This is a genomic window from Clostridium sp. Marseille-P3244 (assembly GCF_900120155.1).
In the GTDB taxonomy this organism is placed as follows: domain Bacteria; phylum Bacillota; class Clostridia; order Lachnospirales; family Lachnospiraceae; genus Mediterraneibacter.
Map to the genome: position 1 here is coordinate 1,755,702 of NZ_LT635549.1, position 57,671 is coordinate 1,813,372.

Sequence of the window (57,671 nt, forward strand, 5' to 3'; positions counted from 1 at the left end):
GCGTTCAATATTAAGGGATGTATAAGAAATTAATAAGATGACAAAGGAGGAAATACTCTTGTTAGAAATTAAAACCAACGAATCGGAAGCGGCTGCAAGAATTATTGTTGTCGGAGTTGGCGGAGGCGGAAATAACGCAGTGAACCGCATGATCGACGAACAGATCGCAGGCGTGGAATTTATCGCAGTAAATACAGACAAGCAGGCGCTGCAGCTCTGCAAGGCGCCTACATTGATGCAGATTGGCGAGAAGCTTACAAAAGGGCTTGGCGCGGGAGCGCAGCCGGAAGTAGGAGAGAAGGCTGCAGAGGAAAGCTCAGAAGAGATATCAGCTGCGCTTAAAGGTGCGGACATGGTGTTCGTGACCTGCGGCATGGGCGGCGGTACAGGTACAGGAGCAGCTCCGGTGATCGCGCGGATCGCGAAAGAGCAGGGCGCTCTTACAGTCGGTGTTGTGACAAAGCCTTTCCGTTTCGAGTCAAAGACCAGGATGCAGAATGCGCTTACCGGAATTGATAAATTAAAAGAGAATGTTGACACGATCATTGTCATCCCCAATGATAAGCTGCTGGAAGTAGTGGACAGGCGTACCACGATGCCGGAAGCTCTCAAAAAGGCGGATGAAGTGCTTCAGCAGGGTATCCAGGGCATTACCGATCTGATCAATGTTCCATCTCTGATCAACCTTGATTTTGCGGATATCCAGACCGTTATGAAGGACAAGGGTATCGCGCATATCGGTATCGGTTCCGGACGTGGAGACGACAAAGCTCTTGAGGCAGTTAAGGAAGCAGTTGCAAGTCCTCTTCTGGAGACAACGATCCAGGGAGCGTCCAATGTCATTGTCAATGTATCCGGCGATATTACCCTTATGGACGCGTCAGATGCGGCCGACTATGTACAGGAACTGGCCGGAGAAGGCGCAAGCATCATCTTCGGTGCGATGTACGATGATTCCAGGTCTGATGAGTGTACCATCACTGTCATTGCGACAGGCTTACATAATGTGGGCGGAAGCGCGTCCAAGTTAAAGGCAAGACTGGAAGGTCAGCAGAAGATCGGCTCCATTCTTCCCTCAGGAGATTCTCCGGTGAGAAGCCGCTTGGACAGCGAGAATAAGAGCGGGTCAAGAACACAGGGGGGCACAATGCCCACACTGCAGCCAAGGACACCGTCCAGCAATGTAAAAGAACAGTCCATTAAGATACCAGATTTCTTCAAAAAATAATTAATTGAATATTCTGAAAATGATGCAAAAAGGGGACAGGCACTTTTTAAAAAGTGCCTGTCCCCTTTTTGCGGAGATGTCGAAATATATTTCTTTTTATCTGTCATAATCTGACAAATTTCATTCAAAGCCAGGCTATATAATAAAATCCGGATCGTTACCGGAGGGAAGGTGGAGCATGTACTATGAATTGTACATAGATATATTTTTTCTTGAGAATTTTATGATGGACAGTCTGCTCCTGCTGGCCATTAACCGCATACTGAAGTGTGGCCGTTCCTGCGGACGGCTTTTTCTTTCCGGAGCATTGGGAAGTCTGCTTACATGTCTTGTGATTGTATTACCTGTTCCAGGATTTATGAAACTGATCTTGTTTCATTTTGTGGTGAACAGTGTCATGCTGATCGCGGGACTTGGGCCCGCCTCTATAGCGCAGTTTGTAAAGGCCTTTCTTATATTGTATGGGGGAGCGGTCTTCCTGGGAGGGATCATGCAGTTCTTCCGTCCCTGCATGCGATGGGCCAGCCTGTTTTACGGGGTGGCAGTTCTGGGCTATTTCCTGCTACTGAAATTATGGAAAATAATTACATATATATGCAGACAACAGCAGAATATCCTGACGGTGACTTTGTATACAAGAAATGGGAAAAAAACAGCGAACGCACTGTGGGATACAGGAAATGAGCTTCGAGATTTTGTTACCGGAGATCCTGTGAACATACTGGATCCTGGATTTCTGGCAGAGATAACGTCTGCCCCGGAAAAAGAAAAGGGATTCCATATGATACCTTACCGTTATATTGGGGGAAATCGTATTATGAAAGTTTTCCGGATCGATAAAATGTGCATTCATTTCAAAGAGGACTGTTGGGTAGAAAATCCACTGTTTGGAATTGGAGAGGAGTCCCTGTCCGGGGAAAAATCTTACGATATCATTCTAAATCCAGGAGTACTCTCCCAGTAGAAGGGTATTTTATAAAAATGTCTGTGAAACGAAAAAATTGAGGAGGAAATAAAATGATCGTGAAAGTAGCTGTTCCGCAGCAGTTCAGACTGCGGGTTATACCAGACATCAAAAGTCTTTTGTTTGGAAGCGGAAAGGAGATCCATTACATAGGGGGAAGTGAGATCCTGCCGCCTCCGTTGGAGGGAGCCTGTGAGAGTGAGATGATCCGGCGGCTTGGAACAGAATATGATGAGGAGGCGAAAAAGACTCTTATCGAACATAATCTTCGGCTGGTCGTATATATCGCGAAAAAATTCGATAACACGGGCGTCGGCGTGGAGGACCTGATTTCCATCGGGACCATTGGCCTTATCAAGGCAATCAACACCTTTAATCCGACAAAAAAAATCAAGCTGGCCACTTATGCGTCCCGTTGTATTGAAAATGAGATCCTTATGTATCTGCGAAGGAACAGTAAAACAAAGATGGAAGTATCCATCGATGAACCGCTGAATGTAGACTGGGATGGGAATGAGCTTCTGCTGTCGGATATTCTGGGTACAGAGGAAGATACAATCTATCGAGATCTGGAAAATGAAGCAGAACGAAAACTTCTCATCCGGGCATTGAATAAACTAAGCAGCCGGGAAAAAATGATCGTCCGGATGCGTTTTGGACTGGACAATCCGGAAGGTCAGGAAAAAACGCAGAAAGAAGTGGCGGATATTCTGGGGATTTCACAGTCATATATATCCAGATTGGAGAAAAAGATCATGCAGAGACTGAAAAGAGAAATGGTCCGTTACGAGTGAAAATCTGAGGTTGTTGACGGGAGGATGTGTCCGCCGGGGGAAGGAAGAGGATATCCATCTCGGGCACGCTCTCGCTCGGGGCTGCAACGCAGCGGCACATAAGGGGCGCAAAGGACGCGCCCCAAATGCCGGCGTTGCCGCACGGCCCTCGACGGACACCTCTTCCTTCTCCGGCTCCGTATCTTCTCCCCTCAACAATCTCGCGATTTAGAACTGATTGTGAAAACAGAACGTTATCGACTATATACTCTATTTTCAAAAAGGCAGAAGACATATGCCGGACGGAGTAAACAACATCCTGCCATTTACTCCACCATAATAACTCCTGGGATCGTTTATATCTCTCCAGTTCCCCTTCTCGCCTACTTTCAAATCGTGAGATTGACGGAGGATGAATCATGACGCCAGAGGGGATGGATAAAGTGCAGAGAAGGAAAAAGACTGCGATCGGAAGAACCTTTCTGCGGCGGCAGATGAGTGGACCGGCGACTTTGGAGGAATCCGCAGGAAAAACTTAAGGGACTAAGCTGCACCGTCAGGCAGGCCGATGGGATTGTGTGAACGAAGTGAGTTGCCCATCGGCCTGTCTTGCTTTTAGGTGGAGCTTAAGTCCCTTTATGTTTTCCCGGATTACGGAACGGAGGCGGGGACACCCATTCTGTTGCCGCAGAATACGGTTTCCCGATACCGGCACTTTTAGAAGACAAACTGGACCAGCAGCATATAGCATATGGTCCCTCCTGCGATAGACAGAAGCATCTGTCTTTTCCAGAGATGAAGGACCACAACCAGAAGGATGGAGATCAGTTCCGGGATTCCGTGACTTCCGCTGAAGATGCTGACACTCTTCAGACAGTAGATGATCAGCAGCCCGAATACGGCTGGGGGCAGTACTTTACCCAGATACCGGACATATTTGGGGACGGGTTTTCCTTCCGGAAATACGAGAAACGGAAGGAATCTTGTCAGTATTGTGGCCAGAACAACCATGCCTACGGTTATGATCTGCTGTATCAGCGTCATGAATGTTCACCGCCTTCCCCGGAAATTTTCTTTATGTTATCTGTGTTTTTTGTTTCAAGGGGTCTGCGGATTATAGTCAGCACCCCGAGGATAGCCAGCATTGACGGGATAATGAAGTTATCTGCTCCGAACGCAACGAGACAGATGACAGAAAGTCCAAGACCCAGAAGTGAACTGGTATGGTCTTTTTCTTTCAGCCACTGTTCCATAAAAATAACCACAAACATGGCAGTCATGACAAAATCAAGACCTTCGGTATCAAAATGAATCAAAGAGCCGAAGATACCGCCCAGTGTAGATCCGGAAAACCAGTAGAAATGATTTAACAGTGTGACAAAGAACATGAACCATCCCCGGTCTACCCCAGGTGGTATGGAAGCGGTATAGTTAATGGAAAAGCTTTCATCGCACATGCCAAAGATGAGATAAAAAGACCTCCATCCATATCCCCGGTATTTTTCCAGCATGGAAATGCCGTAGAACAGATGCCGGGCGTTGATCATCAGTGCCATGGTAAAAGCCTGCAGAGGGCTGAAGGCGCCCAGCAGCATGTTTACCGTCACGAATTCTACACTTCCCGCGAAGATAGTCAGGCTCATGAGCATAGGATACAGAAAGGAAAATCCGGACACATTCATATAGATGCCATAGGTCAGCCCCAGAAACCAGAAACCGGCAAAAATGGGAATAGTATGAGGAAAGGCAGCCCGAAAGGCACGCAGGATACTGCTTTGGTTTTGTGGATTTTTCAACTGTTCCTTTGTCATGGTAAGATCATCCTTTTCTGTCATAGCATACCTGACTATCATATCATTTTCTAAATTAAAATTCAATGATTCCCGTTTCTGCGCTTCCACTTGTATTCCCTGTCTGATTTGTAGTAAGCTTAGAAAGGCAGAGAGCTGAAAAGTTTGCTGTTTTGATGCCGGAAAGCAATATGATAAGAAGAAATATGGCAGGCAAAGATCTTTCGGATCCGCGGCCAGAATCAAAGGACAAGGGGGAAAGTATCTTGATCAGGATATTAGTTGTGGAGGATGAGAAGCCGATCTCCAATCTGATACGCATCAGCCTGGAAAAGGCAGGGTATCTGTGTACCTGTGCATTTGACGGAGAGGACGCGGTGGAGTATCTGGAATCCGGCGGATATGATCTGGTACTTCTTGATATTATGCTGCCAAAGATCAATGGATTTGAGCTGATGGAGTATATACGCCCCATGGAGATACCGGTCATCTTTATTACCGCAAGGAATGCGGTCTCTGACCGTGTAAAGGGTCTCCGGGCAGGGGCGGAAGATTATATCGTAAAACCTTTTGAGATTCCGGAGTTAATGGCCCGGATCGATGTGGTGCTGCGCCGGTACAGGAAGAATGACCGCATTTTCTGTGTGGGTGGGCTTACGATCGACACGTATTCCATGCAGGTATGGCGGGGAGACACAGAAATCAGACTGACAAAGAAGGAGTACGATCTGTTGCTGCTGTTTGTGCAGAATCCCGGACGGGCTCTGTATCGGGATACGATCTATGACCATGTGTGGGGAGGAGAGTACCGGTTTGGAAGCAAAACCGTAGATCTCCATGTTCAGAGGCTGCGCCGGAAAGTCGGATGGGAGGATTGTCTTATAGCTGTCAACAAAGTGGGGTACCGGCTGGAGGTGTAGCAGGATGAAGTTTCGTACAAAGATCGCGCTCTGCATGATCGCAATCCTGTCTGTACTGTTCGGAACAGGAGGAAGTCTTTTATTGTCGGCTTCTTTCGGGCAGTCGCTTGAGCGGGAGCAGGACAGGGCATATGAGGCTTACCAGACTCTGGCGGGAACGCTCCGGATTATCGGGGACATTAACGGGAATCTCATCTATGAAGACATAGCGGATATAGTGACGAAAATAAAGGGGGAAAGTGCTGTTTCCTGGGAGATGCTCCGTTTTCGTACAGAGAATGGAACGATCTATGAATCAGGGAACACGGATATAAAAGCATCTAATGGCACACCGGATGCCGGTGTATGTGAGATACGCTGTGTGTCGGAAGGCGGGAAAAATCTTCTGATCCTGTCTGGAGTCCTTACGACAGAAGAAGACATGGTGAGGATGGATATGGCTCGTGACATTACGGGGATCTTCCGGGAAAGGCAGAGCTGGCAGAATATTTATCAGTGGGTGTTTCTTGTTATGACGGCGGTATGCGCAGTTGTCTCTTACAGCATGGCCGGGATTCTGACCCGCCCTCTGAAGCGTCTCTCCAAGACCGCCCGACAGATATCCGGGGGACAGCTCTCCAGCCGCGCGGACGTATCCGGAAGAGATGAGGTAGGGCTTCTGGCAGAAGACTTTAACAAGATGGCGGACCATCTGGAGAAAACCATCTGTATGCTCAGGGAAGAAAACGAGAGTCAGGAACGGTTTATCGGAAGTTTTTCTCATGAACTTAAGACACCTATGACCTCTATCATCGGATATGCAGATCTGATACGGGGTGGAACACTGGGAGCGGAAGAACAGGCGGAAGCCGCAGACTATATCGTAAATGAGGGGAAACGTCTGGAGAATCTTTCCATGAAGCTCTTGAACATTATGACAGTAAAATATGACAGAAGCGCATTTGTTATGGCATCGCCGGCTGTTATAGTACAGTCTGCGGCAGAACGTATGACACCATTGTACAGGGAGAGGAATATCTCCCTCCAGTACAGGACGGAAGAGGGAGAATGTGTACTAGAACCGGATCTTGTCTGTTCTCTGGTCCTGAACCTGATGGACAATGCCGCAAAGGCGCTTCCGGAAAATGGAGGATGTATCTCTGTTATTCAGGAAATGAGACCAGAGGGCTGTCGTATTTTTGTGAGAGATAATGGACGGGGAATTCCGGAAGAATCCATCAGGCATCTGACGGAGGCTTTTTACCGGGTGGACAGATCCCGTTCCCGCCGGGCAGGCGGCGTTGGACTGGGGCTGGCTCTCTGTCGGGAGATTGCGGATGCTCACGGAGGATACCTTCGGTTTAAAAGCAGGCTGGGGACAGGTACTGTGGTTATGGCTGTTCTGAAAGGAGGACGAAGTGAAGAGGAAAAATAAAGTGTTTCTTGCAGCGGCTGTCCTGCTTTTTGTGGTACTGGGCCTTCTGATGCCCCGGATCGTGTCCGTACTGACCGATATGAGACTGGCGTCGAGAGTTACAAGGATTGAAGAGAAAGAGAGTCCGGACCCAAAAGGAGCGGATTTCTGGGAAATGCTGCAGAACACGGGGAGGATGAAACAGACGGTTGATCTGCGGGATGGAAAGAATCTGAATGGAATAGAAGCAGAACAAAGAGCGGAGCATGTATTTGACAGGCTGACTGCATTTCAGGTGGCAGAGGAAACCATGAAAGTAGAGGACTGGGTTGTGTCACCGGTCCTTGCATCCAGCGTGGATGACCCGGAGGCCACACAGGTCCAGTGGCGCTGCGTGGCTGTCTGGCCGGGCAGAGGACAAGAGGATACTTCTGTGAAAAAAGTAGAAATACTTCTGGATGATGCCAGCGGATATATGATCTCTTTTACGATCATGCCGGCATTTGGCACAGAGACGGGAACTGTATCCACGGAGGAGACAGAAAAAACAGATGAGGGCCTTGTACTCAGAAATGGGCTGGCAGAGTCAGTGCTGGCATTTTTAGATGACTATTATCCGCCAGAAGGAAGGACAGAATTTCGCTGTAAGGGAGATCCAAGCGGGCATCAGTTTACGTTTTTTACGGAGAATACAAAAGGAGATGTTTACGAATATTACTTTTTTATCACAGAGAATGGAGGACAGATTGTTTTTAATATGTAAGGATATTCTGCCCGGGATGGCATTTTGATGCCGGACAGATGCCGGGGAGATGTAAGAGGATTTTATAATGGACCGTGTCGGGAGATCCCCGGCACGGTATTTTATATACCGGAAGAAGATCAATGAATAAGACAGAGATGAGATGTATGGGACAAAAGAGAAAAAAACGGATCCTGTGGATCACAGCGGTTTCTGCGGCTTTTTTGATTGCCGTATATCTGGGAGGAGCAGGATATTTTACAAGGCATTTTTTCCCGGGAACGACTGTGGACGGACAGGATATTTCCATGAAAACAGCAAAGGAGATGGATCAGTATCTCAGAGAGGCTGTACAGAAATACAGGCTTGTCATAATCGATGGGAATAAAAAGAAGAGCGCCATCTATGGGAAAGAGATCGGTCTTCAGACAATGGATGCGGATAACGGGCGAGCTCTTTTAAAAAAACAGAACGCTTTTTTGTGGCCTTTCTACATTCTAAGTGGAAGAGGTCCGGAGATGGAATATCGGGTTTCTTTTGATGAAAAACTGCTGGAAGATAAGATCAGTGCTCTGGAAGTGATGGGAGAGGAAAGAAAGCAGGCGGTATCCGCATACCCGGAATTTGACGGAAATTCTTTTGTCATAAAGCCGGAAAAATACGGTGTGGATCAGGATTTGGCCGATGAAAAGATCCGGATGTATATTAGAGAGCTGAGGCCGGAACTTGATCTGGAGAAGGAGGGCTGTTTAAAGACTCCGGATTATCTGTCTGATTCTCCGGAAGTTACAGCGGCCTGTGATGAGCTGAACCGTTATTGCGGCTCTCAGATTACGTACAGGATGGGCGAGGATGTAGTAGTGGAAAACAACAGGATCGCTTCCTGGCTTACGTGTGACGCATCCATGCAGATCACACTGCGGGAAGATGCCGTGAGGGAATGGGTTCATGAATTTGCGGAACAGTATGACACAGTGGGAAAAGTCCGCGAAATCATATCTCCGGTGGGAAAGACAGCGCAGGTATCAGGAGGGACTTATGGTTGGAAAATTGATGAAGAGGCAGAGACCCAGGCGCTTATGGACAGTATCAGAAAGGGAGAGATCCTGGAAAAAGAGCCGGCTTATATTCAGCAGGCGGCCTCACACTCTTCCCAGGACTGGGGAAATACTTATCTGGAGGTGGATCTTTCCAGCCAGTATATGTGGTATATCGAAGATGGAATGGTAGCTCTTGGATCGGATGTGGTGACCGGGGAGCCGGTTCCGGAAAAAGAGACTCCTTCCGGAGTTTATTCTATTCTGTATACTCAGGAGAACGCGGTCCTGGTGGGAGAACCGGATCCGCTGACCGGCGAACCGATCTACCGGCAAAAAGTTTCTTTCTGGATGCCATTTACAGAGCAGGGGCATGGTTTCCACGATGCCGACTGGCAGTCCGGCTTTGGCGGCTCTGTGTATCAGTTTTCCGGTTCTCACGGATGTGTCAATATGCCGGTGGATAAGGCCGGTGAACTCTACGGGATGCTTGAGGCAGGGACACCGGTGATCCTGCATTACTGATGGACTACATATTATAGTAGCGGGCATAGATTCCGTTTTTCTCAAGCAGTGTCTCATGGGTGCCCCGTTCGGCGATCCCGTCCTCAGTGATAACGATGATTTCATCCGCGTTGCGGATAGTGGAGAGCCGGTGAGCGATGGTGATCGTGGTCCTGTCTCTGGACAGTTCTTCCAGACTCTGCTGGATCCAGCGTTCGCTCTCGTTGTCCAGGGCGCTGGTGGCTTCATCCAGGATCAGGATGGGAGGATTCTTCAGAAAGACTCTTGCAATGGAAATGCGCTGCTTCTGGCCTCCGGAAAGTCTTGCCCCGCGTTCACCCACATAGGTGTCATACCCGTCCGGCAGTTCCTGGATAAAGTCATGGATATTGGCCCGTTTTGCAGCCTGGATGATCTCTTCCATGGAAGCGCCGGGTTTCCCATAGGCGATGTTTTCCCGGATGGTTCCGCAGAACAGGTATACATCCTGCTGGACCATGCCGATCTGGCTGCGGAGGCTTTTTAATGAGAGACTGCGGACATCTTTGCCATCTATGGTAATCCTGCCGCCGGTTACATCATAAAAGCGGGGCAGGAGAGAACAGATTGTTGTTTTGCCGCTGCCGGACGGGCCGACCAGGGCAATGGATTTTCCTGCCGGGATCTCAAAAGATACATGGGAGAGCACCGGAGTGTTATCATCGCTGTAATGAAAAGACACATCTTCATAGCAGACCCGGCCTTTCACATCGGTAAGGGGACGGGCATCCGGCGCGTCCACGATCTCCGGTTCCGTCTCCATCACATCCAGGAAACGGCGGAATCCGGCAAGGCCTTTCTGCATCATCTCGATCAATTCTACAAGGATCTGGATGGGACTGATAAAAATGCTGATGTAAAGCGCGTACATGGCAAGATCTCCCACTTCCATCTGACCTTTCGCGATCAGATACCCTCCGAAGACAAGGGTGACCAGGTACATCATGCCCTGAAAGAACAGATTCCATCCCATAAAACTGCCCATACAGTTGTAGTTATCCCGTTTCGACAGCAGGAACGCATGGTTGCTTTTGCGGAATTTTTCCCGCTCAATATCCTCATTGGCAAAGGACTGTACGACGCGGATACCGGACAGAGTGTCCTGCAGACTGGAGTTTACATCTCCGATCTTCCGGCGGTTCTCCATGAATGTTTCCTGCATTCTCTGGTTCTGCCGGAAAGAGAAGAGGAACATGCAAAGTACCAGGATGACCAGCGGAAGCGCCAGCATCCAGTTGATAACGAACAGAAAGAGAAACGAGCCGATGATTTTCACCAGGGAGATGAAAAGATTTTCCGGACCGTGGTGCGCGAACTCCGCGATGTCGAAGAGATCGGCGACCAGCTTGCTCATCATCTGTCCGGAATTATTTTTGCTGTAGTAGGAGAAGGACAGCTTCTCATAATGATCAAACAGCTGCTGGCGCATGTCCCGCTCCATATTGGCGCCCATCATGTGTCCCTGGAAACTGACATAATATTTGCACAGACTCTGAACCACATACATAAGGAAAAGGGCTGACGCAAGAAGGGGAAGGGCCCGGATGATCACGCCGCTTTCCTCTGTAAACAGTGTGTTTGTGGTGACGCGAAGGATCTGGGGATAGGCGAGATCCACGACGCTGATGAACGCGGCGCAGATCAGATCAATAAAAAAGACCGCTTTGTACGGTGCGTAATATTTAATGAATTTTCGGATCGTATGCATGGTATCACTCCTTGGCACAAGTATCTTTGCATAGCGCATAAAAGCATCTTAGCATAACATTTTCTGCTTGACAAGGAGACAGCACGTGTAATAAGGTAGGGCTCAAAGACAGGAGTGAAATGTATGAGATTGTATCTGGCCCCGCTTGAGGGCATAACAGGGTGGATCTACCGCAGGGCGCTGCATCAGTGCTTTGGCGGTTTCGACAAATATTTTGTGCCATTCATCAGACCCAACCAGAAGGGACATTTCAGCGCAAGAGAAAAGAAAGACATTCTTCCGGAGCACAACGAAGGAATGTACACAGTCCCCCAGATCCTCACCAACAGTGCGGAGGATTTTTTGCGGACAGCAGAAAAGCTGTCCGGTTATGGATATGAGGAGATTAACCTGAATCTCGGATGTCCCTCAAAAACAGTAGCGGCAAAAGGGAGAGGAGCCGGATTTCTCGCGTCCCCGGAAAAGCTGGATGAGTTTCTGGACACAGTTTTTCAGAAATGCAGGATGTCTGTCTCTGTCAAGACAAGGATCGGAGTGGATGACCCGGAAGAATTTGCCGGACTCATGGAGATTTACAACCGTTATCCCATACGGGAGCTGATCATCCATCCCAGGCTTCAGAAGGATTTTTATAAAAATACCCCCAATATGGAGGTGTTCAGCGACGCGATTTCTGTAAGCTCAAATCCCGTATGCTATAACGGAGATATTTTTTCTGCGGAAGATTACCGGAAGTTTACCGAGAAGTTTCCCCGGGTGGACAGGGTTATGACAGGTCGGGGAGTTCTTGCCGATCCGGCTCTGGCCCGTAAGATCCGCGGAGGAGAAGACGCCGGGAAGGAAGAACTGCGGCAGTTTCATGATATTATATATGAAGGGTACTGCCGGGAAATGTCCGGAGACAGGACGATCCTGTATAAAATGAAAGAATTCTGGTCTTATCTGGCTTCGGCCTTTACGAATTATAAGCCATACGCGAAAAAGATCAAAAAGGCGGAAAAATGTAAAACTTATGAGCAGATCGTGGACAGCCTGTTCCAGGCGGAAGAGATCTGCGGAAAAGGGAGGGAGAGAAATGCTTGAGCTTTTGCAGGAGCTGGACGGAAACATCCTGCTGTTTATCCAGGAGCATATCAGGCAGCCCTGGATGGACGGCTTCTGGAAAGCCGTCACCCATCTGGGAGATGCCGGTCTGTTCTGGATTATCCTGGCCGGGATCTTTCTGTTCTTCCGGAAGTCGAGAAAAGCAGGCGTCTCAGCGCTGGCTGCCATGGGCATCGGCGCTCTGATCACGAACGCGGCGCTTAAACTGCTTGTGGCGCGCATTCGCCCATATGACATGATCGGGGAACTGGTCCTGATGATCGAGAGGCAGCCTGATTTTTCTTTCCCGTCCGGACATACATGCGCGTCATTTGCGGCGGCCTGTGCGATCTGCCACAGTATGCCCCGTCGGTGGGGGATCCCCTGTCTGATTCTTGCGTGTCTGATCTCTTTTTCCAGGCTGTATGTGGGGGTCCACTATCCCGGTGATGTCCTGGCAGGGGCGCTGATCGGCGTGTTTGCCGGCTGGGCAGGATGGAAGATCACTGATCGGTTTATTTTCCGTTCTTCTTCCGGAGAGCAGCCTCCACAAACCCCTTGAACAGTGGATGGGGCCGGTTGGGTCTGGACTTGAGTTCCGGATGGGCCTGCGTGGCGATAAACCATGGGTGATCCGGGATCTCGATCATCTCTACGATCCGGCTGTCCGGGGAAAGTCCGCACAGGGACATGCCGTGGCTCTCCAGATCCTCACGGTAATCATTATTCACTTCATATCTGTGGCGGTGCCGCTCAGAGATTTCTCTTGATCCGTAGAGTTTTTCCGCCAGAGAGCCTTCTTTGAGCATGCAGGGATAGGACCCGAGACGCAGGGTCCCTCCGATATCCTCCACGCCGATCTGGTCCGGCATGATATGGATGACAGGGTGGGTGGTATCCGGTTTCAGCTCCATGCTGTGGGCGTCGTTGTAACCCAGCACATTCCGTGCGAACTCCACAATGGCCAGCTGCATGCCGAGACAGAGACCAAGGAAGGGAAGGCCGTGTATGCGGGCGTAGCGTATAGCCTCGATCTTTCCCTCGATCCCCCGGTGCCCGAATCCGCCCGGTACAAGGATGCCGTCCACATCCGCAAAGATTTCATCCGCATTTTCTTCAGTTACAGTTTCTGAATCTACCCACTTGATATTTACAGTTGTATGAGAATAGATGCCTCCGTGCTTTAATGCTTCCACTACACTGATGTACGCGTCGTGGAGCTGGATGTATTTTCCTACAAGGGCTACTGTGACATCCTGCGTGGGATGGCGCAGGTTTTCCACCATCTCTGTCCAGTCCTTGAGATCCGGCCTGGGACAGTCCAGATGAAGACATTCACAGACAACCTGGGCAAGCCGTTCTTTTTCCATGGCGAGAGGTGCCTCATAGAGGTATTCCACATCCAGGTTCTGGAGCACGTGACTGGCCGGAAGATTGCAGAACAAAGAGATCTTGTCTTTCATCTCCGTGCTGAGCGGATATTCGGAACGACAGACTATGATGTCAGGCTGTATGCCCATTCCCTGAAGTTCTTTTACGCTGGCCTGGGTGGGTTTTGTTTTCATTTCCTGTGAGGCACGCAGATAGGGAATGAGAGTTACATGGATGAGGATTACGTTCTCCCGTCCTTTCTCGTGCTGAAACTGGCGGATGGATTCAAGGAAGGGCTGGCTTTCTATGTCACCCACCGTTCCGCCTACTTCTATGATGGCGATCTCCACATTTTCTGCCGCCGGATTGCGGTAAAAACGGCTTTTGATCTCATTGGTGATATGGGGGATCACCTGCACGGTCCCTCCGCCAAAGTCCCCCCGCCGTTCTTTCTGGAGGACTGACCAGTAGATCTTACCTGTGGTGACGTTGGAGTTTTTGGTCAGACTTTCATCGATGAAGCGTTCATAGTGGCCGAGATCCAGATCTGTCTCCGCGCCATCGTCAGTGACAAAGACTTCCCCGTGCTGGACCGGATTCATCGTACCCGGGTCGATATTGATATAAGGATCAAATTTCTGCATGGTGACCGTATACCCTCTGGCCTTCAGAAGACGCCCGAGAGAAGCGGCCGTGATCCCCTTTCCGAGACCCGATACAACACCGCCGGTAACAAATACATATTTTACTGCCATGATCATACCCTCCTGTGTGATTGTAGGATCAGCGCGGAAGACAGCTTCAGGCCGCGCTTACTCCGTTTAAAAAAACCCTGAAAAAAGAGTACAGTCTGACCACAGGGAGAAGACCGCGCCATTGCGGTTGGAACTCCCTCAGATATGATCAGACTGTAATGATACTTTTATTTATAAAATACTTTTATAGTATACACCTGCCGTGCAGAAAAATACAAGGATTTTTTAACTGGACAGCAGAGTATGTTCATAGACAGCTTCACAGGTCAGCTGAACTCCCAGTTTTTTGAAAATTTTAATATCCACGTCAGAAAGCATGACAGAGGTATGGGCCTGGCACCCGCTGAGCCTGGGAAGCTGAGACAGCGCAAGCCGTGCCTGGGGATTGGCTGCCGCGCTGGCAGACAGCGCGATAAGGACTTCATCTGTATGGAGACGGGGATTTTTGCTTTTTAAGTAATCCACTTTTAATTTCTGGATCGGCTCAATGGACTCCGGAGAAATGATATGCAATTCATGGTCAATTCCCGCAAGTACCTTCAGCACATTGAGCAGAAGGGCGGCGGAAGCACCCAGGAGATTGGTGGTCTTTCCGGTCACGATGCGTCCGTCGTCAAGTTCCAGGGCAGCAGCAGGTCCGTTCGTCTGTTTTGCCCGTTCCAGCGCCTTTACTGCCACTTTTCGGTCTGCTACAGTGACCCCGGCCATATTCATGAGAAGTTCGATCTTCTGAGCCTCTTTGTCAGAGGAATCTCCTTTCGCAAGAGCGTTCAGAGCAGCGTAATAGCGGCGGATGATCTCCTGGCGGGAAGCTTCCCTGCATACTTCATCGTCACAGATGCAGTTGCCGGCCATGTTTACTCCCATGTCCGTGGGAGATTTGTACGGGCTTTTCCCGTAGATTTTTTCAAAGATCGTATTCAGGACAGGAAAGATCTCCACGTCCCGGTTGTAGTTGACTGTTGTCTCTCCATACGCCTCCAGGTGGAAAGGATCGATCATATTGACGTCATTTAAATCCGCGGTGGCCGCCTCATAGGCCAGGTTCACAGGATGTTTCAGCGGAAGGTTCCAGATAGGAAAGGTCTCAAATTTGGCATATCCGGCCCGGATCCCGCGCTTGTGTTCATGGTAGAGCTGTGAAAGACAGGTTGCCATCTTTCCGCTGCCCGGTCCCGGAGCTGTCACGATGACAAGCGGACGAGTGGTGCGTATGTAGTCATTTTTCCCATAGCCATCTTCGCTGATGATCAGAGGAATATTGGATGGATAACCGGGGATAAGATAATGAAGATACACCGGAATCTTCATGCTTTCCAGCCTGTTTTTGAACAGAAGGGCGCTTTCCTGCCCGGAAAACTGTGTAATGGTCACACTTCCCACATAAAGACCCTGGTCCCGGTATGTCTGGATCAGCCGGAGCACATCCGAGTCATAGGTGATACCCAAGTCTCCGCGGATCTTGTTTTTTTCGATGTCTCTGGCACTGATGACGATAACGATCTCCGCCTGACTGCTCAATTCTTTTAAAAGGCGCAGCTTGCTGTCCGGAGCAAATCCCGGCAGAACGCGGGAAGCGTGGTAATCGTCAAATAGTTTACCGCCGAATTCCAGATAAAGCTTGTTGTCAAAGTGTCCGATCCGGCTTCGGATATGTTCGGACTGCATTTTCAGATACTTTTCGTTGTCAAAACCGATCTTCATTGTTCATTCCCCGCTTATCTCATTTGTCTTATCAGAACCTGCAGAAGAGAATAATTATAAACCCTGTTGCTGCAGGACACATTTCGTACCCAGTATACTATAAAATCTCATGGTTTTACAATATTTTCATAATGTTTTTATTGATTTATGCAAAACCTCTACTTATAATGTTAATAGTTATTTTTGGGAGGACCAGGATGGACAATCAGAATAAAAATAATAATAAGAACAATCCCAACAACAACCGGCAGGGCTGGGGAATCATCCTCATTACGACCCTGCTGGTCACTTTTATAGTAATGGGCTTGTTTTCTCTTATGAGGGGCTCGGGCCCGGAAGAGATCTCTTATGATAAATTTTTAGACCTTGTCGAGGAAAAGAAGGTACAGAAGGTTACCCTGAACAGCAGCCGGATCTATATCACTTTGACAGATGAGGGGCGTAAGGAAGAGCTGCAGGAAGCCGGAGGAGCCGCCGGCGCCAGCGCTAACACTTTAGGACAGCTTCTGGGCGGAAGTCAGAATGAAGAAAGCTATGACTACTATACGGGATATGTCAACGATGACAGCCTGGCGGAAACCCTGAAAGAAGCAGACGTGGAATTCCAGGGTGAGGTGCCTGATACGACAGGCGCGATGTTCCTTGAGCTGTTTCTCACCGTACTTCTGCCTCTGGGCATTATGGCGTTCCTGATTTTTTATCTGATGCGCCGGATGAGCAAAGGCGGCGGTATGATGGGCATCGGCAAGAGCAACGCGAAGATGTATATGGAGAAAGAAACAGGAGTTACCTTCCAGGATGTAGCCGGGGAAGACGAAGCAAAGGAATCTCTTCAGGAGGTGGTGGATTTTCTTCATAATCCTGGGAAATACAGCGGTATTGGAGCCAAGCTCCCGAAGGGAGCCCTTCTGGTAGGCCCTCCGGGAACCGGTAAAACACTGCTGGCAAAAGCAGTGGCCGGCGAGGCAAAGGTTCCGTTCTTTTCGCTGTCCGGCTCTGCGTTTGTAGAGATGTACGTGGGCGTGGGGGCATCCCGCGTGAGAGATCTCTTCAAACAGGCACAGCAGATGGCTCCGTGTATTGTGTTTATCGATGAGATCGACGCGATCGGAAAGACCCGGGATACAATGATGGGAGGCAATGATGAGCGGGAACAGACCTTAAACCAGCTTCTTGCGGAGATGGACGGATTCGATACGAATAAAGGCCTTCTTATCCTTGCGGCGACCAACCGTCCGGAAATCCTGGATCCTGCGCTTCTTCGCCCGGGACGTTTTGACCGGAGGATCATCGTGGATAAACCGGATCTGAAGGGCCGGATCGATATCCTCAAGGTACATTCCAAGGATGTACGTATGGATGAAAGTGTAGATCTGGAAGCCATCGCGCTGGCCACATCCGGGGCAGTTGGTTCTGACCTGGCGAATATGATCAATGAAGCTGCCATTAACGCTGTCAAGCATGGACGACAGGTGGTGAGTCAGAAGGATCTGTTTGAGGCGGTGGAAGTGGTGCTCGTGGGCAAGGAGAAGAAAGACCGGATCATGAGCAAGGAAGAGAGAAGGATCGTCTCCTATCATGAGGTGGGACATGCTCTTGTTACTGCCCTTCAGAAGAATACGGAGCCGGTCCAGAAGATTACGATCGTTCCCAGGACAATGGGTGCTCTGGGGTATGTGATGCAGACGCCGGAAGAAGAAAAATTCCTGAATACAAAGAAAGAGCTGGAGGCAATGATCGTTGTGGCTCTGGGCGGGCGTGCGGCGGAAGAGATTGTATTTGACACGGTCACTACCGGTGCTGCCAATGATATCGAGCAGGCGACGAAGATCGCAAGGGCCATGATTACTCAATATGGAATGTCCGAACGTTTCGGACTGATGGGACTGGAGTCCATCCAGAACAGGTATCTGGACGGCAGAGCAGTGTTAAACTGTGGTGACACGACAGCAGGTGAGATCGACGAGGAAGTTATGAAGATGCTGAAGTCCGCTTATGAAGAAGCGAAAAGACTTCTGTCGGAAAACCGGGAAGCCCTGGATCAGATCGCCGCGTTCCTGATCGAGAAAGAGACGATTACCGGAAAAGAATTTATGAAGATTTTCCGGGAAGTAAAAGGAATTCCTGAACCTGAAGAACATGAGGAGGAAAAAGCCAAAGAGCGGGAAGGTCGTATCTCAATGAAACCGACCGATCCCGGGGTATCACAATAGACGGATATAACAGTGAAGGGTGTCCCTCTGCTTCGGGGACACCCTTTCTTATGCCCGCAAATACAGAATTGATTTTTGAAATGTGCTTCGGTATAATTATCTCCATGGAAAGCAATAATTTTGACATACAGGAAGAACTGAAAAAACTCCCGTCCCGACCCGGTGTGTACATTATGCATGACGAGAAGGACCACATCATTTATGTGGGTAAGGCGATCAGTCTGAAAAACCGCGTCAGGCAGTATTTTCAGAGCAGCCGGAACAAGGGCGTCAAGATTGAGCAGATGGTGACTCATATCCGGCGGTTTGAGTATATTGTGACAGATTCTGAGTTGGAGGCTCTTGTACTGGAGTGCAATTTGATCAAAGAATACCGTCCGAAATATAATACCATGCTCATGGATGACAAGACATATCCATTTATTAAGGTGACGACCAATGAGGACTATCCCCGTGTAATCCTATCCAGAAAGATGCAGAGGGACAAGGCAAAATATTTCGGCCCGTATACCAGCGCTCAGGCGGTCAGGGACACGATAGACCTGATTCACAAGCTGTATCATGTGAGAAGCTGCAACAGGAGCCTTCCAAGGGACATAGGGAAAGACAGGCCCTGTCTGAACTATCATATCCGGCAGTGTGACGCTCCCTGCCAGGGTTATATCTCCCGGGAAGAGTACGGCCGGGCGATCGGAGAAGTACTCCGTTTTTTAAACGGAAATTATGACAGTATCCTGAAAGAACTGGAAGATAAGATGAACGCGGCATCAGAGGCGCTTGAATTCGAACGGGCCATCGAGTATCGGGAACTGTTGAACAGTGTACAGAAGGTGGCTCAGAAACAGAAGATCACAGACTCCAGCGGGGAGGACCGGGATATCCTCGCGGCCGCGTCCGAAGGGGAGGACGCGGTGGTACAGGTGTTTTTTATCCGGGGAGGACGGCTGATCGGCCGGGATCATTTTTATCTGCGTATCACGAAGAAAGAGACCGGTTCAGAGATACTGGACAGTTTTATCAAGCAGTACTATGCGGGAACTCCTTTTGTGCCGGGTGAACTGATGCTCCAGGAGGAAGTAGAAGACCGGGAACTTCTGGAGACATGGCTGACAACAAAGCGAGGACAGAAAGTTTCCCTGAGGATCCCGAAAAAGGGAACCAAGGAGAAACTGGTGGAACTGGCGGCTGAGAATGCCAGGCTGATACTCAGTAAAGACAAAGAACGACTGAAGAGAGAAGAAGGACGTACCATCGGAGCAGTGAAGGAGATCGCGAAGCTGCTGGGCCTGGATGAGATCGTAAGGATGGAAGCCTTTGACATTTCCAATACCAACGGCTTTGAGTCGGTAGGGTCCATGGTCGTCTATGAGCGGGGCCGGCCAAAGCGCAATGATTACCGTAAATTCCGGATCAAAGGGATTAAAGGCGCGGATGATTATGGGAGCATGCGAGAAGTGCTCACCAGAAGGTTCACCCATGGGCTGAAGGAGCGGGAAGAAAATGCCGAGCTGGGGAAATTTACAGTTTTTCCGGATCTGATCCTCATGGACGGAGGCAAGGGCCAGGTCAACGTGGCACTTCAGGTGCTGGATGAACTTCATCTGAACATACCGGTGTGTGGCATGGTAAAAGATGACCATCACCGCACAAGAGGGCTTTATTATCAGAACGAGGAAATTCCCATTCAAAAGGCTTCGGAGGCATTCCGCCTGATCACAAGGATACAGGACGAAGCCCACAGATTTGCCATAGAGTATCACAGGCAGCTTAGGGGGAAAGGGCAGGTACACTCTATTCTCGATGATATTGACGGGATCGGTCCGGCGCGCAGGAAGGCTCTCATGCAGAATTATCCCAGCCTGGACGCGATCAGGAACGCGTCTTTGGAAGAACTGTCGAAGATTCCTTCGATGAATGAAAAAGCGGCGGAATCAGTATATAAATTTTTCCACTGATGTGGTATGATAATAAAAATGGGGAAGCGCAAAGGAGAAAATCTATGGAACATGGAATCACGCTGAACGAAATCGTTGAGAAGATGGATTTAAAAAATCTTACCCCTGAAGTCGATATGGAAGAAAAAGTCGTCAATGTGCCCGACGTCAATCGTCCGGCACTGCAGCTGGCAGGCTTTTTTGATCATTTCGATTCTACCAGGGTGCAGATCATCGGGAATGTAGAGTACAACTATGTACGGACGCTCACGGACAAACGCAGGGAGGAAATTTATGAGAGACTTCTGGAGCATCCGATCCCGTGCATTATTTTCTGCCGGAATATGGAGCCGGACAGGAAATTCCTGGACAGAGCCATACTTCACCGAATCCCGGTATTTAAAACGACAAAACAGACATCAGATTTCATGGCGGAGATCATACGCTGGATGAATGTAAGGCTGGCCCCCTGCATCTCGATCCATGGTGTACTGGTTGATGTGTACGGCGTCGGTGTGCTGATCATGGGAGAGAGCGGCATCGGGAAAAGCGAGGCGGCTCTTGAGCTGATCAAACGGGGACACCGGCTTGTAACAGATGATGTGGTGGAGATCCGGAAGGTGAGCGATGAGACTTTGGTCGGCTCTGCCCCGGATATAACCAAGCATTTTATTGAGCTTAGAGGCATCGGTATTGTGGATGTGAAATCCATGTTCGGTGTCCAGAGCGTAAGGGAGACGCAGAATATCGATCTGGTGATCACTCTGGAAGACTGGAACAGGGAGAAGGAGTATGACCGGCTGGGTCTGGAAGAAGAGTACACAGAATTCCTTGGAAATAAAGTCGTGTGCCACAGTATTCCGATCCGTCCCGGAAGGAATCTTGCGATCATTGTAGAGTCTGCCGCTGTCAACCACAGACAGAAGCAGATGGGATACAACGCGGCACAGGAGCTTTACAAGAGAGTACAGGAAAATCTGGCAAAGAAAAGAAAATAAGAGGGTAAAGAAACGATAAATAAAGGAGGAGAGACTATGAAATGTTTCGGAGTGGACGTGGGAGGAACTACGGTAAAGATGGGGCTGTTTGAGGAGGACGGGACGATCTTGGACAAGTGGGAGATCGCCACGGATATCTCGGAAGAGGGGAAAGCGATCCTTCCCAATATCGCCGCTTCCCTGGAAAAGAAGATAGAGGAGCACGGACTTCTGAAGGAGGATATCATCGGAGTCGGAGTCGGAGTGCCGGCTCCCGTGACATCAGAGGGGATTGTCAACGGAAGTGCCAACCTTGGCTGGAAATATAAAGAGGTCAAGAGAGAGCTGGAAGAGATGACAGGTCTGAAGGCAGCGATCGGGAATGATGCGAATGTAGCCGCGTTGGGTGAAATGTGGAAAGGCGGCGGCGCAGGAGAGAAAAATATGGTCATGGTAACGCTTGGAACAGGAGTCGGCGGCGGTGTGATCATAGGAGGAAGAGTTCTTGTCGGAGAGCACGGAGGCGGCGGAGAGATCGGACACATTTGTGTGAATTACGAGGAGACAGATCACTGTGGCTGCGGCAACAGGGGCTGCCTTGAGCAGTATGCTTCAGCGACAGGGATCGTGCGTCTGGCAAAGCAGAAACTGGGACAGGAAATGCGGCCGACCATACTGAACAAAGAGGATGTGACGGCAAAAGATGTCTTTGACGCTGTGAAAGCAGGAGATGAAGTGGCAAAAGAGATTGCTGTGGCATTCGGCAGATATCTGGGATATGGACTGGCAAATCTGGCAACAGTAGTTGATCCTGCCGTGTTTGTGATCGGCGGCGGGGTATCAAAGGCAGGAGAAGTACTTATACCCTATATAAGAGAGCCTTATATGGAAAGAGCGTTTTTCGCGAACAGAAATGTAAAATTTGTTCTTGCAGAGCTGGGAAATGACGCAGGGATCTGTGGATCGGCAAAGCTTGTGCTGGATGATTAAGAGGCGTCTGGATTATACAGAGTCACAGTAAGAGGGCCGGATAAGATCAATGAAATAAAGACAGCAGGAGAGGAAAAATCCTTTCCTGCTGTCTTTTATTTCAAGTATGACCGGAAACCGTTTCTGATTTCTATGTTCAGCCGGTCTGTTCCGGGGGAACTGTAGGCTCCGGAGTTGGAGTTGGAGTAGGTGTGATGGGCTCCGGCGTCGGAGTGGGTGTCGGAGTTGTCTCCTCAGGTTCTTCCGGAGTATCAGGATCTTCTGTATTTTCAGGATCCTTTTCCTCTTCCTCCTTTTTGTCCTTTTCGTCTTCTTCTTCCTCATCTTTATGGCCCGGACAGCTTTCTGTGGGGACATTGTCCTTGTCAAAATATTCTGTCAGAGTGGTGCATCCATCCACTGCCAGCTTACCGGTTTCTGTACAGATGGATTTCTGCACAACAGAAGAGGGAACCTCAAAATCTTTATATGGAAGTTCCGCGTGGATCCGGTCCATAATGGCCTTCCATATGGTCATGTGCCATGACTGGCTGATGTTTTCCATGGGTTTATTTTCATCATATCCACCCCATACAGAAGCCGTATAATAAGGTGTATACGCGGAGAGCCACAGGTCGGTGCTGTACTCTGTTGTACCGGTCTTTCCGGCAGCGGCCATATTATTGAGCCTTGCAGAAGTACCGGTTCCTTTATTGATAACATCTTCCATCGCGCTGGTAAGAAGATAGGCGGTAGATTCTTTTATCACTTCGTGGGTGGAAGGCGTGGAATTGTCGATAAGCACATTTCCATCATGATCCAGTATTTGCGTGTAGAGAGTCGGTTCCGTATAAACACCGCCGTTGGCGATCGCTGCATAGGCCGCGGTCATCTCAAGATTATAAACACCACGGGTGATACCTCCGAGAGCGGTAGACTGCGCGATGTCCGACATTCCCGGATAGTTCGGATCATCGTTTACAAGTGTCGTAAAGCCAAAATTCTCAAGATATTCAAATCCCTTTTCCAGACCGACGGTCTCTGTAAGAGTACGGACCGCGCATACATTCATGGAATGTTCGATGGCATAACGGACTCTTGCCTCTCCGATATATTTGCCGTCCCAGTTGTTTACCTGCTGTCCGCTGGCATATTTGTATGGCTCGTCCTTGATGGTAGTGGCCAGTGTCATACCACATTCATTGAGGCCCGGAGCATAGGTCGAAAGCACCTTGAAACAGGAGCCGGGCTGTCTCGGAGTGCTGGTGGCCCGGTTCAGCGAAAGGCTGGTGGTCTTGGTGCCGCGTCCTCCGACAATAGCTTTAACCTGCCCGGTGTACTGATCCATGACAACAACTGATGTCTGAGGCTGAAGAGTGATATTTACGTTTTCATCAATTGTATCGCCCGCTTCGGTGTTTATGCCCAGTGTGCTCTTGTACTCTTCTATGGCAGCGTAGGCTGCGTCCTCAGAGCTGAACACAAGAGGATTGGTATCTCCTGTGGAAGATTCAATATAGTCTCCTAAATTTTCCTTGCTGTAATTTTCCACAGTGCCATCTGCCCGGTGGATGGTAAGGGCGTATTCTACGCCATACTCTACGATAGGATAGTAGGATTCATCAGCTACGACCTCGTCACAGATCTGCTGGATTGAGGAATCCTGTGTGGATTTGATCGTCAGCCCGCCTCTGTACAGAAGATTGTATGCCTGAGTTTCAGAGTAGCCTTTCTCGTCCATGAGATCCTGGATCACATCTTCGATCAGAGCATCAGTGAAGTAGGAATAGGGTGATGTGTCCTCTGTAACAGCTGATGTCTGGAGAATACGGTCGTATACCGGATCCGCCATGGCTTCATCATACTCTGCCTGATCGATATAGCCCTGTTCCAGCATATTGCCAAGGACAATCTCCCTTCTGGAAGCGTTATCCTCAGGATTTGTCACAGGATCATATTTGGTCGGATTCTGGGTAATGGCCGCTATGACAGCACACTCAGAAAGTGTCAGATCCGCCACGTCCTTATTAAAATACCGGATGGAGGCTGTCTGTACACCCGAACAGCCCTGGCCCAGATTGATCGTGTTCATATATGCCTCCAGGATCTGTTCCTTGCTCATCTCCTTTTCAATGGCGACAGCAAGATATTGTTCCTGGAGTTTACGTTCTATCCGGTCCAGAAAAGTTTTTTCATTGACAAAGTTCGGAAAGACGTTGTTCTTGATAAGCTGCTGGGTCAGGGTACTTGCTCCTTCAGAAAAGTCAAAGCCATTGGAAATACCGACAAAAGCGGCTCTTATGATACCCTGGAGATCGACTCCGTTATGCTCATAAAAACGCTCGTCCTCAATGGCGATAAACGCGTGAGGCAGATAGTCCGTGTTGGCAGTGATCTCCTCATATGTCTTGTAGACCCTGTTAGAATCCGAGTCTTTTAGTGTCTCAATAACATTTCCATTGAGATCTGTGATATTGGTAATATATCCTTCGGGAAGAATGTCATCTGCCGATACGGCAGGTGTATTGTCGATGATCTTTTTTGCGAAGATTGCCGCGCCGATGACACAAATGATCCCCAGCAGGAGTATGCAGATGACAATAGCCTTAAAAAAGCGTACTCCTACACGTTTCTGCTTCATTTTTTTCTTTGAAGAGATATTCTTCTTTCGCCTGGAAAGATTATTTTTTCCGTAATTCACGAATAGCATCCTCCTTTTCAACTCTTTTGATTATATCAAATATATACTTTTAAATAAAGGAAAAAATAAAATCTTCATACTTTCTACATAAAATATTAGGAATCGCTGTTTTTCTTGTGGATCCGGCACGGGTCTGTTATAGTAGAGTCAGTCTGAACAAAAATTTTAAGGCTTTATCGGATGCAGGAGGTGGACCAGGATGGAAGCTTATCGAACTGTATATGCGGGCGGAAGCGGAGAGGTTACGGAAAAGAAGTCCCGTTTTATCGCGGATGTATTTCCTGTCCATTCACAGGAAGAGGCGTTCAACTGTCTGGAAGAGACCAGGAAAAAATACTGGGACGCAAAACATCACTGCTGGGCTTATGTAATAGGAAGAAATCCTCCGGAAGAACGTCTCAGTGATGACGGAGAACCGTCGGGTACGGCGGGAAAGCCGATTCTTGAAGTGATCAGGGGAAGAGAGCTTACCGACGTGTTTGTCGTGGTCACCAGATATTTCGGGGGAACACTTTTGGGTACCGGAGGCCTTGTGAGAGCTTATAGCGCCGCCGCCGCGGAGGGACTCTCCCACACAGAGATTATTACCAAAATCCATGGATTTAAACAGAAGATCATTACAGACTATACCGGACTGGGGAAGATTCAGTATCTTCTCGCGCAGAGGAAGCTGCCTGTACTGGATACCGTATATACGGACCGGGTGGAAATCTATACGCTTGTGCCTGACGATGAAGGAGAGCCGCTCAGAAAAGAGCTTATGGAAGGGACAAACGGGCAGGCTTCCACGGAAACGATACAGTCATGCTGGTTTGCGCAGACAGAGGCCGGGCTTAATATTTTTGAATATTGAAGGAAAAATTTTATTTTCAGAATAAAAAGTTCCGGAGCATATATCTCAGAAAAAATTCTGCTTCTGATGATATATGCTCCGGAATATTATTTTATCCGGAACAGATGCCTGCCGGATGAAAAACATTTATGAAAACTCCGGTTCAATCAGACCGAAAGATCCGTCTTTTCTCTTATATACAACATTGACTTCCTCGGTCTCGGCGTTGGAAAATACAAAAAAGCTGTGTCCCAGGAGTTCCATCTGGATGCATGCGTCTTCTGGGTACATAGGCTTGATTCCGAACTTTTTCGTACGGACGATGCGGATCTCGTCAGTTTCCGGAGAAGGCTCGTCTGACTCGATGAACTCTTTTTTGATGCTTCCTGAAGGGGAGGCAGCAGTGGGATGCCCCTGGTTCCTTGCTACCAGCTTGTTTTTATATTTTCGGAGCTGGCGCTCGATGATCTCTTCCACAAGATCAATGGATACATACATGTCATTGCTTGTCTGCTCAGAGCGGATGATGCTGCCCTTAACGGGAATCGTCACTTCGATCTTCTGGCGCTCCTTCTCCACGCTGAGGGTTACGATGATCTCTGTTTCAGGAGTGAAGTACCTTTCAAGTTTTCCTAATTTCTGTTCGATTGTGTCTTTAAGACCCGGCGTTACTTCAATGTTTTTTCCACTGATGATAAAATTCATACGGTTCGACTCCTTTTGTTCATATTTAACATAAACCTGTGAAAAATATATGTTTATATTATGAAAATATTATAACATGGAACAACACGAATGTATAGAATAAATCACTTTAATCCGGAGTTTTTTCTTCCTTTCCGGATTTTTCAGCAGACAAGAACAGGAACTTCTTCGTGGCAAACAGGATCGCGATCGAGATGACGCCCAGAAAGGTGTTCAGCGGGGAAGAGTGATCGATGATGACCTGTCTTGCGATGACAAAGAGCAGCACCTCAAATACGGTGGCCGCCGTGTGGAGACAGAGCATGCGGATCAGCTCCACGCCAATGATCAGATTGAAGCATGCAGAAAGCAGCTCCTTATAGTTGGGATAGGTGCTGGCGTCCGTGAGCTCGCCCAGGGAAAGGCCCAGCTGTATGGTCATAATGATGACTGCGCAGGCCAGCAGTGCCGCGATAATAAATTCCAGTGCTTTGGTCAGATATCTGAGAAAAAGGTGTACGTATTTTTCCATGTGTATTCTCCTCCGGCGTTATTTCATATTGCTTCGTTTACGCAGCCTTGAATCCAGGATCTTCTTCCGGATGCGGAGGCTTTTCGGCGTTACTTCCAGAAGTTCGTCCGTATCAATAAAATCCAGAGCCTGTTCAAGACTGAGGATTTTTGGGGGAGTGAGGCGGAGCGCTTCGTCTGCGCTGGAAGAGCGGGTGTTGGTCAGGTGTTTTGTCTTGCAGACATTCAGTTCGATGTCCTCGGCTTTTCCGTTCTGACCGATCACCATTCCGGCGTATACTTTTTCTCCGGGCCCGATAAACAGAGTTCCGCGTTCCTGGGCGCTGTACAAACCGTAAGTGACGGACTCACCGGCCTCAAAAGCAATGAGGGAGCCCTGTTTGCGGTACTGGATATCTCCCTTGTATGGGGCGTATCCCTCGAAGCTTGTGTTGAGGATGCCGTTGCCTTTTGTATCCGTGAGAAATTCACCGCGGTAGCCGATCAGGCCCCGTGACGGGATGGAGAACTCCAGACGGGTATATCCGCTGTTGGAGGAGCCCATGTTGCGCAGCTCTCCTTTTCGCTGGCCGAGTTTTTCAATAACAACTCCGGTGAACTCATCAGGTACATCGATATAGGCCGTCTCCATCGGCTCCAGTTTTTTCCCATTTTCATCGGTATGGTAGAGAACTTCCGCCTTGCTTACGGCGAATTCATATCCCTCTCTGCGCATATTTTCGATCAAAACGGAGAGATGGAGCTCCCCCCGGCCGGATACTTTGAAGCTGTCCGTGCTTTCCATCTCCTCCACGCGCAGGCTGACGTCCGTGTTCAGCTCCCGGAAAAGGCGGTCTCTTAAATGCCGGGAAGTTACATATTTTCCTTCCTGACCGGCAAAAGGGCTGTCATTGACGATGAACTGCATGGCGATGGTCGGCTCGGAGATCTTCTGGAAGGGGATGGGATCCGGATTTTCGGGAGAACACAGAGTATCTCCTATGGAAATATCTGAGATCCCGGAAATAGCCACAATAGAGCCAATGGTGGCCTCCTTTACCTCCACTTTTTCCAGACCGTCGAATTCGTACAGACGGCTGATCTTTACTTTTTCCTGTTTGTCCGGGTCGTGGTGATTAACCAGAACCATTTCCTGATTGACGGCAATGGTGCCGTTGTCCACTTTGCCGATTCCGATACGGCCCACATATTCATTGTAGTCGATGGTGCTGATGAGTACCTGGGTGGGAGCTTCCGGATCTCCCTCCGGAGCCGGGATATAGTCCAGGATCGTCTCGAAGAGCGGTTTCATGTCTCTCTCTTCGTCAGACAGGTCAAGGACAGCGACGCCCGCTTTTGCGGAAGCATAGACAAAAGGACACTCCAGCTGTTCGTCAGAGGCGCCCAGATCGATAAACAGTTCCAGTACCTCATCGATGACCGCATCAGGCCGGGCTTCAGGCCGGTCGATCTTGTTGATGCAGACAATGACCGGAAGGTCAAGGTCCAGAGCTTTGCGCAGGACGAACTTTGTCTGGGGCATTGCGCCTTCAAAAGCGTCCACTACCAGGATCACACCGTTCACCATCTTAAGGACACGTTCCACTTCCCCTCCGAAATCCGCGTGCCCCGGGGTGTCTATGATATTGATCTTAGTGCCCTTATAGTGGACGGCAGTGTTTTTTGACAGAATGGTGATACCGCGTTCCCGCTCGATGTCATTGGAATCCATGACACGTTCAGCTACCTCCTGATTTTCACGGAATACTCCGCTTTGTTTTAACAGTTCGTCCACCAGGGTGGTCTTGCCGTGGTCTACGTGGGCGATGATCGCGATGTTTCTTATATCTTCACGCTTCGTTTTCATGATCTATGCACTCTTTTCTATAAAAAATATGGATGTTTTTGCTGCAACTTCCTTATTTTATCATAAAATCTGTATTTTACAAGCATATGCGGTTAAAATGACGGAACGGTCCCGGAGGAAAATGTCGAACGATTTCCAGGAAAGGGAGTTCTATTTTTGTGATATGGCTCATACATTTAGTAGTGACTCAAAAATACCAGAAAGAGGAAGGGAGAACTACAGGTCATGTCAGATAAGATTATTGAGAACAATCAGGTAACGGTCATAGGCACAGTGGTAACAGAATTTACATACAGCCACGAAGTGTTTGGAGAAGGATTCTATATGGTGGATATCCTGGTGAAAAGGCTGAGCAGTTCAAATGACAGGATTCCGGTGATGGTGTCCGAGCGCCTGATCGATGTTACACAGGACTATATGGGAAAATGTATTATGGTATCCGGACAGTTCCGCTCATATAACCGTCATGAAGAACAGAAAAACCGTCTGGTCCTCTCGGTGTTTGCCCGGGAGATCGAGTTTATTGAAGAAGAGCCCGACGGCGCCCGGACAAACCATATCCTGCTGGAAGGATATATGTGCAAGCGGCCGGTGTACCGGAAGACTCCGCTGGGCAGAGAGATCGCCGATCTTCTGCTGGCAGTGAACCGTCCTTATGGGAAGTCGGACTATATCCCCTGTATCTGCTGGGGGCGGAACGCCCGGTACGCTTCCGGGTTTGAAGTGGGAGAGCATGTGAGGATATTCGGGAGGATCCAGAGCAGAGATTATGTGAAGAAACTCTCAGAGACAGAGGCGGAAACAAGGACGGCATATGAAGTTTCTGTGAGCAAGCTGGAATGCATAGATGAGTAATTGTTAAAAGGATATCATATGTTGAGATTCGGTCTTCAATATGATATCCTTTTTATGTTACAGGCACTTATTCAGGCGCCGGACAGACTTGGGTCAGGAGGAGAAAAGAACATGATAAAGATTTTGATGCATGGCTGCAACGGGAAAATGGGCAGGATGATCACAGAGATCGTGAAAAGTGACGAAAACGCCGAGATCACGGCGGGGATTGATACATATACAGGAACGGAGAATGAATACCCGGTATTTGAATCTGTTGATCAATGTGATGTGGACGTGGATGTAGTGATTGATTTTTCCAATGCGGCGGCAGTGGACAGCCTGCTGGACTACTGCGTGGAAAAGAAACTTCCGGTGGTTTTGTGTACCACAGGGCTGTCCGGGGACCAGCTGCGGAAAGTGGACGAAGCATCCGAAAAAACAGCGATCTTAAAATCCGCCAACATGTCTCTGGGAGTTAATCTTCTGTTGAAACTGCTTCAGGATGCGGCAAAAGTGCTGGCGCCCTCCGGGTTTGACGTGGAACTTGTGGAAAAACATCATAATCAGAAAGTGGATGCGCCAAGCGGTACGGCACTGGCCCTCGCGGACGCGGTGAATGGAGCTCTGAACGGAGAATATCACTATGTGTATGACAGAAGCCAGGTGCGGCAGAAAAGGGAGAAAAAAGAGATCGGGATATCAGCTGTAAGAGGCGGTACGATCGTGGGAGAACATGAAGTGATCTTCGCGGGAACAGATGAAGTGATCGAGTTTAAACATACTGCGTTTTCCCGGAGCGTATTTGGGAAAGGAGCGGTAGAGGCCGCTAAATTTCTGGCGGGGAAGACTTCAGGAATGTATGATATGAGCGATGTGATCGGACTGTGATCAGAGGAAAACAGCAGTGACAGAAAACGGCCTGTGTGAGGGGAACAGTGCCGGGGACGGATCCGGGAGGATAAATGATGAGAAAACTGGAGACAAAATATCTGGAGCGTCTGTCCGATCTGTATCCCACGATCGCCGCGGCATCAACGGAGATCATCAATCTTCAGGCAATTTTAAACCTGCCTAAAGGGACAGAGCATTTCCTTACAGACATACACGGAGAACATGAAGCATTTTTCCACGTGCTTAAAAACGGATCGGGTTCGGTGCGGAGGAAGATCGAGGATGTATTCGGTAATACAATGAGCGCCGGAGACAAACGGTCTCTGGCCACGCTGATCTATTATCCGAAAGAGAAGATGGATCTGGTCAGACAGACAGAAGCGAATATGGAGGACTGGTACAGGGTCAGTCTTTATCGTCTGATCGAAGTGAGCAAACGGGCGGCCAGCAAATACACCCGTTCCAAAGTAAGAAAAGCGCTTCCGAAGGATTTCGCCTATGTGATCGAGGAACTGATCACGGAAAGAGTGGAAATCAGTGATAAGGAGTCATACTATAATGAGATCATTTCTACAATTATCAAGATCGGCCGGGCAGAGGAGTTTATCTGCGCGATCTCAGAGCTGATCCAGCGGCTTGTGGTAGACCATCTTCATGTCCTGGGAGATATTTATGACAGAGGACCGGGGCCTCATATCATCATGGACAGACTGATGCGTTATCATTCGGTGGATATTCAGTGGGGCAATCATGATGTCCTGTGGATGGGAGCCGCGGCCGGGCAGAGAGGCTGTATCGCCAATGTGATCCGCATCTGCGCGCGCTATGGCAATCTGGATATCCTGGAGGACGGATATGGAATCAATCTGCTTCCTCTGGCGGCTTTTGCCATGCGGATGTACAAGGATGATCCCTGCACCTGTTTCACTCTGAAGACGACAGAACGGCCGGATTCCGAAGAAATGCAGATGAACCTGAGGATCCACAAGGCCATCTCCATCATCCAGTTCAAGGAAGAAGGGCGGATCATTGAGCGCCAGAAATCCTTCCATATGGAAGACAGAGCGCTCCTTCACAGGATCGACTATGAAAAGGGAACGATCCTTCTGGGAGGGAAGGAATACCGGCTCCTGGACACAAACTTTCCGACTATCGACCCGAAAGATCCCTATGCTCTGAGCGCGGAGGAAGAAGAGATTATGGAGCGGCTGGAAAAAGGGTTCCAGAATTGTGGAAAACTGCAGCAGCACATGCATTTTCTCCTGGCGAAAGGCGGACTCTATAAAGTATACAATGATAATCTCCTGTATCACGGCTGTATACCGCTGTCAGAAGACGGAAGTCTGAAAGAGGTGGAGATCTATGGGAAAAAGTATCGGGGAAGTGCTCTGTATGATGTGCTGGATTCCTATATCAGGAAAGGATTTATGGCTCTGGATGAAAAAGAACGCCGGGACGGAAGGGACCTGATGTGGTACATCTGGCTGCATCCGGAATCGCCTTTGTTCGGCAAGGATAAAATGGCCACTTTTGAGAGATATTTTCTTGCGGAAAAGGAAACCCACGCCGAAAGGAAAAATCCGTATTATTCTTTTCTGGAAAATGAACAGGTCATTGACAGGATACTGGAAGAATTTGGAATTGATCCGGCAAAAGGCCGTGTTATTAACGGACATGTTCCGGTAAAAAGTAAAGATGGAGAGAATCCTATCAAATGCGGGGGAAAAGTGATGGTCATTGACGGGGGCTTTTCAAGGTCCTATCAGAAAGAAACAGGTATTGCGGGATATACTCTGATCTACAATTCCTATGGCCTTCTTCTGGTGGCCCATGAGCCTTTTGAATCTACGGAGACTGCGATCCGGAGAGAAAAGGATATCCATTCAGAGATCATGGTCGTTAACAGAGTGTTGAAGCGCCGGCTGGTAGGAGACACGGATATCGGCAGGGAGTTAAAGGAACAGGTACAGGATCTGGAGCGGCTCCTGGAAGCTTATCGCAGTGGTGATGTAAAAGAGAAACTTTGACAGGAGGCTGATATGGCGAAAGAACAGCGGAATACAGCAGAGGAGACAACATCGGAGGCGCTTGCCATCTACCTGAAAGAGATCGGGCAGATCCCGCTTTTGGATGCCGAAGAAGAGAAAAGACTTGGGATGGAAAGCGCAGCCGGCGACGAATCGGCGCGCCGAAGGCTGGCGGAGGGAAATCTGAGGCTTGTAGTTTCTCTGGCGAAACATTATACCGGGAGAGGCGTAGCCCTTATGGATCTGATCCAGGAGGGCAATATGGGGCTGATGCGCGCGGCTGAAAAATATGACTATAAAAAGGAAAACCGGTTTTCCACCTATGCTGCCTGGTGGATCAGGGAAGCTATGCAGCGGGCCATTGATCAGCAGTCCAGGGAAATCCGGGTCCCGGTCCATGTGGCGGAAAATATGAAGCGGGTCCAGAAGGCGGCGAAGGAGCTGCAGCAGACGCTGGGGCGGGACGCGACGCCGAAAGAGATCGCAGAAAAGCTGGGGGATCGGACAGAGGAAGATGTGACCAATATTCTCGTCTATCTCCAGAACCCGGTGTCACTGGAGACTCCTGTAGGAGATGACGGAGAGAACAGCCTGGGAGATATGGTAGAAGACCGGACGGAATCAACGCCGGAGGAAGCGATTGAGCTTCTTGTCAGAAAAGAAGAAGTCAAGGAGATGCTCAAGGCTCTGAACGAAAAAGAGCAGTGGGTGATCAGCCGGCGTTACGGACTGGAGGATGGCAGACCCTGCACTCTGGAAGAGATCGGAGAAGCTCTGGGCGTGACCCGGGAGCGTGTCCGGCAGATCGAGAAAAGGGCAATGGAAAAACTGCGCAAAAACGCAAAATAAAAATCCCGGATGCATAAATATTGAAAATGTGCAGATAGTAAAGGTACAACAATATTTATGGAAAGGGAGATAACCTTATGAAAAAAATGAAGAAGTTTCTATTGCTCCTGACCTGCACTTTTGTTCTGCTCGGGACGACTGCGTGCAGCAGCAAGGATAATGCAGACAACGGAGCGGACCAGACAACAGACAATCAAAATACAGCTACAGACAAAAACACTTCCGGGAACAACAATACAGCAGATGACAACACAATGAATGATGCTACCGGAGGCGATGGTATTCTGGATAATACTGTTGATGATGTAACAGACGGAGTGGACAAAGTAACGGATGATGTAACAGACGGCGTGGATGAAGCCACAGATAAACTCACCGATGACAATGGCGCTCAGAAAGATATGAATGAAAACAGAGAGTAATTCTCGGAAGACAGATCAGGTTTGGAGAAAAAGATGGCTGCCGCAGCAAGACTACAATCATATGCTGCGGCAGCTTCTGATAAAAGACGCAGGAGGCAGAACATGAGATTCAGGCCGTGTATCGATATACATAATGGAACAGTAAAACAGATTGTGGGAGGAAGCCTGCAGGATGAAGGGAACAGCGCACGGACGAATTATATATCGGACAGAAGCGCTGATTTCTATGCGCGGATGTACAGGGAAGACGGGCTTCGGGGCGGACATGTTATTCTCCTCAATCCTTCAGGATCAAAGTACTATGAGGAGACAAGAAGGCAGGCTCTTCTGGCATTGAAGTCTTACCCGGGAGGTCTTCAGGCAGGGGGAGGGATCACCCCGGAAAACGCGGGAGGTTATCTTGACGCAGGAGCCAGCCATGTAATCGTTACCTCCTGGGTGTTCCGGGAGGGGAGATTCCATCCGGATCATCTGGAAAAGCTGACAGAAGCGGTGGGAAGGGAACACATTGTCCTGGATTTAAGCTGCAGGAAACGAGACGGGGCATACTATGTGGTGACGGACCGCTGGCAGAAATTTACTGACCTGCGCCTTGATCATAAGGTTCTTGACACCCTGTCCGGTTTCTGCGACGAATTCCTTGTGCATGGGGTGGACGTAGAGGGAAAACAGTCCGGCATGGATGAGGAACTTGTGGGCATGCTGGGAGAGTGGACAGGAGACCGGATCATTACATACGCGGGAGGCATCCGCTCCCTGGATGACATTGAGCGGCTGCGTCTGGCAGGAAAAGGAAAGCTGGACTTTACCGTGGGAAGCGCCCTGGATCTTTTCGGAGGTTCTCTCTCTTACAGGGCGATCCTGGAACGCTTCCCGGAGGGGCAGTCTTAAAACAGGTTGAATTACCCATGACTTAGTGTTAAAATGGAAAACGTAAGTGGCATCGGGAGACATGTCCGGTGCCAAATTTATATAAGGAGTTAATTACAGAATATGGGTATTATAGAAAAGATTTTCGGAACCCACAGTGAGAATGAGCTGAAGCGCATCTACCCTGTCGTGGACCGGATCGAAGCCTTGGAGCCTGAGATGCAGGCTCTGTCCGATGAGGAACTGAAAGGAAAGACAAGAGAATTCAAAGAGCGTCTCAATGAAGGAGAAACTCTGGATGATATTCTTCCGGAGGCTTATGCCGTTGTCCGTGAGGCCGCGTTTCGAACCCTGGGGATGCGGCACTATCGAGTGCAGCTCATCGGCGGGATTATCCTGCATCAGGGACGTATTGCCGAGATGAAGACAGGTGAAGGAAAGACGCTTGTGTCCACTCTGCCGGCATACTTAAATGCTCTGGAAGAAAAGGGAGTGAATATCGTCACGGTCAACGACTATCTGGCAAAGCGTGACGCGGAATGGATGGGGAAGGTCCATGAGTTCCTGGGCCTGACTGTTGGAGTTGTCTTAAACGGTATGGACAATAAAGAACGCCGCGCGGCTTATGACTGTGACATTACTTATGTGACGAACAATGAGCTGGGATTTGACTATCTTAGAGACAATATGGTGATCTATAAAGAACAGCTGGTCCAGAGAGGTCTTCATTTCGCCATAATCGACGAGGTGGATTCAGTGCTGATCGATGAGGCGAGAACACCGCTGATCATTTCCGGCCAGAGCGGAAAGTCGACGAAGCTTTATGAGGCCTGCGATATTCTGGCCCGGCAGCTTGAGAGAGGCGAGGCCAGCGGAGAATTCTCGAAGATCAACGCCATCATGGGAGAAGACATCGAGGAGACCGGCGATTTTATCGTGAATGAAAAGGAGAAGACGATCAACCTGACGGAAGACGGCGTGAAAAAGGTGGAGAAGTTCTTCCATATAGATAATCTCGCGGATCCGGAGAACCTGGAGATCCAGCACAACATCATCCTGGCTCTGCGGGCCCACAATCTGATGTTTAAGGACCAGGATTATGTGGTGACATCTGAGGGAGAAGTCATGATTGTTGACGAGTTCACCGGCCGTATCATGCCGGGGCGCCGGTATTCCGACGGACTCCATCAGGCCATCGAGGCGAAGGAACATGTGCAGGTGCGCCGGGAGAGCAAGACGCTTGCAACTATTACGTTCCAGAACCTGTTCAACAAGTTTGAAAAGAAGAGCGGTATGACCGGTACGGCTCTTACAGAAGAGAAAGAGTTCCGGGATATTTACGGCATGGATGTTGTGGAGATCCCGACCAATGTTCCTGTTCAGAGGGTGGATCTGGAAGACGCGGTCTATAAGACCAAAGCTGAGAAGTATAAAGCTGTAGTAGCAGAGGTGAAAAAAGCCCATGCCACAGGACAGCCGGTACTGGTCGGTACGATCACCATTGAAGTGTCTGAACTTCTGAGCAAGATGCTGAAGAAAGAGGGCATTCCCCATAATGTGCTGAATGCCAAGTATCATGAACTGGAGGCTGAGATCGTAGCCGATGCCGGTGTCCATGGAGCGGTGACCATTGCCACCAACATGGCAGGCCGTGGTACGGACATCAAGCTGGACGATGAGGCCAGGGCTGCGGGAGGACTGAAGATCATCGGTACAGAGCGCCATGAGTCAAGGCGTATTGACAATCAGCTCCGGGGACGGAGCGGCCGTCAGGGGGACCCGGGAGAATCCCGTTTCTATATCTCTCTGGAGGATGACCTTCTCCGGCTGTTCGGATCCGAGCGGCTGATGGGCGTGTTCAATGCCCTGGGAGTGGCTGACGGAGAGCAGATCGAGCACAAGATGCTTTCAAACGCGATCGAGACGGCTCAGAAGAAGATCGAGATCAACAATTTCGGTATCCGTAAGAATCTTCTGGAGTATGATCAGGTCATGAATGAACAGAGAGAGATCATTTATGGCGAGAGACGCCGGGTACTGGACGGAGAGAGCATGCGCGATACGATCTATAATATGATCACGGAATATGTGGAAAATATTACAGATCGCTTTGCTTCACCGGAAGCAGACGCCGGGGAATGGGATATCAAGGGCCTGGATGTGAACCTTCACAATGTGATCCCGCAGATGCAGCTTCCTTCCCGGGAAGAGTGCGGCGAACTCCGGCAGAAAGAACTGAAACATCTGCTGAAAGAACGCGCGGTGAAAGCCTATGAGGCAAAGGAGGAAGAGTTCCCGGAGCCGGAGCAGATCCGGGAGATCGAGCGTGTGGTCCTTCTGAAAGTCATCGACGCCAGATGGATGGATCATATCGACGATATGGACCAGCTGCGCCAGGGGATCGGCCTTCAGGCATACGGACAGAGGGATCCTCTTGTGGAATATAAGATGGCCGGATATGATATGTTCGGTGAAATGACGAATATGATCGCTGAGACGACGATCCGTACACTGTTCAATATCCGTGTGGAGCAGAAGGTGGAGAGAGAAGAGGTAGCGAAAGTGACCGGCACGAATAAAGATGACAGCGCGGTCCGCGCTCCCAAGAAGCGGGAGGAGAAGAAAATTTATCCCAACGATCCCTGCCCCTGCGGAAGCGGAAAGAAATACAAACAATGCTGTGGACGAAAGCAGCTGAAAGCATAGACTGAATGAAAAAATATCTTTTATGAAAGAGGTGATCAAGGTGGTTTTACTGGATGAATTAAAGTCAAGACTGACTGCTTACGAGGAACCGCTGAAAGATTTGAGGGATTCACTTTGACCTGGCTTCAAAGAAGCTAAGAGTGGAAGAACTCCAGAAGCGGCTGGAGGAACCGGGATTCTGGGATGATCCGGAAGAATCCCAGAAGGTGATGAAGGAACTGAAAGGCCTTCAGGACTCTGTCAAACAGATTGAAAAGCTCTCAACCGATTATGAGGATCTTCAGCTTTTGATCGAGATGAGCGAGGAGGAACCGGATGAGGAGACATCCCGGGAGATCGAGGAAGAACTGGGACAGTTCGAGGAGACGTTTGAGGAACTGAGGATCGGGACTCTTCTGACAGGTCCGTATGACAGGGACAACGCTATTGTGACGCTCCATGCGGGCGCCGGAGGAACAGAATCCTGTGACTGGGCAGGCATGCTGTACCGCATGTATACAAGGTGGGCTGAGAAAAAAGGATATGACGTGGAAGAGCTGGACTATCTGGAAGGAGATGTGGCCGGCATCAAGGGTGTCACTTTCGAAGTGAAGGGCGAGAACGCCTACGGCTATCTCCGCTCGGAAAAGGGAGTACACCGTCTTGTCCGCATTTCCCCCTTCAACGCGGCAGGCAAGAGGCAGACCTCCTTTGCGTCCTGCGATGTGATCCCGGATATCGAGGAGGATATCGATATCGAGATCAATGACGATGATCTGAAGATCGACACATACCGCTCCAGCGGCGCGGGCGGCCAGCACATCAACAAGACATCTTCGGCAGTGCGGATTACCCATCTGCCGACAGGAATCGTGGTCCAGTGTCAGAATGAGCGTTCCCAGCACATGAACAAAGACAAGGCCATGCAGATGCTCAAGTCCAAGCTGTATCTTATGAAACAGCAGGAGCAGGCCGAGAAGATGTCTGATATCCGGGGAGAGGTCCGGGATATTAATTTTGGGAATCAGATCCGGTCCTATGTGATGCAGCCCTACACACTTGTGAAGGATCACAGGACAAATACGGAGGTCAGCAATGTAAACGGCGTTATGGACGGCAATATTGATCCGTTTATCAACGCATATCTGAGCATGAACACAGAACAGGCATCCGGTGAGTGAGCCGGGGCCTGTTCGGCGACTATAAGAGAAATACATAAAAAGGAGAAGGCAATGGTAAATATAGCGGTAATGGGATATGGCACAGTGGGTTCCGGCGTGGTGGAAGTGATCAGCAGAAACAGTTCTGTGATCAATCAGCGCGCGGGAGATGAGATCAATATCAAGTACGTTCTGGATCTTAGAGACTTCCCGGGAGATCCGGTGCAGGAGAAGATCGTCCATGACGTTGACGTGATCATCAATGATCCGGAGATCCGTATTGTTGTTGAGGTTATGGGAGGCATCGAGCCTGCATATACATTTGTCAGGCGCTGCCTGGAGGCCGGCAAGAGTGTAGTCACGTCCAACAAAGCTCTTGTGGCAAAGCATGGAGCCGAACTGCTCTCCATCGCCAGAGACAGAGAACTGAATTTCCTGTTTGAGGCAAGTGTGGGAGGAGGGATTCCCATCATCCGCGTCCTGAATTCCTGTCTGACAGCAGATAAGATCGAGGAGATCACAGGGATATTAAACGGGACGACTAACTATATGCTCAGCAAGATGTTCTATGAGGGAGCAGATTACGAAGAAGTCCTGAAAGAGGCCCAGGCAAACGGGTACGCGGAGCAGAATCCGGAAGCAGACGTGGAAGGCTACGATGCCTGCCGGAAGATCGCGATTCTCTCCTCGCTGATCTCCGGGCATCAGGTGGATTTTGAAGATATTTATACAGAGGGCATTACCCAAATTACAAAAGAGGATATGCTCTATGCGAAAGAGCTGGGGATGACCATTAAACTCCTTGCGTCCAGCAAACGGCAGGGACAGTATCTCCATGCTATCGTGGCTCCGGCTCTTCTGGACAAAGATCATCCGCTCTATAGTGTAAATGATGTGTTCAACGCAGTGTTCGTAAATGGAAATATGCTTGGCGACGCCATGTTCTACGGGAGTGGAGCAGGAAAGCTTCCTACGGCCAGCGCTGTAGTGGCCGATGTGGTCGACGAGGCGAAACATCTCCACCGGAATATTATGACGATGTGGAAGAATGAAAAGCTGGATCTGCTTCCCATTGAGAATACGCGCAGAAAGTTCTTCTTCCGTGCAGAAGGCGATCCGGAGAACAGAAGAGAAGAGACGGAAGCGCTGTTCGGCCCTGTACGGTTTGTGAAAGCAGCAGGACTGGACAATGAATTCGGTGTGGTGACGGAAACCATGAGTGAGGGAGAATACAGAAAGAAAGCAGAAGCATTCCAGGGGATTCTGCATATGATCCGGATAGAGGAACAGGGAAGAGAGGACTGAGACAGAGATGAAATATATGGTTATCCTGTGTGACGGAATGGCTGATGAGCCGTTGGAGAGCCTTGGCGGGAGAACGCCTCTAGAGGCCGCGCGCACAGCGAATATGGACCGGCTGGCAAAGCGTTCTGAGATCGGTATGGTACGCACTGTGCCGGAGGGAATGTCTCCGGGCAGCGACACGGCAAATCTGTCCGTGATCGGCTATGATCCCAGGAAATATTATTCCGGGCGTTCCCCGCTGGAAGCTTTGAGTATCGGAGCCAAGATGGGGCCATCGGATGTTTCATTCCGCTGCAATCTGGTCACTCTTTCAGAGGAACAGGACAGATACGAGGATCGGATCATTCTGGATCACAGCTCCGGGGAGATATCCACGGAGGAGGCGTCTGAGCTTATCGAGGCGCTGAAAGCCGGACTTGAGCGGCAGGGATATACTTTCTATGTGGGCACCAGCTACCGGCATCTGCTGATCTGGAATGGAGGATCTACGGTGGAGCTGACGGCGCCCCATGATATTCTGACAAAACGAATCGGAGACTATCTTCCCGGGGATCTTATCCTGCGGGACATGATGAAAAAGAGTTATGAGATACTAAAAGATCATCCCGTCAATCAGAAACGCCGAAGTGAAGGGAAAAATCCGGCCAACTCCGCATGGTTCTGGGGTGCCGGCACGCGGCCGGCTCTCACTTCCTTCCAGGAAAAGAACAAAGTAAAGGGCGCCATGATCTCAGCGGTGGACCTGCTTAAGGGGATCGCGGTAGGCGCCGGGATGCACAATATCGTTGTGGAGGGAGCAAACGGAGGCCTTTACACCAATTACGAAGGCAAGGCTGCTGCGGCGGTAAAGGCACTGTCAGAGGACGGATATGATTTTGTCTATGTACATATAGAGGCTCCGGATGAGATGGGGCATCAGGGCAGCGCGGGAGATAAGATCAGAGCCATAGAATCGATCGATGAAAAGATCATCGGACCGGTGACAGAAGCTCTGAAAGAGAAGAATATCGACTGCCGCATGCTGATCCTGCCGGATCATCCGACTCCTGTGCGGGTAAGGACTCATACGTCAGATCCGGTGCCCTATATGTTGTATGACAGTACGGCAGATCTGGAGGGGCAGGAAGTCTACAGTGAAAAAACAGGACGGGATACCGGGATCTATTTAGAAGACGGGTACCGTCTGATTGATCATCTCCTTCAGAAATAAGGCATGGTTATAAGGCGGTGAAGTATTATGAAACTTACTTTTGTCGGGGCTGCTCATGAGGTGACAGGAAGCTGCCATCTGCTGGAAGCGGCAGGGAAACGGATCCTGATAGACTGCGGGATGGAACAGGGGCCGGATCTGTATGAGAATCCGGGCCTTCCGATCCCGGAGAAGGATGTGGACTATGTGCTGCTTACTCACGCGCATATCGACCATTCCGGAATGCTTCCCAGGCTTGTGAAGAACGGGTTTAGAGGACAGATATTTGCCACCTACGGGACGGCGGATCTGTGCAGCATTATGCTGCGTGACAGCGCGCACATCCAGGAGTTTGAGGCAGAATGGCGCAACCGAAAGGGCAAAAGAGCAGGGAAGCCGGAGTTTGAGCCTGTATATGTGATGCAGGACGCTCTGGATGCCATCGAACTTTTTGTTCCGTGCCAGTATGGGGAGAGGCTGACGATCTGTGACGGCATCCAGATCCGTTTCACAGACGTGGGCCATCTGCTGGGATCCGCAAGTATCGAGGTATGGGCAACAGAGAATGGAGTGGCAAAAAAGATCGTTTTCTCGGGGGATGTGGGGAATATAGATCAGCCGATCATCAAGGATCCCGGTTATACAGAAACGGCGGATTATGTTGTTGTGGAATCTACGTATGGGGACCGTGTCCACGCGGCAGAGAAACCGGACTATGTAGGAGAGTTTACCAGGATCCTGAAAGAGACATTTGCCCGGGGCGGCAATGTGGTGATCCCTTCGTTCGCGGTGGGAAGGACCCAGGAGATGCTGTATTTTATCCGGGAGATCAAGGAAAAAGATCTACTGCCCGAATACAGGGATTTTGAAGTGTATCTGGACAGTCCGCTGGCGATTGAGGCCACAAAAGTTTTTACCAGGAATATGAGAGAATGCTTTGATGAAGAGGCAATGAAACTGGTGGATTCAGGAGTCAATCCTCTGGTATTTGAGGGACTTCACACATCTACCACAAGCGAAGATTCAAAGATGATCAATTTTATCGAGAGACCGAAGGTGATCATATCTGCGTCCGGAATGTGTGACGCGGGCCGGATCCGTCACCATCTGAAACACAATCTCTGGCGGCCGGAATGTACGATCCTGTTCGTCGGATATCAGGCTGCCGGCACACTGGGACGGCGGCTTCTGGAAGGGGAGAAGAACGTCAGGCTGTTCGGTGAGCCTATCGAAGTGCGCGCGCGGATCGAGAGCCTTCACGGAGTCAGCGGGCATGCGGACAAGGAAGGGCTTCTTAGCTGGATCGGCGCTTTCCGGTCACCGGTCCAGAGAGTGTTCGTTGTACATGGGGAGGACAGTGTGACAGACGGATTTGCCCAGACGATCCGGGAAAAATTCGGATACAGCGCATGGGCTCCTTTCCCGGGCTGTGAGGCTGATCTGATCTTAAATGAGATCGTGAACGAGGGAATACGTATTCCCGTGAAGCCGAAAAAGGCGTCGCAGCGAAGGGCAGAAACCGCCTTTGACCGGCTGGTGGCTGCAGGAAAACGTCTGCTGGAAGTAATCTATAAGAATGAAGGGCTGTCCAACAAAGACAAAGCCAAATTTGAGGCTCAGGTCAACAATCTGGCCGATAAATGGGAACCGTAAGAAAGACGGAAAGTCCGGTTTTGTCAAGGGCTAAAAGTTTATAAAATTTTCCCGTATCCGGAATATCTTTCTGCCGGAGTGAGAATCATTCTAATTAGAAAATGCTTAGGAGGATTCTTGCGATGATGGCAAATAAGGTAGACTTGTGCGGAGTGAACACATCCAAACTGCCTCTTTTGAAGGAAGAGGAGAAAGAAGAGCTGTTTAAGAAGATCAAAGCCGGGGATGAAGAGGCAAGGGAAAAGTACATTAAGGGAAATCTGAGACTTGTTCTGAGCGTGATCAAACGTTTTGAGAGCAGCAGTGAAAATGCCGATGATCTGTTTCAGATCGGATGTGTGGGACTTATGAAGGCAGTGGACCATTTTGACCCGACCAGAATGGTGAAATTTTCCACATATGCCGTTCCCATGATCATCGGGGAGATCCGGCGTTATCTGAGGGACAACAGTCCCATCCGGGTGAGCAGATCTCTGCGGGATACTGCGTATAAGGCGATTTATGCCAAGGAAGGATATATACGGCAGCATATGAAAGAGCCCACGGTCCAGGAGATCGCGGATGAGATCGGGATCGCGAAAGAAGATGTGGTATTTGCTCTGGACGCCATCCAGATGCCTGTGAGTCTTCATGAACCGGTATACAGCGATGGCGGAGATACCCTCTATGTCATGGACCAGGTCAGCGACAAAAAGAACAAGGAAGAAAACTGGGTGGAAGAGCTTTCTCTGGAAGCGGCCATGGAGCGGCTCAATGAGAGGGAACGTTATATCATTACGCTTCGTTTTTTTGAAGGAAAAACACAGATGGAAGTGGCGGAGCAGATCAATATTTCCCAGGCACAGGTAAGCCGTCTGGAAAAAAACGCTCTGAAAATCATGCGCAGATATCTCCTGGGAGACTGAGGAGAAAAGCAGAGCAGAATCAGACTGAGAAAATGATTGAAATTTTCATGGCTTCATACTATCATAAAAAAGGATAAAAAACAGAAGGAGGAAGGAAGCCATGTATAGAGCATGCATATTTGATCTGGACGGAACATTGACAGATACACTGGAATCTCTGACCTTTTCTGTCAATGAGACGATGAAAGAGATCGGATTTCCCGGAATTACGCGGGATCAGTGCCGGAAGTTCGTGGGAAACGGAGCAAAAGTGCTGATCGAGAAAGCGTTAGAGGCAGGAGGAGATTCCGGACATGTTCACTTTGATGAGGCATTTTCTGTCTACAAGCGTATATTTGACGCCAACTGTACTTATAAGGTGGAGCCTTATAAAGGAATGCCTGCCATCCTTGATAGAATGAGACAGCATGGGATCCAGCTGGGAGTGCTTTCAAATAAGCCCCACCGACAGGCGGTTCATGTGGTGGACGAGATTTTTGGACGAGATATGTTTGATCAGGTCCAGGGGCAGAGAGAGGGTGTTCCGAGAAAACCAAATCCGGCTGCGCTTCTTTCCATGGCAAGATTTTTTGGAGTAAGACCGGAAGAGACGCTCTATATCGGGGACTCTGAAGTTGACGCCGCGACGGGGAAAGCAGCACGGATGGACACGATTCTTGTCAGCTGGGGATTCAGGTCGCTGGAAGTTCTGAAGGATGCGGCGCCGGATTGGATCGTGGACTCACCGGATCAGATCCTTGAGATCGCGGAGAAGTCGCAGCAGGAAGAAGTCGGAAATGATACGGATGAAAAATGGGAGGAAAGCTAAATGAGCGGATACAGCGAAGAATGTCTCCTGACATTTTTAAAAGAACAGAGGAAGCTGTTTGATGAACCGGTGGCAGAGAATCTGGAGGAGGCTGAGGCATTTCTGGAGGACTGTATGGCAGTGGTCGTGGATTCTCTCGAGGAAGTAAGAGAATATTTTGAAGAAGAAGGCGTGGATATGGAGGGAATGGCCACGGAAGAACTGGAAGAGGCGGCAGAGGTATTTCCTCTTCCGGATGGTACTTACCTGATCGTGGAGGGATAAGGCAAGAAGTCAGCCGCAGTTTAATCGACTGCGGCTTTTTCAACGGCTTCTTTAATGGCATCGAGGATGATCTGGGACGTGTAAGGTGTATCTTCTGAAAGAGAGATGTCCTCAAGGGACTGAGTCTCATAGATCTGATCCGCGATATCCTCTATGGCGGGCTGGATGAGAGGAAACATGGCAGTTACCGTTTCATCCAGATTGGAGAACCGTATGGAGTTGATCCGGGATTCATCTACAGATACTTCTACCTCCAGATTTGTGTTGTTCAGTGTCAGGGAAGAAGTATAGATGCCGGGATTATACTGTTTCCCCGTATTTTTGCCGTCCGCCTTCCCGTCAGGCCGGAACATGATGACGAGCAGGACAATGAGAAGGATCCCAAGTGCCGCGAATATGGCAGTGTAGATGATCTCCTTCATATGCAGGACGACGATTTTTGTTCTGGAACTCATAGAGTTACCTCCCGATAGACCCGGCTGCCGGATTTGCGGCAGTCAGCTTTTTTATAAGTGTATGACCCGGAAAAGAAAAATATTCGGGAAAGGATCACTTTCTTTTGCGTGGACAAACCGTGGTGGATGCTGTAAAATAGCTTTGCAGTAAATAGAAACAACAGGAAGAGGATGAAGGATGTTTATCATAGCAGGACTGGGAAATCCGGACAGACAGTATGAGGGAACGAGACATAACGCGGGGTTTGAAGTAATAGACAGGATCGCAGAGAAATACAATATAGAAGTGAATATGAAAAAGCACCGGGCATTGATCGGGAAAGGGATCCTTGAAGGACAGAAGGTGATCCTGGCAAAGCCTCAGACATATATGAATTTAAGCGGGGAGAGCATCCTGAGCCTCACCGATTACTATAAGATAGATCCGGAGAGGGAACTGCTGGTGATCTATGATGATGTGAGCCTGGATGTGGGCCAGCTCAGGATCCGGGCAAAAGGAAGCGCCGGCGGACACAACGGAATCAAAAATATCATTGCGCATCTGGGAACGCAGGTGTTTCCGCGTATCAAAGTCGGTGTGGGTGAAAAACCAAAGGGATATGACCTTGCGGATTATGTGCTGGGTCATTTTTCAAGAGCGGAGAGGGAACAGATGGATGAAGGGTATGACAGGGCGGTCCGGGCTGTGGAACTGATCATGTCAGGCCGGATCGATGAGGCGATGAACGAGTACAACCGCAAGAAGAAAGAGGAACAGCGGGAGTCATAAAGCGCCACAGAAATGCAGAGAGGAAAGACAGGATACCATGCAGGCTTTACTTGCGCCGCTTACAGAACTTGCGGATTATCAGGATATTTTAAGAGACAGAAAGAAAGAGAAAGGCATCATACAGATCGCCGGGTGTGTGAACTCCCAGAAGACTCATCTGATGTATGCTCTGGGCGATGGCTGTGAATACAGAGTCATCGCTTTTTCTGGTGAAGAAAACGCGAAGAAGGCGTATGAAGAATACCGCCTTTTTACAGATGACGTTTATCTGTATCCGGCAAGAGATCTCCTTTTCTATTATGCGGATATCAAAGGGAAAGCTCTGACGGACCGGCGTATGCAGGTAATACGGGCGTTGATCGAAAAAGAGGAGGGAGCTCCTGTCACTGTGATCACTACAATGGACGCTTTCCTGGACGGCCTGCCTCATCCGGCAGAGATCCGGAAGGAGCGGATCTGCCTCTTAGCCGGGGATGAGATCGATCTGGAAGATTTTGAGGCCAGGCTTGTTTCCATAGGATACGAGAGAGAGAATCAGATCGAAGGGCCGGGGCAGTTCGCGGTCCGGGGAGGTATCCTGGATGTGTTCCCTCTGACAGAGGAAATGCCGGTCCGGATCGAACTGTGGGGAGACGAGATCGATTCGATCAGAAGCTTTGACGTGGAGAGCCAGAGATCCGTGGAAAATCTGACAGAGGCCGTTATTTATCCGGCATCCGAAAACTGGCGGGGCGGAATGGACACCGTTTCCTTCTTGGAGTATTTCCCGAAAGAGAAAACGCTTCTTTTTCTGGATGAGCCCCAGCGTCTGCAGGAGACCGCGGAGACGACAGAACAGGAATATTTCGGCAGCCTGGAAAGCCGTATAAACGCAGGGATCTCTGAAGAGGCAGGAGACGGACTTCAGGTATTTCAGACAAAGGATATTATCGGGCAGATGAATCTGTACAGCGGATTCGGTCTGACTACGCTGGAGTCCAAGTGCGGGATGTTTCATGTCAGACAGATCTTCCGGCTTCAGGCTAAAGGCGTGAACCCTTACAATAACAGTTTTGAATTCCTCACAAGGGATCTGAAGCGCCTGAAGAGAAGTGGATACCGAGTGGTTCTTCTTTCCGGATCCCGGACGAGAGCAAAGCGTCTTGCGGAAGATTTAAGAGACTATGACCTGAGCAGTTTTTACAGCGAGGATATGGAGAGAACGGTAAATCCGGGGGAGATCATGGTCTCCTGCGGATATATCGCGGAAGGTTACGAGTACCCTTTGCTGAAGTTCATGGTTATTTCAGAGACAGATATTTTCGGACGCAGGAGAAAGAAGAAGCGGCGCAGAAAATATGAAGGCCAGAAGATCCAGGACTTTACTGAACTCAAACCCGGAGACTATGTGGTCCATGAAAACCATGGCATCGGTATTTATGAAGGAATTGAGAAGATCGAAGTCGAAAAAGTTGTCAAAGATTATATGAAAATATCCTACGCGTCCGGAGGGGTTCTGTATATTCCGGTCGCTCAGATGGATCTGATACAGAAGTATGCGGGGACAGAAGGAAGAAAACCCCGGCTGAACAAGCTTGGCACGGTTCAGTGGGGAAAGACAAAGAGCCAGGTGAAAAAGGCAGTGCAGGCTGTGGCACAGGATCTGGTGGAACTCTATGCGGCGCGAGAGCAGGCAGAAGGCTTTGTCTATGGACCGGATACGGTCTGGCAGCGGGAATTTGAGGAAATGTTCCCTTTTGAAGAGACAGAGGATCAGATCCAGGCGATTGAAGATACAAAGCGTGATATGGAGAGTACCAGGATCATGGACCGTCTGATCTGTGGTGATGTCGGATATGGAAAGACGGAGATTGCGATCCGTGCCGCGTTCAAGGCTGTTCAGGAGGGAAAGCAGGTCGTCTACCTAGTGCCGACTACGATACTGGCTCAACAGCATTACAATACATTTGTGCAGCGGTTTCGGGACTTTCCGGTCCGGATCGATCTTCTGTGCAGATTTAGGACTCCGGCACAGCAGAACAAGACGGTGGCAGATCTGAAAAAGGGACTGGTAGATATTGTGATCGGGACTCATCGTGTTTTGTCAAAAGATGTGGGCTATAAAGATCTGGGATTATTGATCATAGATGAGGAACAAAGATTTGGTGTGGGACATAAGGAGAAGATCAAGAAACTGCGGGAAAATGTGGATGTTCTGACCCTGACCGCCACCCCCATCCCGCGGACGCTTCACATGAGCCTGATCGGGATACGGGACATGAGCGTGCTGGAAGAAGCGCCCATGGACCGGATGCCTGTCCAGACCTATGTCATGGAATATAATGATGAGATGGTACGGGAAGCTGTCGAGAGGGAAATGTCACGGGGCGGACAGGTCTACTATGTCTATAACCGGGTCAGTGATATCGCCGATGTGGCCGGAAAAGTACAGAAGCTGGTCCCGGACGCCAGTGTGGCGTTTGCCCACGGGCAGATGAGCGAACGTCAGCTGGAAGATATCATGTATGACTTTGTCAACGGAGATATCGATGTCCTTGTCTCTACGACTATCGTTGAGACCGGGCTTGACATTCCCAATGCAAACACGATCATTATCCATGACGCGGACCGGTTCGGTCTTTCTCAGCTTTATCAGCTCAGAGGAAGAGTGGGACGTTCCAACCGGATGGCCTACGCATTCCTGCTCTACCGGAGAGATAAACTGTTAAAAGAGGTGGCAGAGAAGCGGCTGGCGGCGATCCGGGAATTTACCGATCTGGGATCTGGCATCAAGATCGCCATGAGAGACCTTGAGATACGGGGAGCCGGGAATCTTCTAGGAGAGGCCCAGAGCGGTCATATGGAAGCTGTGGGGTATGATCTCTACTGTAAAATGCTCAATGAAGCAGTAAAGCGGCTGAAGGGCGGAGGGGACGAGGAAAGCTTCTCCACTTCGGTAGATCTGAACATAGATGCTTATATTCCGGAGTCATATATTAAAAATGAGTATCAGAAGCTGGATATCTATAAACGGATCGCGGCAATTGAAAACGAGGAAGAGCTGGACGATATGACCGAAGAGCTGATTGACCGGTTCGGAGATATTCCCAGAAAGGTCCAGCAGCTGCTTCATATAGCTGCTTTCAAGGGACTGGCGCACTCTGCGTATGTGACAGCGGTGGAGCAGAAAGGACAGACTCTGAAATTTACCATGTATGAAAAAGCCAGGATCGATCCGGGAAAGATACCCGGACTTCTGGCGCAATACCACGGTGACCTTACATTCCGGGCAGAAGAACCTCCCTGTTTCCTCTGGCAGAAGAAGGGCAGGAGTGGGAAGAGCGCCGGGGAGTCCGTTTTAGAGACCGCGCGGAAAATAGCAGAGGATTTAAAGACACTTCAGCTTAACTGACAGATGATTTTTCGGAGTTTAATGAAGAATTTAAGTTTTCACTTGTTAGTCATACGAAAACACGATATAATGTATCAGTGTATTATGCAGAGACAGAGGAGGCTATTATGGTACGATTTGGAAAAAAAGCCGTGGTACTGACAGCAGCGGGAGTATTCACAGCAGCGGCTGTTACGGGATGCAGCGGCTCAGTAGATACAGAAGCTGTGGTTGCTACAGTGGGTGATGAGGAGATCACACTGGGGGTCGCTAACTTTTATGCAAGGATGACTCAAGGTGAATATGAGACATACTATGCGGGTATGATGGGAACCACAGCAGAAGAGATGTGGAGTCAGGACTACGATGAGGATCATACATTTGAAGAGTCGATAAAAGACACTATTATGGAAAATCTGGAGAATATGTATATTATTGCCCAGCATGCGGACGATTATGAGGTATCGTTGACTGAGGAGGAAGAACAGGCGATATCCGATGCCGCGGAACAGTTCTCGGCAGATAATACGGATGAGGCAAAAGAAGCAGTTTCCGGTTATAAGAAAGATATCGAAAAATATCTGGAGCTGGCCACTATCCAGTCAAAGATGGACAGCAAGATGAAAGAGGGCGTGGATGAAGAAGTATCAGATGAGGAAGCCGCGCAGAAGAGCATGCAGTACGTATTTTTCTCTTATACATCCACAGATGAGGAGTCCGGAGAAGTGACAGATCTGACGGACGCGGAAAAAGAAAGCCTGAAGACTACGGCACAGACTCTGGCGGACCGGACAGCCGGCGGAGAGGATATGGAGACAGTGGCCGCTGAGCTGGGAGCAGAAGTTCAGACTGCTACGTTTGACGGAGAGAGCACTTCTCCCAATACAGATCTTGTAGCTGCCGCGGATGCGCTGGAGAATGAGGGAGACGTGACAGATGTAGTAGAGACAGACAACGGACTTTATGTGGCCAGACTGACCAGTCTGCTGGACAGAGAAGCGACGGACACTGAGAAAGAAAACATCGTGGAAGAGCGCCGGCAGGATCAGTATGATTCTCTTCTGGAAGAATGGCGCAACGGAATAGAGATCGACGTGAAAGAGAAAGTCTGGAGAAAGGTTGATTTCGAGGATCTCGGGGTTACGATCACCACCTCGGAAGATGAGAGCACGGACGAAGGAACCACAGAAGAAAACGGGACCGATTCCGGAGAAGAAACGACCGGGGATACAGGAGAAACCGCAGACGAAACAGACAGCGGGCAGGCAGCGGAGTGATGCCGCTTCCATACTGATCAGAAAATGAATACCAGACAGAAAACCCGGCAGGATATTGGGTCCTTCCGGGTTTTCTTCATTTCTAAAATAAGATTTGTATCAGCCCCGAAAAGTATCGGGAACATTTGAAAAGATCAGATATATTCCAGTTTTTCAAAATAGTGCATCAGGATATCAGCACAGTTCTCCACGCCTAATTCGGAAGTGTCCAGGATCATGTGGTAGTCATTTACATCACCCCATGTCTTCCCGGTATGCTCATAATAATAAGCAGCGCGTTCATCATCTGTCGTCTCGACCAGCTCTTTTGCCTGATCGTAGGTAAGATGCTCTTTCTCCATGATTCTGCGGATTCGGTCTTCTTTGTCCGCGCAGACAAAAATGTTCAGAACATTCATCTTGTCCTTCAAGATGTCAGACGCGCAGCGTCCAAGGATGATGCAGGGCTTCTCAGCCAGCCTGCGGATTGCTTCCGCCTCGCTTTCATACATATGATCATGCAGCTTCTGTTCAATATAAGCCTTATCATACACGGGAATGCCAAGCCGCTCGGAAAGTTCTTGTGCAATGAGGCTTGCTCCGGTCCCAAAACGTCGGCTCATAGTGATCACTAACTTCATAAGAACTCCTCCTTTGTAGACGTTATGTAAAGCGATTATTATTATAACACTTCTTCCGCGATTTGTCTGCTGAGAGATTTTAACTCTTCAAATTGTGCTTCCTTTACAGAAGACCGAATCGTAATATTCGGCTCGATCAGGGTCATGTTCTTCATCTCCTCGATCTTCGCGGATATCAGTTTTGTGGACTGAGGCGCCCATGTACCGTTCCCGAGGACTGCTACTGTGCGGTTCTGGAGCGCGAGAGCCTTCATATCTTCCAGATAATTGTCCATCAGCGGATAGATACCGTTATTGTAGGTGGGAGCGGCAAGAACGAGATGGCTGTATTTAAAGCTGTCAGCGATCAGTTCGGACACATGGGTTTTGGAGATGTTGTGCATCCGGATATCCTTTATGCCTTCTTCCGCCAGCATGGATGCCAGGATTTCCGCCATGTTTTCTGTATTGCCGTACATAGACGCATAGGCGATCATCACACCCTTGACTTCCGGCTCGTATTTGCTCCAGAGATCATACTTTCCGATAATGTAATCCAGGTTTGTCCTCCACACAGGCCCGTGTAAGGGACAGATCATCTGAATATCCAGTCCGGCAGCTTTCTTCAGCACATTCTGCACCTGGATGCCATATTTTCCAACGATATTCGTATAATAGCGGCGGGCCTCATCCAGCCAGTCCCGGTCAAAATCTACCTCATCATTGAAGATATTTCCGTTCAGTGCCTTGAATGTTCCGAAGGCATCAGCGGAGAACAGGATTTTGTCCTTTTCATCGTAGGTCATCATGGCTTCAGGCCAGTGGACCATTGGAGCCATCACAAAGTGGAGGGTGTGTTTCCCGGAGGAAAAAGTATCTCCCTCATTTACTGTGACCTTCCGGCCCGCCAGATCAAATCCGAAGAACTGCTCGATCATGGGGAAAGTTTTGGGATTCCCGATGATCTGCAGATCAGGATAGCGGAGCACCAGATCTTCGATCATGGCACAGTGGTCCGGCTCCATGTGGTTTACTACCAGGTAATCCAGTGTACGGCCGTCCAGCACAGCCCGGACATTTTCCAGAAACTGGCGGCCGACGGAGTGATCCGTGGCATCAAAGAGAACGGTCTTTTCGTCGAGAAGGAGATAGGAATTGTAGGATACGCCGTCCGAGAGGGGAAAAATATTCTCGAAAAGCTCAATCCTGCGGTCACTTCCCCCAACCCAGTATAGATCGTCTGTTACTTTTCTGAAGCAATGCATGTCAGAATTCCTCCTTATATCATTATGGTCATATGTCTGTGAATGAATAAACTGTTAGATTTAACGTTTATATTCTACCATAAAAGAAAAAATTAGCAATAGACTATTTCCGGACTCCGGTCAGGACGATTACCGAGCGTTCTCCCAGAAGCAGATGCTTTGACGCCACAGGCATCTGGTTTTCGGAGAAGGCCTGCCGCACAGGATCACCGGTATTTACCGCGATCTTCCACAAATACCCGTCTGGCAGGTCGGGGACGGTCATCTGGGCGGGAAGCCAGTGAGAGTTTACGGCTACATACACAAGATCTTCTTCACCGGAGACATCGTCATATCCCGCAAAGAGTACACAGGATACAAAGGAACTTTCCAGAGCGTCCGGTTCCCAGGGCGTGAGTCCGTGGATGCTCATGGATGGAAATCCGATATAGCTGGGTTCAAGATCTCTGCGGATGGCAGGATGCTTTTTGCGGAAAGCGATCATATACCGGAAGAATTCGAAAAGATCCCGGTTGCTGTCCAGGAGGCGCCAGTCCAGCCAGGAAATCTCATTGTCCTGACAGTACGGATTGTTGTTTCCTCCCCGGGTATCCCCAAATTCATCGCCGGAAAGAAACATGGGCGTCCCGCGGCTGCACATGAGCACTGCGCAGGCGTTTTTCATCATACGCGCGCGCAGTGCAAGGATTTCCCTGTCATCGGTCTCTCCTTCCGCTCCGCAGTTCCAGCTGTTGTTGTCATTAAATCCATCTGTATTGTCCCATCCGTTGGCCAGGTTGTGTTTCAGGTTGTAACTATACAGGTCACGGAGGGTAAAACCATCGTGGCAGGTGAGAAAGTTTACGGACGCGTTGCCGCCCCGGTATACCGGATCGTAGAGATCCGGCGAGCCGGTCATTCTCTGGGCCGCAAGTTTGGACATGCCGGGATCCCCCTTGAGAAAACAGCGCATGTCATCCCGGTAGCGGCCGTTCCATTCCGCCCAGCGTTTCCAGGAGGGGAAAGAACCTACCTGGTAGAGGCCGCCCGCGTCCCATGCCTCGGCGATCAGCTTGACATTCCCAAGGATCGAGTCAAATGCCAGATTGCGCAGGAGCGGCGGCTGGTTCATAGGTACGCCGTTTTCATTTCGGCCCAGGATAGAAGCCAGGTCAAAGCGGAATCCGTCTACCCGGTATTCGATCACCCAGTAGCGCAGACAGTCCAGGATCATATCCTGGACGACGGGGTGATTACAGTTCAGAGTATTTCCGCAGCCGCTGAAATTGTAATAATTTCCATCCGGTGTCAGCATATAGTAAATATTATTGTCAAATCCCTTGAAAGAGAAGCAGGGACCCGTCTCATTTCCTTCAGCGGTATGGTTGAAAACTACATCCAGGATCACATCAATGTCATTATCATGGAGTTCCCGGATCAGATTTTTTAGTTCCAGGCCTTCTCTGTTGTATTCGGCAGAAGAGCTGTAACTGGTATTCGGAGCGAAGAAACTGACCGGATTATATCCCCAATAGTCCAGAAGCAGCCTGCCGTTTACCTGCCGGGCATCCCTCATCTCGTCAAACTCAAAGATGGGCATCAGCTCTACCGCGTTGATCCCCAGTTCTTTCAGATAAGGGATCTTCTCTTTCAGCCCCTGAAAGGTGCCCGGGCATGTTACGTTGGATGAAGCATCCTTTGTAAAGCCCCGGACATGAAGCTCATAGATGACCAGATCTTCCATTGGGATCTGCCGCTGCCGTTCCGGACCCCAGTCAAAGTTGGACTGGACCACCCGGGCGCGGTATCCATGAGCCATATTGTTTCTGTGTCCCCAGCGGCTCTGGCCTGTAACGGCTTTTGCGTAAGGGTCCAGAAGGAGTTTTGTTTTGTCGAAGCGGAGCCCCTTCTTTTCATCATAAGGGCCATCCAGCCGATAGGCGTATTCGAATTCCCCGATGTCAAGTCCAAATACGATCATGGAATAGCAGAAACCGATCCGGTAATTGTCCGGAAATTTCAGGACCGCGAACGGCTCTTCTGCTTCACGGTGGAACAGCAGAAGCTCGCAGGAAACGGCTCCGTGTGACTGGATCGTAAAGCTGACACCGCCGGGGATAACCGTGGCGCCGAAATCACGGAAGAATCCGGGCCGCACCGGAAATCCCGCGATCATGTCAATGGGTTTGAGATGCTGGGCAGGATCAGGTACCAGATCTGGTGATTGAGTTGACATAGACAGCCTCCTTTGTTATTGACATAAATTTATCCTGCGTCCGGGCGAAAGGACTGTCTCTGAAGATAGAAGACAGCAACCTGGGTCCGGTCCCGCAGATCCAGTTTATCCAGGATATTGCTCAGATAATTTCTTACGGTCCCTTCGCTCAGATACAGCCGGGACGCGATCTCCTTATTGCTGAGTCCTTCGGCGATCAGACGGATGATGTCCAGTTCCCGTTCGCCGATGTCGTGAGCGGCATAATCAAAAGCAGGCTTTTTCTGAAAAAGGTCCGGCAGCCGCGCGATGATCTCATCTCCGAACACATTTTGACCGGAGCATACCGCCCGTATAGCCGGAGCAATGTTCTGATAGTCCTGCTTTAAAAGATATCCTCTTGCCCCGCAGCGCAGTGCCTTCACGATATATTCATCGTCGGTAAAAGTAGTGAGCAGAAGGATCCTGGCGTCGGGAAATTCTTGAAGGATCTCTTCCGAGGCGTCGAGCCCGCTTATTTCTTTCATTCGGATATCCATCAGGAGTACATCAGGCCTGTGTTTCCGATAGAGTGTCAGTGCGTCTTTTCCATCCTCTCCTACAGCCGTCACCTCAAAGTCAGGCTGTGCTTCCAGGATTGTTTTCAGGGCGTTCACAACAAGACAGTCGTCGTCGATCAGTACCAGTTTCATATGGAATTCTCCTTTGGGATCGTAATATATATCCGGAATCCATTCTCTGTCATTACCTGCAGACAGCCGTTCAGTGAACGGATCCGTTCTTTCATGTTCAGAAGACCGATGCCCGTGTCTTTCACGGCTGCGCCGGTACCGTTATCTTCTATGCTGAGCCGGTAGAACGCAGGATGTTCCCGGATCGTAACGATGGCATGGGTGGCATTGCTGTGCCGGATGATATTGGACAGCGCCTCTTTTACAATGCTGATGAAGCTGTATTTTACATCCCGGGGAATAACCGGGCCTGCATCACAGATAAAGTCCAGAGGACAGAAGCTGAAATCATGGACCAGGGAGGATACTGCTTCCTCCAGGTTTACCGCGTCATCATGCAGATCATGGACACTTTTCCTTACACTGTCCATGGCTGAGTTCAGCGTCATGTCCAGGGAGTCCAGAGACTGCCCCAGAGCGCTGCCTTTCTCACGGCTGACCGCTTTCGCGGCTCCCACAAGGAGGATAGAACGTGAAAGGAGATGCCCTACATTGTCATGGATCTCTCTGGCGATCCGGTTGCGCTCTCTCAGTGTGGCCGTATAGATCTCATAGTCCTGTTTTTCAAGAAGAGCACGGTTTTTCTCTGTCAGCAGGATATCCCGCTCCATGCTGTCATCCCGGATATGTTTTAACGATGTCCGCAAAGAGTCCTCCTGAGAGGTCCTGTACTGAAGGAAGACAGCAGCTGCTCCGGAACATCCTTCGATATAGATGAGGATGGCAGGCAGGCTGTTTATAGACGCCAGGATAAAAAAGAGGATACAGCAGGAGATAAAAAGGAATAACTGTTTTCTCTCTGAAAGAAGATACAGGATCATCGGAAAGAAAAACAGGAACTCCGGACATAAGAATCCGAATGACATCCAGCATATGATGAGAAGCCTGAAAAGAAGGATACTGTCAATAAAAGAGTTCAGGCAGCAAAGACTGACACAATATAAAAAGGCTGCCACGTAGCCTCTGTCAGGGGATATAAAAAACAACGGGCACAGGCAGAACATCATCAGTACCGCCAGGTTCAGCAGATGTCTCATAAGCGGGCCGGCCAAAGCCGTTTCCTTTCCGTAAGATAATTATAGTATAGTATATATTCAGTAAAAGAGCAAAGAAAATGCGTGGTATATGACAATTGTCACAGGAGAAAATGACACTTCACACTACCGGTCTGCCCGGAAAAACTGTATTGTAAACATAGCAAGGAGGTAGAAAGATGATACAGATAGAGAATCTTGTCAAGCGATACGGCGATCTTGTGGCGCTGGACCATTTCAACCTGAATGTAAGAGAAGGGGAGATTTTTGGCCTGCTGGGGCCAAACGGAAGCGGAAAGACGACAGCCATTAACTGCATGCTGGCTCTTCTGAAATTTGACAAAGGCAGTATCCGCATTATGGGAGAGGAGATGGCGCCTGACAATTACAGAGTCAAGCGGGAGATTGGCGTGGTCATGCAGGACGTAGCGGTTTTTGAGGAATTAAATGTCAGAGACAATATTGATTATTTCTGCGGACTTTATATAAAAGATAAAAAACGAAGGCAGTGCCTTGTGGAAGATGCCATCCGTTTCACAGGACTGGAAGATTACCGGAAGACATTTCCCAAGAAGCTCTCCGGCGGGCTCCTGCGAAGACTGAATATCGCCTGCGGGATCGCCCACAGGCCCCGGCTCATTATACTGGATGAACCCACTGTAGCTGTGGACCCACAGAGCAGGAACAGGATCCTGGAAGGGATCTGTGAACTGAACCGACAGGGTTCTACGATCATCTATACCTCACATTATATGGAAGAAGTAGAGCAGATCTGTACGAGGATTGCCATTATGGATCACGGCCGTGTCATTGCCTCGGGAACAAAGGAAGAACTCAAAGGCATGATCCGGACAGGAGAGACGGTGACCATCGAGGCTGTCGCGCTGGACGAGGAGATCCTGGAGGGCATCAGAGAACTGCCCCACGTGTTTGACGTCTCCTATGCGGATCAGATGCTGACGGTGCGGTGCACAGGCGCAAAGAGTAATCTGATTCGGCTTCTGGCTTTCCTTCAGGACCGGGGGATCCTTTTTGGAAGAGTATTTTCGGAGCTGCCCACTTTGAATGATGTTTTCCTTGAGATCACAGGAAAACAGCTGAGGGACTGAGGGGAAAACGGAGGAAATATGGATATGTTGCATCTTATAAAATATTCACTGAAATCGAAACTGAGAAATTTTAATGTCGTATTCTGGCCTCTGGTCTTTCCTCTTGTTCTGACGACTCTGATGTATTTTGCGATCGGGACCATGGAAGAGGCCGATTTTGAGACGATCCCCGTGGCGGTGGTGGAAGAAGAGGGAGGAGAAACTTTTCTGGACTTTCTCGATACTATGGCGGGGAGTTCAGACATGATCCGGTTACAGAAAATGACAGAAGAGGAAGCTTTAAAAGCGCTGGAGGAACAGAAAGT

The 57,671-nt window shown here is 49.5% G+C and carries 48 protein-coding genes (1 of these 48 only partly in view); 33 read left to right on the forward strand and 15 right to left on the reverse strand.

Annotation, left to right across the window (positions count from 1 at the left end; genetic code table 11):
* Positions 1-58: 58 nt before the first annotated feature.
* The 3 genes from ftsZ (at position 59) to sigE (ending at position 2,986) form a co-directional block, all read left to right on the forward strand.
* Complete coding sequence (gene ftsZ, locus BQ7367_RS10200) at positions 59-1,228, forward strand: cell division protein FtsZ (RefSeq protein WP_072525337.1); 1,170 nt, start codon at positions 59-61, stop codon at positions 1,226-1,228.
* A gap of 178 nt (positions 1,229-1,406) precedes the next feature.
* Positions 1,407-2,192, forward strand: coding sequence for a sigma-E processing peptidase SpoIIGA (locus BQ7367_RS10205; RefSeq protein WP_072525338.1), 786 nt, complete (start codon positions 1,407-1,409; stop codon positions 2,190-2,192).
* 53 nt (positions 2,193-2,245) lie between these two features.
* Positions 2,246-2,986, forward strand: coding sequence for an RNA polymerase sporulation sigma factor SigE (gene sigE / locus BQ7367_RS10210; RefSeq protein ID WP_072525339.1), 741 nt, complete (start codon positions 2,246-2,248; stop codon positions 2,984-2,986).
* A gap of 696 nt (positions 2,987-3,682) precedes the next feature.
* On the opposite strand, the gene BQ7367_RS10215 is transcribed toward sigE, so the two are convergent.
* The gene (locus BQ7367_RS10215; RefSeq protein ID WP_072525340.1) at positions 3,683-4,009 is read right to left on the reverse strand and encodes a branched-chain amino acid transporter permease; all 327 of its coding nucleotides are present in this window, start codon (positions 4,007-4,009) and stop codon (positions 3,683-3,685) included.
* A complete protein-coding gene (azlC, locus tag BQ7367_RS10220) occupies positions 4,006-4,776 on the reverse strand; it encodes an azaleucine resistance protein AzlC (RefSeq protein ID WP_072526173.1) in 771 nt (256 codons plus the stop codon). Before azlC ends, BQ7367_RS10215 begins: the two co-directional genes overlap by 4 nt.
* Positions 4,777-5,021: 245 nt before the next feature.
* Between azlC and BQ7367_RS10225 the strand changes: the two genes are divergently transcribed.
* From BQ7367_RS10225 to BQ7367_RS10240, 4 genes are all read left to right on the forward strand, one after another.
* A complete protein-coding gene (locus BQ7367_RS10225) occupies positions 5,022-5,675 on the forward strand; it encodes a response regulator transcription factor (protein ID WP_072526174.1) in 654 nt (217 codons plus the stop codon).
* Between the two features lie 4 nt (positions 5,676-5,679).
* Positions 5,680-7,089, forward strand: coding sequence for a sensor histidine kinase (locus BQ7367_RS10230; protein ID WP_072525341.1), 1,410 nt, complete (start codon positions 5,680-5,682; stop codon positions 7,087-7,089).
* Positions 7,073-7,831, forward strand: coding sequence for a hypothetical protein (locus BQ7367_RS10235; protein WP_072525342.1), 759 nt, complete (start codon positions 7,073-7,075; stop codon positions 7,829-7,831). Before BQ7367_RS10230 ends, BQ7367_RS10235 begins: the two co-directional genes overlap by 17 nt.
* Before the next feature lie 146 nt (positions 7,832-7,977).
* Positions 7,978-9,372 carry a L,D-transpeptidase family protein gene (locus BQ7367_RS10240; RefSeq protein ID WP_159431654.1) on the forward strand — a complete coding sequence of 465 codons (1,395 nt, stop codon included), beginning with the start codon at positions 7,978-7,980 and terminating at the stop codon, positions 9,370-9,372.
* A gap of 4 nt (positions 9,373-9,376) precedes the next feature.
* Here BQ7367_RS10240 and BQ7367_RS10245 read toward each other — a convergent pair whose 3' ends face one another.
* Positions 9,377-11,098, reverse strand: coding sequence for an ABC transporter ATP-binding protein (locus BQ7367_RS10245; RefSeq protein WP_072525344.1), 1,722 nt, complete (start codon positions 11,096-11,098; stop codon positions 9,377-9,379).
* A 123-nt stretch (positions 11,099-11,221) separates the two neighbouring features.
* Between BQ7367_RS10245 and BQ7367_RS10250 the strand changes: the two genes are divergently transcribed.
* Together BQ7367_RS10250 and BQ7367_RS10255 are read left to right on the forward strand one after the other, a co-directional pair.
* On the forward strand, positions 11,222-12,181 hold the full coding sequence (locus BQ7367_RS10250; protein ID WP_072525345.1) for a tRNA dihydrouridine synthase: 960 nt from the start codon (positions 11,222-11,224) through the stop codon (positions 12,179-12,181).
* On the forward strand, positions 12,174-12,743 hold the full coding sequence (locus BQ7367_RS10255; RefSeq protein WP_072525346.1) for a phosphatase PAP2 family protein: 570 nt from the start codon (positions 12,174-12,176) through the stop codon (positions 12,741-12,743). Before BQ7367_RS10250 ends, BQ7367_RS10255 begins: the two co-directional genes overlap by 8 nt.
* On the opposite strand, the gene BQ7367_RS10260 is transcribed toward BQ7367_RS10255, so the two are convergent.
* Together BQ7367_RS10260 and BQ7367_RS10265 are read right to left on the reverse strand one after the other, a co-directional pair.
* The gene (locus BQ7367_RS10260) at positions 12,697-14,307 is read right to left on the reverse strand and encodes a CTP synthase (protein WP_072525347.1); all 1,611 of its coding nucleotides are present in this window, start codon (positions 14,305-14,307) and stop codon (positions 12,697-12,699) included. The genes BQ7367_RS10255 and BQ7367_RS10260 overlap by 47 nt on opposite strands.
* Before the next feature lie 225 nt (positions 14,308-14,532).
* On the reverse strand, positions 14,533-16,011 hold the full coding sequence (locus BQ7367_RS10265) for a DUF1846 domain-containing protein (RefSeq protein WP_072525348.1): 1,479 nt from the start codon (positions 16,009-16,011) through the stop codon (positions 14,533-14,535).
* Between the two features lie 197 nt (positions 16,012-16,208).
* Between BQ7367_RS10265 and ftsH the strand changes: the two genes are divergently transcribed.
* From ftsH to BQ7367_RS10285, 4 genes are all read left to right on the forward strand, one after another.
* On the forward strand, positions 16,209-18,224 hold the full coding sequence (gene ftsH, locus BQ7367_RS10270; protein ID WP_083588924.1) for an ATP-dependent zinc metalloprotease FtsH: 2,016 nt from the start codon (positions 16,209-16,211) through the stop codon (positions 18,222-18,224).
* Between the two features lie 104 nt (positions 18,225-18,328).
* On the forward strand, positions 18,329-20,179 hold the full coding sequence (uvrC, locus tag BQ7367_RS10275; protein WP_072526175.1) for an excinuclease ABC subunit UvrC: 1,851 nt from the start codon (positions 18,329-18,331) through the stop codon (positions 20,177-20,179).
* Between the two features lie 44 nt (positions 20,180-20,223).
* The gene (hprK, locus tag BQ7367_RS10280; protein WP_072525350.1) at positions 20,224-21,156 is read left to right on the forward strand and encodes an HPr(Ser) kinase/phosphatase; all 933 of its coding nucleotides are present in this window, start codon (positions 20,224-20,226) and stop codon (positions 21,154-21,156) included.
* A gap of 36 nt (positions 21,157-21,192) precedes the next feature.
* On the forward strand, positions 21,193-22,125 hold the full coding sequence (locus BQ7367_RS10285; protein WP_072525351.1) for an ROK family glucokinase: 933 nt from the start codon (positions 21,193-21,195) through the stop codon (positions 22,123-22,125).
* 136 nt (positions 22,126-22,261) lie between these two features.
* Here BQ7367_RS10285 and BQ7367_RS10290 read toward each other — a convergent pair whose 3' ends face one another.
* The gene (locus BQ7367_RS10290; RefSeq protein WP_072525352.1) at positions 22,262-24,805 is read right to left on the reverse strand and encodes a transglycosylase domain-containing protein; all 2,544 of its coding nucleotides are present in this window, start codon (positions 24,803-24,805) and stop codon (positions 22,262-22,264) included.
* A 199-nt stretch (positions 24,806-25,004) separates the two neighbouring features.
* On the opposite strand from BQ7367_RS10290, the gene BQ7367_RS10295 reads away from it, so the two are divergent.
* On the forward strand, positions 25,005-25,658 hold the full coding sequence (locus tag BQ7367_RS10295; protein ID WP_072525353.1) for a YigZ family protein: 654 nt from the start codon (positions 25,005-25,007) through the stop codon (positions 25,656-25,658).
* Between the two features lie 126 nt (positions 25,659-25,784).
* On the opposite strand, the gene hpf is transcribed toward BQ7367_RS10295, so the two are convergent.
* The 3 genes from hpf to typA all read right to left on the reverse strand — a co-directional run bounded on the left by hpf (position 25,785) and on the right by typA (position 28,698).
* Entirely contained in the window at positions 25,785-26,342 is a 558-nt protein-coding gene (gene hpf / locus BQ7367_RS10300; RefSeq protein ID WP_072525354.1) for a ribosome hibernation-promoting factor, HPF/YfiA family, read from the reverse strand.
* Between the two features lie 109 nt (positions 26,343-26,451).
* On the reverse strand, positions 26,452-26,853 hold the full coding sequence (locus tag BQ7367_RS10305) for a hypothetical protein (RefSeq protein ID WP_072525355.1): 402 nt from the start codon (positions 26,851-26,853) through the stop codon (positions 26,452-26,454).
* An 18-nt stretch (positions 26,854-26,871) separates the two neighbouring features.
* Positions 26,872-28,698, reverse strand: a complete 1,827-nt coding sequence (gene typA / locus BQ7367_RS10310; RefSeq protein ID WP_072525356.1) for a translational GTPase TypA — start codon at positions 28,696-28,698, stop codon at positions 26,872-26,874.
* Positions 28,699-28,923: 225 nt separating this feature from the next.
* Between typA and BQ7367_RS10315 the strand changes: the two genes are divergently transcribed.
* From BQ7367_RS10315 to BQ7367_RS10380, 14 genes are all read left to right on the forward strand, one after another.
* Positions 28,924-29,553, forward strand: coding sequence for a single-stranded DNA-binding protein (locus BQ7367_RS10315; protein WP_072525357.1), 630 nt, complete (start codon positions 28,924-28,926; stop codon positions 29,551-29,553).
* Between the two features lie 111 nt (positions 29,554-29,664).
* Entirely contained in the window at positions 29,665-30,423 is a 759-nt protein-coding gene (gene dapB, locus BQ7367_RS10320) for a 4-hydroxy-tetrahydrodipicolinate reductase (RefSeq protein WP_072526176.1), read from the forward strand.
* Positions 30,424-30,500: 77 nt separating this feature from the next.
* Positions 30,501-32,453: a fructose-1,6-bisphosphatase gene (locus BQ7367_RS10325; RefSeq protein ID WP_072525358.1), complete on the forward strand. Its 1,953-nt coding sequence runs from the start codon at positions 30,501-30,503 to the stop codon at positions 32,451-32,453.
* Positions 32,454-32,465: 12 nt separating this feature from the next.
* Complete coding sequence (locus BQ7367_RS10330) at positions 32,466-33,302, forward strand: sigma-70 family RNA polymerase sigma factor (protein WP_072525359.1); 837 nt, start codon at positions 32,466-32,468, stop codon at positions 33,300-33,302.
* A gap of 77 nt (positions 33,303-33,379) precedes the next feature.
* Positions 33,380-33,724, forward strand: coding sequence for a hypothetical protein (locus BQ7367_RS10335; protein ID WP_072525360.1), 345 nt, complete (start codon positions 33,380-33,382; stop codon positions 33,722-33,724).
* 102 nt (positions 33,725-33,826) lie between these two features.
* Positions 33,827-34,615: a phosphoribosylformimino-5-aminoimidazole carboxamide ribotide isomerase gene (gene hisA, locus BQ7367_RS10340; RefSeq protein WP_072525361.1), complete on the forward strand. Its 789-nt coding sequence runs from the start codon at positions 33,827-33,829 to the stop codon at positions 34,613-34,615.
* Positions 34,616-34,717: 102 nt separating this feature from the next.
* Entirely contained in the window at positions 34,718-37,300 is a 2,583-nt protein-coding gene (gene secA / locus BQ7367_RS10345; protein ID WP_072525362.1) for a preprotein translocase subunit SecA, read from the forward strand.
* 40 nt (positions 37,301-37,340) lie between these two features.
* A protein-coding gene (gene prfB, locus BQ7367_RS10350) for a peptide chain release factor 2 (protein ID WP_143143010.1) occupies positions 37,341-38,460 on the forward strand; the annotation gives its coding sequence in 2 pieces (ribosomal slippage) (positions 37,341-37,415 and positions 37,417-38,460; 1,119 coding nt in all).
* Between the two features lie 51 nt (positions 38,461-38,511).
* Positions 38,512-39,744 (forward strand): homoserine dehydrogenase, encoded by a 1,233-nt coding sequence (locus BQ7367_RS10355; protein ID WP_072525364.1) that lies wholly within the window; start codon positions 38,512-38,514, stop codon positions 39,742-39,744.
* Positions 39,745-39,751: 7 nt separating this feature from the next.
* Positions 39,752-40,954: a cofactor-independent phosphoglycerate mutase gene (locus BQ7367_RS10360; RefSeq protein WP_072525365.1), complete on the forward strand. Its 1,203-nt coding sequence runs from the start codon at positions 39,752-39,754 to the stop codon at positions 40,952-40,954.
* 27 nt (positions 40,955-40,981) lie between these two features.
* Positions 40,982-42,586: an MBL fold metallo-hydrolase RNA specificity domain-containing protein gene (locus BQ7367_RS10365; protein ID WP_072525366.1), complete on the forward strand. Its 1,605-nt coding sequence runs from the start codon at positions 40,982-40,984 to the stop codon at positions 42,584-42,586.
* A 122-nt stretch (positions 42,587-42,708) separates the two neighbouring features.
* The gene (gene sigG / locus BQ7367_RS10370) at positions 42,709-43,491 is read left to right on the forward strand and encodes an RNA polymerase sporulation sigma factor SigG (RefSeq protein WP_072525367.1); all 783 of its coding nucleotides are present in this window, start codon (positions 42,709-42,711) and stop codon (positions 43,489-43,491) included.
* Positions 43,492-43,591: 100 nt separating this feature from the next.
* Positions 43,592-44,299 (forward strand): HAD family hydrolase, encoded by a 708-nt coding sequence (locus BQ7367_RS10375; protein WP_072525368.1) that lies wholly within the window; start codon positions 43,592-43,594, stop codon positions 44,297-44,299.
* Positions 44,300-44,563: a glyoxalase gene (locus BQ7367_RS10380; RefSeq protein ID WP_072525369.1), complete on the forward strand. Its 264-nt coding sequence runs from the start codon at positions 44,300-44,302 to the stop codon at positions 44,561-44,563.
* 20 nt (positions 44,564-44,583) lie between these two features.
* On the opposite strand, the gene BQ7367_RS10385 is transcribed toward BQ7367_RS10380, so the two are convergent.
* On the reverse strand, positions 44,584-45,018 hold the full coding sequence (locus tag BQ7367_RS10385) for an FMN-binding protein (protein WP_072525370.1): 435 nt from the start codon (positions 45,016-45,018) through the stop codon (positions 44,584-44,586).
* A 178-nt stretch (positions 45,019-45,196) separates the two neighbouring features.
* Here BQ7367_RS10385 and pth point away from each other — a divergent pair, with 178 nt between their 5' ends.
* From pth to BQ7367_RS10400, 3 genes are all read left to right on the forward strand, one after another.
* On the forward strand, positions 45,197-45,787 hold the full coding sequence (gene pth / locus BQ7367_RS10390) for an aminoacyl-tRNA hydrolase (protein WP_072525371.1): 591 nt from the start codon (positions 45,197-45,199) through the stop codon (positions 45,785-45,787).
* A gap of 37 nt (positions 45,788-45,824) precedes the next feature.
* Entirely contained in the window at positions 45,825-49,178 is a 3,354-nt protein-coding gene (mfd, locus tag BQ7367_RS10395) for a transcription-repair coupling factor (RefSeq protein WP_072525372.1), read from the forward strand.
* 107 nt (positions 49,179-49,285) lie between these two features.
* On the forward strand, positions 49,286-50,434 hold the full coding sequence (locus BQ7367_RS10400; protein WP_072525373.1) for a peptidylprolyl isomerase: 1,149 nt from the start codon (positions 49,286-49,288) through the stop codon (positions 50,432-50,434).
* 134 nt (positions 50,435-50,568) lie between these two features.
* On the opposite strand, the gene BQ7367_RS10405 is transcribed toward BQ7367_RS10400, so the two are convergent.
* The 5 genes from BQ7367_RS10405 to BQ7367_RS14845 all read right to left on the reverse strand — a co-directional run bounded on the left by BQ7367_RS10405 (position 50,569) and on the right by BQ7367_RS14845 (position 55,870).
* Complete coding sequence (locus tag BQ7367_RS10405; protein ID WP_072525374.1) at positions 50,569-51,054, reverse strand: cytidylate kinase-like family protein; 486 nt, start codon at positions 51,052-51,054, stop codon at positions 50,569-50,571.
* A 41-nt stretch (positions 51,055-51,095) separates the two neighbouring features.
* Positions 51,096-52,298, reverse strand: a complete 1,203-nt coding sequence (locus BQ7367_RS10410; RefSeq protein ID WP_072525375.1) for an FprA family A-type flavoprotein — start codon at positions 52,296-52,298, stop codon at positions 51,096-51,098.
* Positions 52,299-52,401: 103 nt separating this feature from the next.
* Positions 52,402-54,513, reverse strand: coding sequence for a glycogen debranching protein (locus BQ7367_RS10415; protein WP_072525376.1), 2,112 nt, complete (start codon positions 54,511-54,513; stop codon positions 52,402-52,404).
* Positions 54,514-54,542: 29 nt separating this feature from the next.
* The gene (locus BQ7367_RS10420; protein ID WP_072525377.1) at positions 54,543-55,184 is read right to left on the reverse strand and encodes a response regulator; all 642 of its coding nucleotides are present in this window, start codon (positions 55,182-55,184) and stop codon (positions 54,543-54,545) included.
* On the reverse strand, positions 55,181-55,870 hold the full coding sequence (locus BQ7367_RS14845) for a sensor histidine kinase (protein ID WP_235837591.1): 690 nt from the start codon (positions 55,868-55,870) through the stop codon (positions 55,181-55,183). The genes BQ7367_RS10420 and BQ7367_RS14845 overlap by 4 nt, the downstream gene beginning before the upstream one ends.
* Before the next feature lie 566 nt (positions 55,871-56,436).
* On the opposite strand from BQ7367_RS14845, the gene BQ7367_RS10430 reads away from it, so the two are divergent.
* Together BQ7367_RS10430 and BQ7367_RS10435 are read left to right on the forward strand one after the other, a co-directional pair.
* On the forward strand, positions 56,437-57,366 hold the full coding sequence (locus tag BQ7367_RS10430) for an ABC transporter ATP-binding protein (RefSeq protein WP_072525378.1): 930 nt from the start codon (positions 56,437-56,439) through the stop codon (positions 57,364-57,366).
* Between the two features lie 18 nt (positions 57,367-57,384).
* Positions 57,385-57,671, forward strand: partial view of an ABC transporter permease gene (locus BQ7367_RS10435; protein ID WP_235837592.1) — the beginning only. The gene runs 838 nt beyond the window's last position; the window shows 287 of its 1,125 coding nt (coding positions 1-287); it begins with the start codon at positions 57,385-57,387; its stop codon lies off the right edge, out of view.

Coding starts and splice junctions, on each gene's coding strand:
- typA (WP_072525356.1), bottom strand. CDS start 28,698: ATGAAAACGAAGCGTGAAGATATAAGAAACATCGCGATCATCGCCCAC.
- BQ7367_RS10330 (WP_072525359.1), top strand. CDS start 32,466: ATGGCGAAAGAACAGCGGAATACAGCAGAGGAGACAACATCGGAGGCG.
- BQ7367_RS10285 (WP_072525351.1), top strand. CDS start 21,193: ATGAAATGTTTCGGAGTGGACGTGGGAGGAACTACGGTAAAGATGGGG.
- BQ7367_RS10375 (WP_072525368.1), top strand. CDS start 43,592: ATGTATAGAGCATGCATATTTGATCTGGACGGAACATTGACAGATACA.
- hpf (WP_072525354.1), bottom strand. CDS start 26,342: ATGAATTTTATCATCAGTGGAAAAAACATTGAAGTAACGCCGGGTCTT.
- BQ7367_RS10325 (WP_072525358.1), top strand. CDS start 30,501: ATGAGAAAACTGGAGACAAAATATCTGGAGCGTCTGTCCGATCTGTAT.
- BQ7367_RS10360 (WP_072525365.1), top strand. CDS start 39,752: ATGAAATATATGGTTATCCTGTGTGACGGAATGGCTGATGAGCCGTTG.
- BQ7367_RS10420 (WP_072525377.1), bottom strand. CDS start 55,184: ATGAAACTGGTACTGATCGACGACGACTGTCTTGTTGTGAACGCCCTG.
- BQ7367_RS10245 (WP_072525344.1), bottom strand. CDS start 11,098: ATGCATACGATCCGAAAATTCATTAAATATTACGCACCGTACAAAGCG.
- uvrC (WP_072526175.1), top strand. CDS start 18,329: ATGGAAAGCAATAATTTTGACATACAGGAAGAACTGAAAAAACTCCCG.
- BQ7367_RS10410 (WP_072525375.1), bottom strand. CDS start 52,298: ATGCATTGCTTCAGAAAAGTAACAGACGATCTATACTGGGTTGGGGGA.
- BQ7367_RS10400 (WP_072525373.1), top strand. CDS start 49,286: ATGGTACGATTTGGAAAAAAAGCCGTGGTACTGACAGCAGCGGGAGTA.
- BQ7367_RS10335 (WP_072525360.1), top strand. CDS start 33,380: ATGAAAAAAATGAAGAAGTTTCTATTGCTCCTGACCTGCACTTTTGTT.
- hisA (WP_072525361.1), top strand. CDS start 33,827: ATGAGATTCAGGCCGTGTATCGATATACATAATGGAACAGTAAAACAG.
- hprK (WP_072525350.1), top strand. CDS start 20,224: ATGGAACATGGAATCACGCTGAACGAAATCGTTGAGAAGATGGATTTA.
- BQ7367_RS10365 (WP_072525366.1), top strand. CDS start 40,982: ATGAAACTTACTTTTGTCGGGGCTGCTCATGAGGTGACAGGAAGCTGC.
- BQ7367_RS10215 (WP_072525340.1), bottom strand. CDS start 4,009: ATGACGCTGATACAGCAGATCATAACCGTAGGCATGGTTGTTCTGGCC.
- mfd (WP_072525372.1), top strand. CDS start 45,825: ATGCAGGCTTTACTTGCGCCGCTTACAGAACTTGCGGATTATCAGGAT.
- BQ7367_RS10385 (WP_072525370.1), bottom strand. CDS start 45,018: ATGAGTTCCAGAACAAAAATCGTCGTCCTGCATATGAAGGAGATCATC.
- BQ7367_RS10380 (WP_072525369.1), top strand. CDS start 44,300: ATGAGCGGATACAGCGAAGAATGTCTCCTGACATTTTTAAAAGAACAG.
- BQ7367_RS10230 (WP_072525341.1), top strand. CDS start 5,680: ATGAAGTTTCGTACAAAGATCGCGCTCTGCATGATCGCAATCCTGTCT.
- BQ7367_RS10265 (WP_072525348.1), bottom strand. CDS start 16,011: ATGAAGATCGGTTTTGACAACGAAAAGTATCTGAAAATGCAGTCCGAA.
- BQ7367_RS10305 (WP_072525355.1), bottom strand. CDS start 26,853: ATGGAAAAATACGTACACCTTTTTCTCAGATATCTGACCAAAGCACTG.
- BQ7367_RS10205 (WP_072525338.1), top strand. CDS start 1,407: ATGTACTATGAATTGTACATAGATATATTTTTTCTTGAGAATTTTATG.
- pth (WP_072525371.1), top strand. CDS start 45,197: ATGTTTATCATAGCAGGACTGGGAAATCCGGACAGACAGTATGAGGGA.
- BQ7367_RS10260 (WP_072525347.1), bottom strand. CDS start 14,307: ATGGCAGTAAAATATGTATTTGTTACCGGCGGTGTTGTATCGGGTCTC.
- BQ7367_RS10255 (WP_072525346.1), top strand. CDS start 12,174: ATGCTTGAGCTTTTGCAGGAGCTGGACGGAAACATCCTGCTGTTTATC.
- dapB (WP_072526176.1), top strand. CDS start 29,665: ATGATAAAGATTTTGATGCATGGCTGCAACGGGAAAATGGGCAGGATG.
- BQ7367_RS10415 (WP_072525376.1), bottom strand. CDS start 54,513: ATGTCAACTCAATCACCAGATCTGGTACCTGATCCTGCCCAGCATCTC.
- sigE (WP_072525339.1), top strand. CDS start 2,246: ATGATCGTGAAAGTAGCTGTTCCGCAGCAGTTCAGACTGCGGGTTATA.
- BQ7367_RS10355 (WP_072525364.1), top strand. CDS start 38,512: ATGGTAAATATAGCGGTAATGGGATATGGCACAGTGGGTTCCGGCGTG.
- sigG (WP_072525367.1), top strand. CDS start 42,709: ATGATGGCAAATAAGGTAGACTTGTGCGGAGTGAACACATCCAAACTG.
- BQ7367_RS10405 (WP_072525374.1), bottom strand. CDS start 51,054: ATGAAGTTAGTGATCACTATGAGCCGACGTTTTGGGACCGGAGCAAGC.
- BQ7367_RS10295 (WP_072525353.1), top strand. CDS start 25,005: ATGGAAGCTTATCGAACTGTATATGCGGGCGGAAGCGGAGAGGTTACG.
- ftsH (WP_083588924.1), top strand. CDS start 16,209: ATGGACAATCAGAATAAAAATAATAATAAGAACAATCCCAACAACAAC.
- azlC (WP_072526173.1), bottom strand. CDS start 4,776: ATGACAAAGGAACAGTTGAAAAATCCACAAAACCAAAGCAGTATCCTG.
- BQ7367_RS10240 (WP_159431654.1), top strand. CDS start 7,978: ATGGGACAAAAGAGAAAAAAACGGATCCTGTGGATCACAGCGGTTTCT.
- secA (WP_072525362.1), top strand. CDS start 34,718: ATGGGTATTATAGAAAAGATTTTCGGAACCCACAGTGAGAATGAGCTG.
- BQ7367_RS10315 (WP_072525357.1), top strand. CDS start 28,924: ATGTCAGATAAGATTATTGAGAACAATCAGGTAACGGTCATAGGCACA.
- BQ7367_RS10430 (WP_072525378.1), top strand. CDS start 56,437: ATGATACAGATAGAGAATCTTGTCAAGCGATACGGCGATCTTGTGGCG.
- BQ7367_RS10250 (WP_072525345.1), top strand. CDS start 11,222: ATGAGATTGTATCTGGCCCCGCTTGAGGGCATAACAGGGTGGATCTAC.